Genomic DNA, 56,847 nt, shown 5'->3' with positions numbered 1-56,847 from the left:
GGGCCCAGGGCCCGTACGCCGGGCAGCGCGCCGCCGGTCGGGTCGGCGGGCGGTGCGGGCGAGGGGGCCGGGGCGGGAACCCGGGGATCCTGTCCCGCACCCGCGCCCCAGGAGACCCGGGCGTCCCGCTCGCCCCCGAAGCCGGACTGGCGGGAGGCGTCGGCCTGCCACGCGGAGGCGGGCTCCTGCCGGGGCCGCTCGGGCGGGTCCTCGTCGAGGAAGACCGGCCCCGTCTCGTCGACGGCGGGCGGCGCGGCGGCGGGCAGCGCGGCGGGCGCGCCCTCGCCCTCCCGGGGCGCGGGCCGCGAGGTGCCGGGCACCCAGGCGGCACCGTTCCAGTACCGGACATATCCAGGAATGGAAGGGTCCGGGTAGAAGCCTTCCCGGGGTACGTTCCCGCCGTCACCAGGAGGAGTAGCCACTGACCCCAACTCCGTTCGCTCACACCGTGATTTGACCTGACAGGGCCGCCCGGCGCCGGATCGGCGGCCGGGTTCGTACTCCCGCGCGTCCAGGAAGACATTAACGAAGAACCGGGGACCCGGAAGATGGTGCCCACCAGAAACGACCGCGTTCGGGCAGCCGCCCGGCAGTGCTGCTCCGCAGCGTAAAGCTGCGGGGTGGGATCTGTACGCCGACCTGCACGAATTCAGCACACAGGTTCGAACGGAAGTACGCGACCACCCGACAGAAGACGCGAACCGCGCCCCCGGGGCGCCCACCACCCGGACGGGTAAGAACGGACGGCCCGGAAGCTGACGCGCCGCTGTGTTCGTCCTGCCCGAGGCAGCTATGAGCTACTGGACTTCGCCGGCGTTCCTTTCCCTCCTGGCACCACCACATGACCATCGCCCCGGCGGCATACCCCCATCTGCGCCCCGCCCACGGCGGGTCGTACCGCCGTCGGATCCTGTGCCGACGGGGCCGTTACGCTGCCGAGGAGCCGCAGCGCCGCCTCCGACGGTGAGCCGGGCTCGGCGGTGTAGGCGATGAGGCGCTGGCCGGTGGTGCCGGGGATGACGAGGTTCTCGAAGCTGAGGTCCATCGCGCCGACCAGTGGATGACGCAGGTGTTTCACCCCGGAGGTGCAGGTGCGCACCGGGTGCCGGGCCCAACGAGCTGAGAACTCGGGGCAGTTCATGGTGAGCTGGCCAACGATCTCGGCGAGGGAGCGGTCGTGGGGGTGGCGGCCGGCGACCAGGCGCAGAGAGGCGACTGCCATCTGTGCCTCCTCGTTCCAGTTCGTGTACAACTCCCGGTACTGCTCGTCCAGGAAGAGCATCCGGGTCAGGTTGGGACGGTCGGCAGGTGTATCGGGACTCTCACGCGCCAGGTGCCCGGCGAGCAGGGCGTGGCCCAACCGGTTCCACGCGAGGACATCGTTTCGCCGGTCCAGGACAAGAGCCGGTACGTCGGTCATGGCCGCCAGCAGTTGCCGGGCCGAGGCGCTGGCGTGTGCCACCCGGGGCGGAGCCGGGCCGGACGACGCGGCGGCGGGGCGGGCCAGGTCTTTCAGATGGGCGGTCTCGTCGTCCGTGAGGCGCAGCGTGCGCGCGAGCGACTTGAGCACACCGTCGGAGGCGCTGATGGCCCGGCCCTGTTCCAGGCGGGTGTAGTGGGTAATGCTTACCCCGGCGAGCATCGCCAGCTCCTCGCGGCGGAGCCCGGTGACGCGGCGACGGGTCGGGTGCGGCGTAATGCCGATGTCCTCGGGTCGTAGCGCGGCGCGGCGGGACTTGAGGAAGTCTCCCAGCTCGGACGGGGCGTCCATGAATGCCTCCAGGTCGGCGGAGTGCGACGGGCTGTGGCCACTGACTCCCTATGGTGCCTGCCGGTCCTGGTGGCCGCGGGCCACCAGGGTGGTGCTCTGATGACTACCCTCCCGCTGACTGGACAAGGCAGGGTTCTGGCTGGGAGCCCGTGCTCCGACGAGCCTTTCTCCGTGAACCGCGCGTGACGCGGCCGAGCGTGCTCCGCACGTGAGGGAGAAAGGAACTCGACTTCATGTCCGTCACTGATTCGGAGGCGGCCGGGACCGCGGCCGACGCCACGGCCGGCACCGCCGTCGGCGCGTCCCCGACCGCGCTCACCCCCCGGCTCCGGCTGGTGCTGGTGCTGCTGCTCGCGGCCCAGTTCATGCTGGCTGTGGATTTCTCCATCCTGAACGTGGCGCTGCCGGTGATCGGCGAGGGTCTGGGTTTCTCGCTGGGACACCTGCAGTGGATCGCCACGTCGTTCGCGCTCTGCGCGGCGGGCTTCACCCTGCTCTTCGGCCGGGTCGCGGACCTGTTCGGCCGGCGTCGGCTGTTTCTGGGGGGCCTCGTCGTACTGGCTGCTGCCTCGCTCGTGGGCGGCCTGGCGCAGAACTCGGAGGTGCTGATCGCGGCCCGGGTCTTCCAGGGTCTGGCCACCGCCGCCGTGACGCCGGCCGGGCTGTCGTTGCTGACCACCTCGTTCCCGGAGGGGCCGCTGCGCGAGAAGGCGCTCGGCCTCAACGGAGCGCTGATGTCGGCCGGGTTCACCACGGGTGCCATCCTCGGCGGCCTGCTGACCGATCTGCTGTCGTGGCGCTGGGCGTTCTTCATCAACGTGCCCGTCGCCCTCGCCGTACTGTTCGTCGCCCCGACGGTCATCAAGGAGTCCCGGCCCGACGCGCGCCCCAAGCTGGACGTGCCCGGCGCCGTCAGCGTCACGCTCGGTCTTCTCTCCATCGTCTTCGGGCTCACCCAAGCGGGTGAGAAGGGCTGGGGTTCGGCGGACGCCCTGCTGCCGTTGGCGGCGGGCGTGGTGCTGCTGCTGGTGTTCTACGCCGTCGAGCGCAAGGTGTCCGCACCGCTGGTGCCGCTCAGCGTGCTCGGCAAGCGATCGGTGGCGTGGGGCAACATCGCCGGCCTGATCGCGTTCCTCACCGAGACCTCCCTGGTCTTCCTGCTCACCCTCTACCTCCAGGAAGTGCTCGGCTTCTCCCCGCTCGCCGCAGGCCTGTCCTTCGGCGTGCTCGGTATCGGAACGGTCGTAGGCGGCTCCACGGCCCCGAAGGTCATCGGAAAGATCGGCAGTAAGCGGACACTGATCGTCGGCGGCATCCTGCAGGCCGTGTTCACCGCGGCGCTGCTCGGCCTGGGTGACGACCGCTCGTGGATGTGGCTGCCGCTGGTCGCCACCTTCGCCGGCGGGGTCGGCAACATGCTGGTCATCGTCGGCTTCATGGTCACGGCCACTTCGGGGCTCGCCGACCACGAACAAGGTCTGGCCGTGGGCCTCGCCACCATGACTCAGCAGGTCGGTATCACGATGGGCACTCCGATCATGAGCGCCGTCGCCACCGCCACCATGACCGGCGCCGGCGCCGCGGCCATCCTCGGCGGTCTGAAGGTCGCGATCGCCGTGAACGCCGCCATCGTGCTCCTCGGAACCTTCACCAGCGCTCTGTTCCTGCGCGGCGCGCGGTCGAGTGCGCAGTAACGGCGAGTGGTACGAGCCGCCGGAGACCACGCTCCGCTGCGAAGACCGGCCGTGGACATGGCCGCCCGGGCGAGAGGGGAAGGGAAGGAGGCGGATCCCCCGGACAAAGTTGTGGTGGAAAGTCGCGTCATAAACCAAGAGGTGGTGCCTCTCTCCCGGTAAGGCCCCGCGACTGGGCCCGTTGCCAGGAAAGGAAGTGCCCGCCATGCACTCTGTGGTCGAACGCGAACTGGAACTGAATCTGGTGCTGTCGCCCGAGCGCAGCATCCCCGTACCGGCCCGGCTGACGTACCGGACGGAGGATCCGTACGCCGTGCACATCGCCTTCCACATCGGCTCGGACGCCCCCGTGCACTGGACCTTCGCGCGGGAGCTGCTGGTGGAGGGGGTCTTCCGGCCGTGCGGGCACGGGGATGTCAGGATCTGGCCGACGAAGGTAGAGGGGCGTCAGGTGCTGTGTCTCGCGCTCTCGTCGCCCGACGGGGACGCCCTGCTGGAGGGGCCGTCGGCGGCGCTGGCGGCGTGGGTGGAGCGGACGCTGCGGGTGGTGCCGCCCGGTACGGAGGCCGGGCGGCTCGGGCTCGACGGCGCGCTGACCGCACTGCTCGCCCCGGCCGCGGCCGACGAGTTGTGGCTGCGGGACCCGTGGCCGTCGGACGGGTCCGCGGACGACGCGTGAACGCCCGGGTCAGACGTTCAGTTCGCGGGTCTCCTCGATGAACTCGCGGACGACCGCCGCGTTCCGTACGGGCACGTCGCACCGCCCGGTGCTGGTCAGCACGCGGAGCACGGACGGTCCTGACGTCCGCGTCTCCGGCAGCTCCGACCAGTCGATCCCGGCCGGCCCGGCCGACGCGGCGGTCCCGCCCGGCAGGCCGCTCCGCAGGGTGATGCCCTCGTCGGTGACGTCCAGGTCGCCGAGGCGGACCGTGCCGTCGGTGTCCAGGGCCGCGCGCAGCCGGTCGAGCAGCCGGGGGCGTATGCCCGCTTCCAGTGCCTCGGCCAGCTTGTGCTGCCGTACGACGTGGGTGAGGACGACCGGCTGCCCGCCACGGGGCCAGATCGTGGTGGCCGGAGCGCGTTCCGTGGTGCGGAAGCCGCCGGGGGTGAAGTCGATCTCGCTGCCGCCCAGGTCGTGGCCGGTGGCGTCGATGTCCTGCCAGGCGTACGTGACGGGGGCGGCGCGCGGGCTCGCGAGCAGCACGCCGCCCTCGTAGACGACGGCCAGGCGCACGCCCTCGGCGGGCGGGATGCGGCGCAGGCCGGCGAAGCCCGCGTAGAGGAGGCCGGCCACCACGGGGACGTACAGGAAGGGGGACTTGAGGGTGAGGTAGGCGACCACGGAGACCATGACCGCGGGGACGAGCAGGATCTGGATCCAGGGCAGCCTGCGGTACACCCGGTGCGCGGAGCGCCGGTCGCCCAGGCCCTTTCCGCCCGCCGTCGTGTCGTACTCGGTCAGCTTGCTCACACGTACCTCACCCGTACGGCCGCACCGTCGGCCTCAGAACAGCTTGCCCGGGTTGAGCAAGCCCAGCGGGTCGAAAGTCTGCTTGATCCCGCGCTGCAACTCCAGCCCCACCGGACCCAGCTCGCGCGACAGCCACTCCTTCTTCAGTACGCCGACGCCGTGCTCACCCGTGATCGTGCCGCCCAGCTCCAGGCCGAGCCCCATGATCTCGTCGAAGGACTCCCGGGCCCGCCGGGACTCGTCCGGGTCCGCCTGATCGAAGCAGACGACGGGGTGCGTGTTGCCGTCGCCCGCGTGGGCGCAGACGCCGATGGTCAGGTCGTACTTCTCCGCGATGGCGGCCGTGCCGTCGATCAGCGCGGCGAGCCGCGAGCGCGGTACGCACACGTCGTCGATCATCGTGGCCGTCCTGACGGCCTCCAGCGCGGGGAGCGCGAGGCGGCGGGCCTGGAGCAGCAGCTCCGACTCGGCGGCATTCTCGGCGGGGACCACCTCCGTGGCGCCCGCCGCCGCGCACAGCGCGCCGACCGCGGCGAGGTCGGCGGCCGGGTCCGGGGTGTCGAAGGCGGCGAGCAGCAGCGCCTCGGTGGATTCGGGGAGGCCCATGTTGGCCATCGCGTTGACGGCGCGGACGGTCGTACGGTCCATGATCTCCAGCAGCGACGGGGTGTGCCCGCCCTCCATGATCCGGCAGACAGCGTCGCACGCGGCGGCGGCCGAGCCGAACTCGGCGGCCAGGGCGAGCTGCTGGGGCGGTTCGGGCTTCAGCGCGAGGACGGCCTTGACGACGATGCCGAGGCTGCCCTCGGAGCCGACGAAGAGACGGGTCAGGTCGTACCCGGCGACGCCCTTGGCGGTGCGGCGTCCGGTGGTGAGGAGCCGGCCGTCGGCGAGGACGACGTCGAGGCCGAGGACGTACTCCGCCGTCACCCCGTACTTGACGCAGCACAGCCCGCCGGAGGCGGTGCCGATGTTGCCGCCGATGGTGCACATCTCCCAGCTCGACGGGTCGGGCGGGTAGGCGAGGCCCACCTCGGCGACGGCGCGGGAGAGCGTGGCGTTGATGACGCCGGGCTCGACGACGGCGATCCGGTCGACCGGGTTGATCTCCAGGATCCGGTCCATTTTGATCAGGGAGAGGACGATGCACCCGTCCGAGGCGTTGGCGGCGCCCGACAGCCCCGTACGGGCCCCCTGCGGGACGACGGGGACACGGAGCGCGGTGGCCGTGCGCATGACGTGCTGGACCTGTTCGACGGTGCGCGGCAGCACGACGACGGCGGGCGTTCCGGCCGGGCAGAAGCTGGCCATGTCGTTGGCGTAGGAGACCGTGATGTCGGGATCGGTGATCAGGGCATCGGCGGGAAGGCCGGTCCGGAGCCGTACGAGGAGATCGTCCATGCCCTCAGGCTCGCACCCGGGGCCATCGGTGTGAACCCGTGTGCAATCCACAACTCAAGACCGTGTGTGCTCTTCATATTGACGCACAGTAATCGGCATGAACGCCATGAAGAAGGAGCAGGTTAAGCAGGTCAGAAGGGCGGCGCTGGCGGCCGGGGTGGGTGCGGCGCTGGTCGGGGGCGTGCTGCTGTTCGTACCCGACAGGGGGGAGGGGTCGCGGCCGGCGACCCCGGTCGAGCGGGCCCTGGCGGCGGTGAGCGCGGGCGCGCCCGCCTCGCTGCCCGACCTCGACGCGCTCATCCTGGACCGGGAGAAGTGGCTGCGTACACATCCGGAGGACAGCACGGCGTGGGCGGTGCTGGGCGCGGCGTACGTGGAGCGCGGGGAGCAGCGGGGCGACTCGACGTACTTCTCCAAGGCCGACCAGGCGCTCCAGCGCTCGCTGAAGGGGCAGCCGGTGGGGGCGGCGGGACCGGAGGACCACGGAGCCCGCGCCGCCGACCAGGGCGACGGGGACGGCGACGGTACGGACGACGGGGACGGGGCGGACGACAACAAACAGGGCGGGATCGGCGCGCCCGCCCGCACCCGGGCCCTGGCCGGTCTCGGCTCACTCGCCAACGCCCGCCACGACTTCACCACCGCCAAGAAGTGGGGCGAGACGCTCCGCGCCCGGAAGCCCGGGGCGTGGACGGCGTACCCGGTGCTGATCGACGCGTACACCGGTCTGGGTGACTACGCGGCGGCGGGCAAGGCGCTCGACAAGCTGAAAGAGCTGCGCCCCGGCACCCCCGCCGTGCTGGAGCGCTCGGTGTCGGTCTACCGCGACCGCGGCTGGCGCGAGGACGCGGAGGCGAAGGCGGTCGAGGCCTCGACCCGCGCGGACTCCCCCGAGCAGAAGGCGGAGGCGCTGTACACGCTGGGCGAGCTGGCCTGGGAGCGCGGCGAGCCGACCGAGGCGATGGGCCTCTACGACGCGGCGCTCGCCGCGGCGCACGACCACCCCGCCGCGCTGGCCGGCCGGGCACGCGTACTGGCCGCGCTGAGCAGGACGGACGAGGCGTACCGCGCCTACCAGGCGGCGCTGGCGAAGCTGCCGCGCCCGGAGTACGCGCTGGAGCTGGGCGAGCTGTACGACGCGAACGGCCTGGACGGCGATGCCCGCACGCAGTACGCGACGCTGCGCGCGCGGGCCGCGCGGGCACAGGGCCACGGGGTCAACGAGGAGCTGGTCCTCGCCCGTTTCGAGGCCGATCACGGCGACCCGGCGGCCGCGGTGGCCCGGCTGCGCTCGGAGTGGGCGCGCCACCACCGGAGCATGGAGGTCGCGGACGCGCTGGGGTGGGCGCTGTACCGGGCGGGCCGGGGCGAGGAGGCGCTGAAGTACGCGAAGAAGGCGACGGAGCAGGGGCGGCGGAGCGCGCTGTTCTCGTACCACCGGGGCGAGATCGAGCGCTCGCTGGAGATGGACGGCCCGGCCCGCCGCCACCTCGACGAGGCGCTGCGGATCAACCCGTACTTCTCGCCGCTGCTGGCGCCGCGGGCGCTGGACGCGCTGGAGTCGCTCGGGGAGCCGGCGGAGGGCGGCCCGCAGGACATCGAGGGCGCGGGCTCGACGCCGCAGCCGCCCGAGACGGTACGCCCGACGTCACCGGCCCCGCAGCCGACCGGAACGCCGTCGGCGACACCGCCGATGACGCGGCCGGTGACTCCTCCGGTGACACCGTCGCCTTCCTGAGGGGCGGACGTCAGCGGCGTACGCGGCACACGCGTCAGCGACACACGCGGCAGCGGCATACGTACGGGAGCGGAACGGGGCCCGGTCGAGGAGACCGGGCCCCGCTTTCTTGTGTGCGGTGCCTGGTCCGGGAGCGGCTGCCCCGCCCAGGTGCACACCAGCCGGTGTCTGTTGTCAGCAGGAGCGGTCCCGGCTGTCGGATCCGGATTCCAGGCGCTTCAGCCAGGCGTCGAGGTGAGGACAGGCGGTGCGCAAGGCGCCCAGGCCGAGAAGCTCGATCGCGTCCGGGCCGTCCACGACCTTGCGGTAGGCGGGATGGGCCCGCAGGATCCGCTTCGACGGCGCCGTGTCGGGACCGTCGTTGACCAGTTCGGGGCCGCCCGCGACGGTGACATGGGACCGCAGTACGTCGGCCAGCCTGGGCGACTCGACCAGCTCGGCAAGCTCGTCCGCGGCGGCGAGTACCCAGGCCTCGTCTCGTGGAGGACGAGGAACGGCAGGAATCGCGGGTCGTCGATGACCCGCGCCATCGCCTCCTCGACATGGCCGACGCGAGCGTACGCGTCACCGGCCGGGGCGCCGGAGAGCCCGGGCGTGTCGGAGGGCAGCCCGTACAGATCGAGCATCGTGGTCACCGTGTCGACGGCCGAGTTCCGCAGGAGTGCCCGGATGTCGTGCTCGATCTTGGGCCACCTGCTCACCCCGCCCTTGTCGTGCGGCCGGCCTGCGGCCCGCCGGGTCTTGAGTGCGACCGGGCTGACCCAGATGTCCCGCGCGAACAGTTCCGGCTGGAGGACCTGCTGCACCAGGCGCTCCTCCGTCGCACCCTCCACCAGTACGTGAACCTGACGCACCTGCCCCGACCTCACCGTTCCCGCTCGGGCCGGGGCCGACCGCCCAGCAGGTTCTTCAGCCACAGGTCACCGAGCGAGTAGCTGTCGAGCCAGGCTGCCAGTGCCTCGGGATCGGGCCGGTGCAGCGTCGTCGAGCCGTCCACGCGCTCCGCGACGACGAGTTCGTCGAGCCCGAACTGGTCGAGCAGGGTGACGGACTGGGTGGCGGCGAGAATCTGGCTGTGGGTGGAGGCCGACCGGAACAGCTCCGCCAGCACGGTGATGGCGAAGGGGTGCAGGCCCAACTCGGGTTCGTCGAGCACGAGCAGCGCGGGCGGTCGCGGCTGGAGCAGGAGGACGACAAGGCAGATGAAGCGCAGCGTGCCGTCGGACAGTGCGTCGGCCGGGAACACGGTGTCGGACCCGGACTGCTTCCACCGGAGCAGCACGCGCCCCGCCGCGTCCTCGGTGAGGACGAACTCACGGAAGAAGGGTGCGACGGAACGGACCGTACGCACGATCTGCTTGTACGCCGCGGGATGCTCCTCGCCCATGCGCCGCAGGAACGCGGCGAGGTTGCGTGCGTCCGGGTGCAGGACCTCCGTGTCGGAGGCGTAGCCCGGCTGCTTCACCGGGGCACCGGGGGTCGTGTCATGGAAGTGGTAGACGCGGCAGCCCCGCAGTATCTCCAACGTGTGACGGGCCACGCCGCCGGCTCCGAACGGCCCCTCTTCCGCGGCCTCGGCGAGTTTCGACTCGCCATGGCCCCGGCCGATCTCCTGCGTCAGCGGCTGCTCATCACGTGACGCGTCATGGAACTCCACCACCTCACGGCCGAAGACCAGGTCTCCTCGATGCGAGGGAACCAGCCTTGCCTCGTAGGCGTTCACCAGGTCGGTGTCGTCGGCCTCCACACGCAGTCCGATCCCCGCGGATCCTTTGGCCACGTCGTGCAGCATGGCCACGGCTCCACCACGCAGCCCGACCTCCATACCCAACTCACCATCGGCGATGCGCCCGAGCAGCTCGACGGCCTCGATGAAGTTGGTCTTGCCCGCGCCGTTGGGGCCGACGAGCACGGTGACCGGACTCAGGGCCAGCTCGACCTGTTCGATGGACTTGTAGCCGCTGACGGTGATGCGCCGAACCCTGCGTGACATGGTCATCAATGTATCGAGCTATCGGGGTCAGGCACCGCCGCGCGGTCCCGCAGAGTTCCGTCCCGGTCATTGTCGTGGACGAGATCTCCGCGGCCGGCACAGGGTTGAAATGCCGGCGAGGAAGATGTCCACCCCGGCGAGGAACTGCTCGCGATCGTCGTGTTCGCCCAAGTGCGTCGCCGCCGCGTGCACAAACGGGTAGCGGCCCGGGTCGACCTGCGCCCATTGCGTGGCGGCGTTCTCCAGGAAGGTCTCCCGGTCCGTGTCGCTGCCCGCGCGGAGCCGTGCGTTCGCGGCGTTCTGCGCGGCGACGCCGAGGACGTAGTTCACGAGCGTGCCGGCCGCGTCGAAGCGGGCTTTTTCCGGCACACCGAGGGCGTCCAGCAGGCGGCCGACGCCCTCGTAGAAGTCCAGCAGCGCGGGCCGCCACGGCTGGCGGGAGAATTCCGCACCGACCCAGGGGTGCGCGTCGATCGCGTCGAACAGGCCGAGGGCGAGGACGCGCAGAGCGGTGCGTGGATCCGCGTCGGCGACCACGCCGGACATCACGCCGGTGATGACCTCGTCAGCGGCCGTCGCGAGCAGATCGCCCTTGTCCGCGACGTGGTGGTAGATCGCCCCGTAGCCGGTGCTCAGGCGCACGGTGAGCGCGCGCAGCGTCAGCGCCTTCTCGCCACCGCCGTCCAGCATCTCGATCGCGGTCCGGATGATCACCTCCCTCGACAGGCTCTCCGTCCGCCGCGGAGCCCGCGCGGATCCCTTCGCCGTTCTCTTCACCATGCCCCCAGCATCGCACGAATGGATCGTCGATCCAACCTCATGCTAGCGTGATTGGAGTGACGATCCAAAGTGACGATCCGATGAGGGCGTCACGGCACCCCGCAAGGGGCTACGGAGGACACCATGACGACACCTGTCACGATCATCGGAGCAGGTCTGGGCGGCCTGACGCTGGCCCGTGTACTGCACGTGCACGGCATCCCGGCCACGGTCCACGAGGCGGAACCCGCGCCGGACACCCGCCGCCAGGGCGGCCTGCTCGACCTGCACCCCCAGAGCGGGCAGGCCGCTCTGGAAGCGGCCGGCCTGACCGAGGAGTTCCACCGGCTGATCCTCCCGGGCCGCGAGGCGTACCGGATCATGGACCAGGCGGGGAACGTGCTGCTCGACCTGCCCGACGACGGAACCGGCTTACGCCCGGAGGCACCGCGCGGCGGACTGCGGCAGATGCTCCTCGACTCCCTGCCCGCCGGCACCGTCCGCTGGGGCCGCAAGGTCACCGCCGTGCGGGCCCTCGGCGACGGCCACCACCAGGTCGACTTCGCCGACGGCACCACCGCCGTCGCGGGCCTGCTCATCGGCGCCGACGGAGCCTGGTCGCGCGTACGACCGCTGCTCTCGAAGGCCGCCCCGGAGTACTTCGGCGTCTGCAGCGTGGAGACGTTTCTCTTCGACGCGGACACCCGCCACGGCGCTTCCGCGGAGGCGGTCGGAGGCGGCTCACTGTTCGCGCTCGCGCCGGGCAGGGGACTGCTGGCCCACCGCGAAGGCGGCGGCACCCTGCACACCTACGCGCAGTTGAAGAAGCCCCAGGACTGGTTCACCGACCTCGACGCCACCGATGCCGCAGCCCTCACCGCACGGGTTGCGAGGGAGTTCGACGGATGGGCTCCCGCACTCACCGCCCTGATCACCGCCAGCGACACCCCACCGGCCCTGCGCCCCGTCTTCACCCTGCCGGCCGGGCACCGCTGGGACCGCGTGCCCGGGGTGACCCTGCTCGGCGATGCCGCCCACCTCCGGGCCCCGAACGGCGAAGGCGCCAACCTGGCCATGCAGGACGGCGCCGAACTCGGCCGAGCCCTCGCCGCGCACCCCGGCGATACGGAGACCGCGCTCGCCTCGTACGAACAGGCCATGTTCGCCCGCGCCGCCGCCGTGGAAGCGGACGACGACGGCTTCTACACGATCATGATCGACGACCGGGCGCCCCACAGCTTGCTCGCCCTGATGACCGGCGCCGAACCGAACGCATGACCCGGACAGTGTCAGACAGTGCGCCCCGTCACCCCGTCATCCCGGCGAGGGTGTGAGGCTGTCCAGGACATCGGCGGCCAACTGGTCCGCGTCGTCGATCGCCGTGGTGAGTTCTTCCGGGGTGGCGCCGAGCGCGCCGAACAGGGCGTGGGCGCGTGCGGAGAAGTTGGCCGGAGCCGTCGGGAGCCGCCCTGCCGCCTCGACGGCTCCTTTCTCGTTGAGCACCCAGCACCCGGCCTGGGCGTGCAGGGCGTGCACCAGGAGTCCCACCACGCGGAACAAGCAGCCGGCGATGTAGAAGGCGTCGGCCCGGTTCACGCCTTTGCGGGCGATGGACAAGGTGAACGGCACTTCCCATCGCGCGTTGGCGACCAGCGAGTCACGTAGGGGCTGTGGGTAGGAGGCCCTGATCCGCTCCCGCAGGGCGGTCAGTTCACCGGTGGGGTCCGCGAGGACGCGTCCGACGGCCACCTCACCGGCGTAAGCGTGCGAGTAGACCCCGAGCGGGTGTCCTGCCTGGGTGCCCACTTCGAAGCGCCCGGCCCGGCACTGCCGCCAGATCCGGTGCACGCGGTCCAGGTCGCGGTAGATCCAGTCGATGTGTGCCCCGTCGACGGTCAGCCAGCCGCCGCCGTCGACCCAGGGCCCCCACCCGCCCGGCTCGGTCACCTCGACCGCGCCGCCGGTCAGCTCGGTGGCGAGCAGACGCAGGGCGGCGGTGTCCAGCGGAGGGCGGTAGTAGAGGCCAAGATCGAAGTCGGAGTCGGGCCTGTGCGTGCCGCGTGCCCGGCTGCCGCCGAGGCAGACTGCGACGACGCCGCCGACGCCGGCCAGCCGGTTCGCGATCTTCGTTACGTGGTCCACCGGGTGGAGTCTGCCGAACGGGACCGCTCCTGGCGACCGGATTGCCGGTGACGGCTCGCCCCGCGGCCATGATCGAACAGCTCCGAAAGGGCACCCCGTGACGACCGAATCCCCTCGCCGGATCAAGTCCTCCTACACCGGCAACGGCGGCAACTGCGTGGAGATCGCCGCCAACCTTGCCGCCTCGCGCGGCATCGTCCCCGTCCGTGACTCCAAGGACCCGATCGGCCCCGTCCTGGACTTCCCCTCACCCCGTCAGAGGTTGCCGCGCTTCTCCTGCTCGCGCTCGATCGCCTCGAAGAGCGCCTTGAAGTTGCCCTTCCCGAACCCCATCGAGCCGTGCCGCTCGATCATCTCGAAGAAGACCGTCGGCCGGTCCTGGACCGGCTTGGTGAAGATCTGGAGCAGATAGCCGTCCTCGTCGCGGTCGACCAGGATCTTCAGCTCGCGCAGGGTGTCGACGGGCACCCGGGTCTCCCCCGCCCACTCGCCGAGGGTGTCGTAGTACGAGTCGGGGGTGTCCAGGAACTGCACCCCGGCGGCCCGCATCGCCCGTACGGAGGCGACGATGTCGTTCGTGGCGAGCGCGATGTGCTGGACGCCGGCCCCGCCGTAGAACTCCAGGTACTCGTCGATCTGCGACTTCTTCTTGGCGACCGCGGGCTCGTTGATCGGGAACTTCACCTTGAGGGTGCCGTCCGCGACGACCTTCGACATGAGCGCGGAGTACTCGGTGGCGATGTCGTCGCCGACGAACTCCTTCATGTTCGTGAAGCCCATGACCTTGTTGTAGAAGCCGACCCACTCGTTCATCCGGCCGAGTTCGACATTGCCCACGCAGTGGTCGACGGCCTGGAAGGTCCGCTTGGCGGGCGGCGCGACGATCGGGTCGGCCGCGCCGAAGCCGGGCAGGTAGGGCCCGTCGTAACCGGAGCGTTCGACGAGGGTGTGCCGGGTCTTGCCGTACGTGGCGATCGCGGCCAGGACGACGGTGCCGTGCGCGTCCTTCAGCTCGTACGGCTCCTGGAGGCCGTGGGCGCCGTGCGCGGTGGCGTAGGCGTACGCGGCCCGCGCGTCCGGGACCTCGATCGCGAGGTCCACGACTCCGTCGCCGTGCTCGGCGACATGGGCGGCGAGGAAGCGGCCCCGGTCGGTGGACGGCTTGATGACGGACGTGAAGACGAAGCGGGCGGCGCCGTTGGTCAGGACGTAACTCGCGGTCTCCCGGCTGCCGTTCTCCGGGCCCGCGTAGGCGACGAGCTTCATGCCGAAGGCCGTGGAGTAGTAGTGCGCGGCCTGCTTGGCGTTGCCGACGGCGAAGACGACCGCGTCCATTCCCCTGACCGGGAAGGGATCGGCCTCGCGCGCGGTGTCGGGGGCTGCGCCGGGGGCGGTGCCCGGGGCGCCGAGGGTGCGGTGCGTCGAGGTGTCAGCCATGGCTCCAGCGTCAGGCCGCTCCGCAAGATGCGCAACAGTTCAGGTTCTGACTGAGCATTCTGTACAGCGGATGGCGAGAATGGCGGGACGATTCGCACAGGATGACCATGCTGGAGGTATGTCCGTGCAGGAGGAGGGAGACGGACCGTGGGTATCGACCGGCTCGACGGCAGGCTGATCGTGCTGCTGGCCCAGGAGCCCAGGATCGGGGTGCTGGAGGCGTCACGCCGGCTCGGCGTGGCGCGCGGGACCGTACAGGCGCGGCTCGACCGGTTGCAGTCGAACGGCGTCATCCGGGGGTTCGGCCCGGCGGTGGACCCGGCGGCGCTCGGCTACCCCGTCACCGCCTTCGCCACGCTGGAGATCAAGCAGGGGCAGGGCGCGGACGTACGGGCCCACCTGGCGAGCGTCCCCGAGGTGCTCGAACTGCACACCACCACCGGCGAGGGGGACATGCTCTGCCGCCTGGTCGCCCGCTCGAACGCCGATCTCCAGCGGGTGATCGACCTGGTGGTCGGCTTCGACGGGATCGTGCGGGCCGCCACGGCGATCGTCATGGAGAACCCGGTGCCGCTGCGGATCATCCCGCTGGTGGAACAGGCGTCGCGGGACGACTGACCGGGCGGGAAGCAGGACCCAAAGACTCCGTTGCAAAGAAAGCGTTGCAACGAAGTCTTTGCATGGCTACGGTGACACCATGCCCGAGCACGAGAAGAAGCCACAGGAGCATCGCGAGCGCGCCCTGGACGCGCGCTCGCTCCGCGGTCTCGCCCACCCGCTCCGTATCCGCCTGCTGGGCGCCCTCCGCCACGACGGCCCCGCCACCGCCTCCCAACTGGCCGCCCGGCTGGGCGAGTCCAGCGGCGCCACCAGCTACCACCTGCGCCAGCTCGCCACGCACGGATTCGTCGAGGACGACCCGACGCGGGGTGAGGGGCGTGAGCGATGGTGGAAGGCCGCCCAGGAAGGGACGCGGTTCAGCGATGACCTCCACATGAACGCCGATCCGGAGGTGCGCGGCGCGGCCGACCTGTTCCTGCACGAGGTGGCCACCATCCACACCCAGGAACTCACCACCTGGCTGGGCACGGCGGGCGACTGGCCGCGGGAGTGGTCGCAGGCCGCGGACATGAGCGACTTCACCCTGCGGCTGACGCCTCAGCAGCTCATCGAGATGAACGAGGAAATACACGCGGTCGCCGAGCGCTACCGCCGGATCGGGCCCGCCACCGAGGACGCCCCGCAGGTCCGCGTCCACCTGCACTCCTTCCCGCGCCGCGGCTCGACGGGCTGAGACGACCGAAGCAGATCTCAGGGGGGATCCACCATGCACGCCGACATCCATCTCACACTGCACCGCCTGCGCGCCGCCGAACTGCACCGGGAGGCCGCCGAGTTCCGGGAGACCACCGGGCCACGACGGCCCCGTACGGACCTACGCGCCGGCCTCCGCACCCGACTGGGCTGGTCGCTGGTCGAGTTGGGGCTGCGTCTCGTCAACCGCCCGGTGGCACGCACGAGAACGCACCTCGCGTGAGCGGGGGCAAGCAGTCCGGCGAACGCCCCCGCGACCGGTGGCCCTTCGCCGCCACGCTCGCCGCCAACACCATCTCCATAGCGGGGAGTTCACTGACCCTCATCGGGGTGCCCTGGTTCGTCCTCCAGACCACCGGCAGCGCGTCCGACGCCGGGATCGTGGCCTTCTGCGCGACGCTGCCCGTCGTCATCTCCGCCGTCGTCGGCGGCCCGGTCATCGACCGGCTCGGGCGGCGGCGGGTCTCCGTCGTCTCCGATCTGGTCTGCGGTCTCGCCATGGCCGCGATCCCGCTGCTGCACCGGGCGGGGGCGCTGGAGTTCTGGATGCTCTGCGCGCTGATGGCGCTCAGCGGCCTCGTCCACACCCCGGGGCTCACCGCCCGTTACGTCCTGCTCCCCGACCTCGCCGAGCGCGCCGGCACCACCCTGCCGCGCGCCGCGAGCCTGTACGACGCGGCCTCGCGCGGCGCGCGGATGATCGGGGCCGCGCTGGCCGGCGTACTGATCGCGGTGGTGGGCGCGGAGACGGTGCTGCTGCTGGACGCCGTGACCTTCGCCACCTCCGCCGCGCTGATCGCCGCCGGGCTGCGCGGAGTCCGCTCGGCGGAGCCGCAGCGCCTCGCCCCGGTCTCGCTCACCACGTACCGCACCGAACTCCGCGAGGGATACGTCTTCCTGGCCCGCACCCGGCTGCTCATGGGCATCACGCTGATGGTGATGATCACCAATGGCCTGGACCAGGGCTGGAGTTCGGTCCTGCTGCCGGTCCACTCCCGCGACGAGCTGGGCGGCTCGGCCGATCTCGGGCTGCTCACCGCCGTGTTCGGCGGCTCCGCGCTGCTGGGTGCCCTGCTGTACGGGGCGTACGGTGAGCGCTTCCCGCGCCGTGCCGTCTTCGCGGGGGCCTTCCTGCTCTGCGGGGCACCGCGGTTCGTGGTGGCGGCGCTGACGGACGGGACGCTGCCGCTGGCCGTGACGATGGCCGCGGGCGGCTTCGCGGCGGGCGTGCTCAACCCGATCCTCACCACCGTGATCTACGAGCGGGTGCCGGACGCGCTGCGCAGCCGGGTGTCCAGTGTGACCACCGCGGGGGTCGAGCTGACGATGCCGCTCGGCGGGCTGGCCGCGGGCCTGCTGGTCGAACGCGCGGGGCTGGGCAGCGCGCTGCTGGTGGTCGGCGGGGTCTATCTGCTGGCGACGCTGAGCCCGCTGGTCTTCCCTGCCTGGCGGTCCATGGAACGCCCCGCGGAGACGCCCGCTCCGGAGACATCCCGGAAGGCGAGTGCGGACGCGGACGCGGGGGACGTCAGCAGCTCGGGACCCGGTCCGTCCGCCCCTGCTCCAGCGCCGTGAGCGACGACACCGCGCCCTTCAGCGTGGTGACCGGCACCAGCAGCATCCCCTTCGGCAACTCGGCCTGCGCGTCCGTGCATTCCGCCTTCGGTACGAGGAAGACGGTCGCCCCGTCGCGCCCCGCCGCCTGGGTCTTCAGGGCCACCCCGCCGACCGGGCCGACCTTGCCGTCGCCGGTGATCGTCCCCGTACCGGCGACGGTGCGGCCCCCGGTCAGGTCGCCGCCCGCGCCGTCGCCGTCGAGCTTGTCGACGATGCCGAGCGCGAAGAGCAGCCCGGCGCTGGGGCCGCCCACATCGGCGAGATGGAGGCCGACGTCGACCTTCGCCGGGTCCTCGCCGAGCAGGGCGAGGGCGGCGGTCGTCGCGGAGTTCTGCGAGTCGATCATGTCCTGGGTGTTGTGCTTCCTGACCTGCCGGTCGGACTGGCCCGACGGGTAGACCGCCTCGCGGGGCAGCACGGCCCGGTCCGTACGGAACCAGCCCTCGACCACGTCGCCGAAGTCTACGTCGGTGGACGGCCCGGTCGCCTCGATCGTCGTCATCCGCAACTGCCCCTCGGTCTTCCGTACGGGCGCGCCGCTGATGGTGATGACCGGCCGGTCCTTGTTCGTGCCGAGGACGTCCGCGGTCATCCCGGGCTGCGCCACGGCGTACGGCAGCGGTGCGACGCCGACGACGACGAAGAGCGCGACGATCGGGAGGGCGCACACGATGAGGACGCTGGGGCGTGAAAGGCGAGAGAACCGCGGGAGGCGAGAGAACACGGTGTTCAATCTATCTGCCGCGTACCGCCTCCCTCGCCCAGGCGTCCGCGCCGCCCCGGCCGACCGTCCGCACCGCCCTCGGCAGGCGCTCCACACCGCCCTCCGCAGCCCGTCCGCACCGGTCGGCGCAGGCCCTCCGCAGCCCGTCCGCGCCGGTCAGCGCAGGGCGTCGGCCACCTCGCGGGCCGCGTCGACCACGCGCGGACCGACCCGTTCCGGTACGGCGTCCGCGAGCATCACCACGCCCACGCTCCCCTCTATCCCGGTCACCCCGATCAGCGCCGCCGCGGCCCCGCTCGCGCCCGCCTCCAGCTCCCCGCTGGTGAGCGTGCAGCTCGGCTCGGTGAGAGCGCCCTGCCGGGCGGCGAGAATCGCCTTGCCGGCCGCGCCCCGGTCCAGCGGATGACGGAATCCGGCCCGGTAGGCCACGTGGTAGTCGGTCCACGTCGGCTCCACGACGGCGACCGCCAGCGCCTCCGCGCCGTCGACGAGCGTCAGGTGCGCCGTCGCGCCGATGTCCTCGGCGAGCGCGCGCAGCGCGGGCAGCGCGGCCTCCCGTACCAGCGGATGCACCTGCCGGCCCAGGCGCAGCACCCCGAGGCCCACCCGGGCCCGGCCGCCCAGGTCACGGCGGACGAGCGTGTGCTGTTCGAGGGTGGCCAGCAACCGGTAGACGACGGTCCGGTTGACGCCGAGCCGGGTGGACAGTTCGGTGACGGTCAGCCCGTGGTCGGTGTCGGCGAGCAGCTTGAGGACGCGCAGTCCCCGGTCGAGCGTCTGGGAGGTCTCCGCGGTCACGACGCCCTCTCCTTCGGTGTGAGTCGGACGAGTCCGGATGCGGTCTCCCCTGGTCGGGCGAAGCCGAGGCCTCGGGGAAGAGTGACGACGGCGCTCTCCCCGCCATGGAGCTTCCGCGGCGCCGGATCCCGTCCCGGCGCCGCGCGGAGAGGCCACCGGCAGGGCATGGCACCACCGGCTGCGCTACGCGGCGGAGTTGCCACGGAGCGTTCACATTGCCGGGACATTAACCATCGGTACCGCTCAGCGGAAGCCCTCGTCCAGAATCCGGGCATGAGTGGTGAGTCAACGCGCATTGACGTCAAATGTCCGATCACGTGGTGACGTCGCGTGCCCATATATGACCCGTTGAGTGATCACCGAAGGCCGGAAAAGGCGCCGGAAAGGGCCCGGAACGGCGACGTGGCCGCTGCCGGGACTCCCGGACAGCGGCCACGCTGTACATCAACCGTTACAACGATCACGGCACCTGGCTCATACCTCTACGACGTCCACACCTCGGACGGCGTCCACACCTGCGCCCGCGGGTGCCCCGCGCGCCGACAGCGCGTCCGGGCGTCAGCGCATCCGGGTGGCCCACTCCCCCACCTTGGAGATGCGCTCCCTGAGCTGTCCCGCCGTGGCCTCCGCGCTCGGCGGACCGCCGCACACCCGGCGCAGCTCCGTGTGGACGACCCCGTGCGGCTTGCCGCTCTGGTGGACGTACGCGCCGACCATGGTGTTGAGCTTCTTGCGCAGCTCCAGCAACTCCTTGTGGGAGACGACGGGGCGCCGCTCCGCGGGCAGTTCCAGCAGATCGGCCTCGGCGTCCGGCTTCTTGCGGCTGTGCGCGATCTGCCGGGCCTGCCGCTTCTGGAGCAGCAACTGCACCTGGTCGGGTTCGAGGAGCCCCGGGATGCCGAGGTAGTCCTGCTCCTCCTCGCTGCCGGGGTGCGCCTGCATGCCGAACTCGGCGCCGTCGTACAGCACCCGGTCGAAGACGGCGTCGGACTCCAGCGCCTCCCACGGCAGCATGTCCTGCTCGCCGGTGTCCTCGTCCTGCTCCCTTTCCGCCTCCGCCATCTCCTTCTCGGACTCGGCGTAGGGGTCGTCCTCCTCCCCCTCCTTCTTCGGCTTGTCGAGGACGTGGTCGCGCTCGACCTCCATCTCGTTGGCGATGCCGAGGAGGGTGGGGATGGTCGGCAGGAAGACGGACGCGGTCTCGCCGCGCCGCCGGGACCGTACGAAACGGCCCACGGCCTGCGCGAAGAAGAGCGGGGTCGAGATGGTCGTCGCGTACACGCCGACGGCGAGGCGCGGCACGTCGACGCCCTCCGACACCATGCGGACGGCGACCATCCACCGCTCGTCGCTCCCCGAGAAGTCGTCGATCCGCTTCGAGGCGCCGACGTCGTCGGAGAGGACGAGCGTCGCCTTCGTGCCGGTGATCTCGCGGATGAGCTTGGCGTACGCGCGCGCCGCCTCCTGGTCGCTCGCGATGACCAGCCCGCCGGCGTCGGGAATGCCCTTGCGGACCTCGGTGAGGCGCCGGTCGGCGGCGCGCAGGACGCTCGGCATCCACTCGCCGCGCGGGTCGAGCGCGGTGCGCCACGCCTGCGAGATCGCGTCCTTGGTCATCGGCTCGCCAAGGCGCGCGGCGACCTCGTCGCCGGCCTTGGTGCGCCAGCGCATGTTGCCGCTGTAGCTGAGGAATATCACCGGCCGGACGACGCCGTCGCCGAGCGCGTTCCCGTATCCGTACGTGTAGTCGGCGGAGGAGCGGCGGATGCCGTCGTTGCCCTCCTCGTACGCGACGAAGGGGATCGGGTTGGTGTCGGACCGGAACGGGGTGCCGGTCAGCGCGAGCCGCCGGGTCGCCGGCTCGAACGCCTCCAGGCACGCCTCGCCCCAGGACTTGGAGTCGCCCGCGTGGTGGATCTCGTCGAGGATGACGAGGGTCTTACGCTGCTCGCACCGGTTGCGGTGGAGCATGGGCCGGACTCCGACGCCCGCGTACGTGATGGCGACGCCGTCGTACTCCTTGCTCACCGGTCCCGCGCTGTACTCGGGGTCGAGCTTGATCCCCACCCGCGCGGCGGCCTCGGCCCACTGCTTCTTGAGGTGCTCGGTGGGCGCCACGACGGTGATCTGCTGCACGACGTGGTGGTGCAGCAGCCAGGAGGCGAGCGTCAGCGCGAAGGTCGTCTTGCCGGCGCCGGGCGTGGCGACGGCGAGGAAGTCACGGGGCTGCTCCTCTATGTATCGGCTGAGCGCGCCCTCCTGCCAGGCACGCAGCTTGTTGGCGGTGCCCCAGGGCGCGCGGCCGGGGAAGGCGGGCGAGAGGTGATGGGAGGCGGCGGTAGTAGTCACGGTCTCCGGTTCGGACGCTCGGACGTGGGGTTACGTGAGCGCCCGGCCGGACGCGTGGACGTCGGCGGGCGCACGGGCTTACGTACGACAACCGGGCCACCCTACCGGCGGGGTGACCCGGTCCTCGTACGAACGAGGCCGTGACCGAACCGAGTGCGACGCCTGTCACACCGGCGGGACGACCAGCTCCCGCAGGCCGTCCGCGATGGTCTTGATCTCGTCCATCCGCCCCGTGGCCACGGCGATGACCAGCCGCTCGGCCGCGTCGATGTCGGGGCGCAGATGCACCTCGTTCAGGGCCAGGAACGTGACGCAGGACAGCCACGCCGTCCGCTTGTTGCCGTCGAACAGCGGACGGTGGACGGCCAGGGACTGCAGCAGCGCGGCAGCCTTCTCGATCACATCCGGATACGCCTCCTGGCCGAACATCGCGGCCGACGGGCGATGTACGGCCGACTCCAGGAGCCCGGCGTCGCGGACCACGACCCGCATGTCGTCGCAGGCGTGGTCCACGATGGCCAGAACGTCCTCGGCGGAGAGATAGACGCAGATCACTTGAGCCGCTCCATGAGCCCGCTCCACTTGGCGGCCTGCTCCTTGGCGGTCTTCCTGACCATCGCCTCATGCGCGGTGCGGGCCAGGTAGTCATCCACGGCTTGGAGGAGTATGGCGTGCATGCTGGTCCCCTCCTGCTCGGCACGCTGCTTCAGGGCCTCGGTCTGGTCGTCACGGAGACGCAGGTTCATAGCCATACCAAAACGGTACCGCCACCATAGGGCCAGAGTGGTACCAATCAGCGCCCTGCGCCCCGGCCCCCCGCGCCGGCCCGCGTAGCCACCCACACGCCCGCCAGCGCCACCACCGCCATCGGCAGGAACACCGCCGCGAACGCCGCCGGGTGTGATGCCGTGGCCGTCACGTCCGACGCGGCGTGGCCCACCGCGCCCACCGCGCCGCCGCCGAGCGCCGCGAACGCCGCGCCGCCCGCCGCCAGCAGCAGGACGTTGGAGAGGCCGTCGGAGATCTGGAGCGCCGCCGAGTTCGAGCCCGCCTCCTCCGGCGCCGAGAGCTGGAGCAGCAGCACGCTCGTGGAGGCGATCACCGCGCCCATGCCCAGGCAGCCGAAGGCCCAGGCGACCGCCACGACCCACACCGGCACCGCGTCGATCAGCACGCTCGGCGCGGCCGCGATGGCCAGCGCCACCAGCACCATGCCGCCCGCCATCAGCCGCCCGCGGTACGGCTCCATGCGCGGCCGGGACTGTACGTACGAGCCGAGCGCCCAGGTCGCGCCGCCGACCGCGAGCGAGAGCCCGGCCATCGTCGGCGACAGGCCGCGCTGGGTGACCAGCATGAGCGGTACGAAGCTCTCCGCCGCGACGAAGGCCCCGGAGGCGACCCCGCGCAGCAGCACCACCGACGGCAGCCCGCGCGCCGCCCGCCAGGTCCCGCCCGGCAGCAGCCCGAGGACGGCGGGCACGAGGAACGCCAGCCCCGCCGCGGCCGGCAGCAGCGAGAGGAGGCGCAGGTCCTGGCCCGCGTACTGGAGGAGCGCCGCGCCCAGCGAGATCCCGAGCGCGAGCCGGATCCGGCGCCGGTCGAAGACGGCCGCACTCCCGGACGCCCCGGCCTTCTCGGACGCCCCAGCCTTCCCGGACGACGCGGCCGGCGGCGCGGCGGCCCCCGACGCCATCCGCCGGACCGCGGGCACCGCGAGGACCAGCGGCGGTACGACGAGGACGGGGATGCCGAGGAAGACCCAGCGCCAGCCCAGGTGTTCGGTGACCGTCCCGGCGGCGAGCGGACCGACGACCGACGGGACCACCCAGCTCGCGGCGATCGCGGCCATCATCGCGGGCCTCAGCCGCTCCGAGTAGGCGCGGCTGATGACCACGTACAGCGCGACGATGACCAGCCCGCCGCCGAGCCCCTGCACGGCCCGGCCCAGGATGAACACCCACATGGAACCGGCCGCGCCGGAGAGCAGCAGCCCGACGGCGAAGGCGCCGACGCCCGTGACGAGCGGCGCGAGCGGCCCGTCGCGGTCGGACCACTGGCCGGAGAGGACCATCGCGAACAGGCTGGTCGTGAAGTACGCGGAGAAGGCGAAGGCGTACAGCGACACCCCGTCCAGCTCACGCGCGGCGACCGGCATCGCCGTACCGACCGCGGTCGCCTCGAAGGCGATCAGCAGCACGACGGCGACGATGGAGATGCTGAGCGCCCGGTGCTCCGGCCCGAGCACGCCGCCGCGCCACCCCCGGACGGGGGCGGGGGCGGCGACCGGGGCCGGTGCGGCGCTGGGACCGGATATGCCGGAGGGTGCGGCGGAGGCGACGTCGGCGTCGCCTGGTTCCAGTGCGGTCATTGCTTCAGAGTAAGGGGCGTAGCAGGGGTTGAGCCCTGTCGCGGGATGGATCTTCGCTGGTCCCTTGGTCGTACGACTGTGAACGCGGTGTGGCAGTCACATTGCACGCCGCCGGAAAGTCTTGAGCGGCGCCGTCCGCGCTCGTACGGTCGTCAGCAGATGGAGCACGGCCGTGTGCCCGAGTGGTTCAGGGGCTCGACTGCAAATCGAGTTACGTGGGTTCGATTCCCGCCACGGCCTCGGTTCTCGTACGCGTACGGGCCGTCCCCGGGAAGCCGGGGGCGGCCCGTACCGCCGCCTGCCCACGCCTACGGGGCGTCCCCGTACCGGTCGAAGGTCTCGGTGCCGGTGCCGCCGGAGGTCCAGTCGACGCTGAGGGTGCCGTCGCTGAAGGTGAGGTCGCCGCTGCGGTCCTCGGACTCCACCCGGACGTCGTCGCGGGAGCAGATGAGCGCGAAGCGGTACTTCTTGCCCGCCTCCTGCACCGTGCGCACGCCCTTGCACTCCATGCCGCCCTTGACGTACACCATCGAGATCTTGCTGTCCGGCTGGAGGGTCTTGATGTCCTCGCCCTTCAGGACGCCGAGGACACCGCTGCCCGAGCTGGAGCGCCACATCCCCTCGATACCGGTACCGGTGGGCCCGGCGTCGGAGGGCTCCGCGTCGCCCGTCGACGGCGTCTCCTCGGTGGGCTCCTCGGCCGGTTCGCCGGACGGCTCCTCCGAGGCTCCGCCGGACGCCCCGTCGGACGGCCCGGCGCTCGCGGCCACGTCCTTGCCGTCGTCGCCCCCGCTCGTCGCCAGAAAGATGCCGCCCCCGGCGAGCAGCACGACGGCCGCCACCGCGCCGGCGAGCAGGGCGGTCCTGCGACGGCCCCCGGGGCGCTGCGACGGCTGGGGCGACTGAGGCATCTGCGGCGAGTAGGGCGGCTGAGGCGACTGGGGTATGTACGGCGGCGGGGCGGCCTGGTGGCCCGGGTACCCCTGGTGTCCGCCATAGACGGGCGGGGCCGGCTGGACGGGCTGGACGGGCTGCGCGTACGGATTGCCCTCGACGGGGGCGCCCTGCGGGGGCGCCTGCGGCTGGGCAGGAGCCGAGTAGGGACCGGACTGGGCCGGCGGCTGCCCGGGCTGCCCCGGCTGCGCAGGCGGTCCCGACGGGCCCTGCGGAGCCCCCGAGCCGTCGGGAGCGGGTGGGTACGGCGGCTGACTCATCGGTCTCCCTCGCTGACATACGGCAGGTTGCAGGAGCAACGCCCGGCGGGTCAGCATATGTTGACGGTCCGCCCGGGGCGGCTCCGGTCCGGCATCCGCACCCCGCACCCCTAGCCCGGGCGAGGCTATTGACTACCCGTCAGTAGCTGCTCCAGTGTTGTGTCCATGACGACTCCCGGGGCGGAAGCGCGCACGGCACGTCGCACCACACCTCGCAGCACACGTCGCAGCGCCGTTCGTACGGCACGCGGGGGCGCCCTGCTGGCGGCGGTCCTGGCGCTGCTGACGGGCGTCGCACTCGGCGGCCCGCCGACCGCAGCGGCGGAGAGCACGCGGGCGGAGAGCACGCGGGCCGCGCTGTGGTTCGACGACCGGGCCGCCACCGAGGTGGCCGTGGACGGCGGCCGGTTCACCGACGGGCACGGCCGCGAGGTCGTCCTGCGCGGATTCAACGTCTCCGGCGAGACCAAACTGGACGAGAACGGCGGCCTGCCCTTCGCCGACGTGGCGGACGCCCGTACCTCCGCCACGGCCCTGCGCTCGCTGACCGGAGGGAACGCCGTACGGTTCCTGCTCTCCTGGGCGTACGTCGAACCCGAGCCGGGCCGGATCGACACCGCGTATCTGCGCCGTGCCACGGAGCAGATCAGGGCGCTCCTCGACGCGGGGCTGCGGGTGTTCCCCGACTTCCACCAGGATCTCCACTCCCGGTACCTCTTCGACAAGGACAGCTGGTACACCGGTGACGGCGCGCCCCGGTGGGCCGTCGAGGCGGGCGGGTACCCGCGTGAATCCTGCGGCATCTGCGTCCTGTGGGGCCAGAACATCACCCAGAACCAGGCGGTCAAGAGCGCGACCCGGGACTTCTGGACCAACCGGGTCCTCTCCGTCCCCACGGGCACCGGCACGGGCGCGGAGACCACCGCTGTCCCGGTCCAGACCGCGTTCCTCGACATGGCGCAGCAGACGATGACGTACCTCGCGCGGAACCTGGACGCGGACGAGTTCGCGGGCATCGTCGGCTTCGACCCGTACAACGAGCCGTTCGCGGGCGAGTACGCGGCGGGACAGAGCAGCCGCGCCTGGGAACGGGACGTGCTCTGGCCGTTCTACGAGAAGTTCCGCGCCCGCATGGACGCGGCGGGCTGGCGCGACAAACCGGTCTTCGTGGAGCCCAACATGTTCTGGAACGCCAATCTGGACTTCGCGCGCCACGAGGGCGGCCTGCTCGACGCGGGCAAAGCCGGCGCGCGCTACGTCTTCAACACGCACTTCTACGACCAGAAGGCGATCTCCGGCATCTTCATGTGGGGGAAGGCCGACGACGGCCAGTACTCCACCGACTTCACGACCGTCCGGGACCGCTCGGCGGCACTGGGCACCACCGGCATCGTCAGCGAGTTCGGCCACCCGCTGAACGGCACCACCGCCGACAAGGCGCCCAGCGTGAACAAGGCGCTGTACCAGGCGCTCGACTCCCGGCTGCCGGGCGCGAACTGGTGGGCGGGGGCCGCCCGCTCGGGGCCGGTGCTCTCGGGGACGCAGTGGCAGTGGGACATCTACAGCGGGCGCCACCGCGAGGCGATGAACGGCAACCCCGACAAGATCCTCACCCAGGGCGACGCGTGGAACGACGAGGACATGTCCGCCGTCGGTCTCGACGCCTCCGGCAACGCCGTGCTGCGCCAGGACACCCGGCTGCTCGACCGGCTCTACCCGGGTGCGGTGGCGGGCCGCACGGTCGCCTTCACGTACGAGGACCGCTCCCGCGACGGCGGTACGGCCCTGTCCTGGAACCGGATCCCCGACACCATGCCCAACACCGCGCGCCTGGTGGGCACGGGCCGGTACGGGGTGCTGGTGTGGCGCTCCGAGGGCGCCACGCGGGCCCCGACCCAGCTCCACCTGCCGAGCGGCTTCACCGCCGCGTCCAGCACGGTCGTCTCCGACGTGGGCACGGCCACCGGGCTGCCCGCCTACACCGCGCAGGGTCAGCGCGCCGACCACGCCCTGGCAGCGGCCACGGAACCGGGCACCGCCAACGCCCAACGCCTCCTGCTCACCGCGCCGCCCGCCGCGGACGCCGCGGGCACCCTCCACTACGCCCTGGTCGCGGAAGCCCCCGCGACACCGGAACTGCGCGCCGCGGCCCAGCGCGAACTGTCGGCCTGGGCGGCGTCCACCGCCTTCCCCGGCCTCCCCACGGCTCCGTAGACGACGGGACCGCGCGTCGTCCCGGGCGTGTGCCTTCGCATACGCCGCCCACCCGGTCCGATAGCTTTGTCCGGACACGGGGCGCGGAGACGCGGGGGCAGGGGAGACGCAGCATGACAACCAGTCCGTACTCGGACCAGTGGCAGCAACTGCTGGACATGGCAGGCCGTAGCAGTGACAGTTCGACGAACGCGCGGATGTCACTGGCCTCGGTCTCGGCGGGAGACTCCGGCGGGGATTCGGACCTGCGGCACAGTGACGGACCATGGACCAAAGCCGCCGGCGTCGCGGAGGAGTTACGCATCAGGGTCACATCAGCAAAGAGCCGGCTCACCTCCGCGCACGAAGGTGCCGCCGCAGGCACCGAGGGTCTGGCAAGCACAGGCACGCTGAATTCCGTACTGACCTCCTGGGAGGAACGGCTGAAGGCAGTTCAGGATGAATGTGCTTCCCTCGCGCCGAAGCTGCGGCTGGTGGCTCAAGGCCAGGGGGAACGCAACACGGAGGTGAAGTCCTCCTTCGCCGGACTGGACCGGCCGACCGCGGAAAAGGCGACGTGACCGCTGTGCTGACATGGCAGCAGTTACGCGACCTGAAGTACGCGGAACTCCAGGACGCGGCCGACGGCTGGGCCGAGGTGAGCAACCGGGCCGACGCCGCGCGCGACATGGTGAGCAACGAGATGACGAACACGCTCACGGAATCCCAGAAGGGCGAGGCGGCGAGCGCGGCACTGAGCCGACTGAAGCGGCTCGACCGGAACTTCGAGTATCTCTCCACCGAGTGCGGCCTGATCCGTACGACGCTGAACAGCCTGGCATTCGAACTGAGCGGCTCCCAGGCACGCTTGAAGGGCGCCCTGGAGGAAGCCGTCAACCTCAAGTTCACGGTGCACCCGGACGGTTCGGTGAGCTACCCGACCGGTGGCGAGAACCTCACCGACGGCACGCCGCTCCCCGGCGGCAGCACCACAGGCTCGCCCGTCGGCACCCCGTACGGCCCCACACTGGGCGCCACATCCGGGGCACCTCCACTGACCCCGCCCAACCCGAACCACGCCAAGGCCCAGGACATCGCCGACCGCATCCTGCATGCGGTCAACGAGGCCCGCGAGACCGACAGACGCTTCAACGAAACCCTGGCCAAGCTCAAAGCGGCTCCCGGCCTCACGGTCGACACGAAGACATGGACGGACGCCGCCGCGGATGCCGCCGCCGTCCGTGGCGTGGCGGACGACTACCTGAGGGGCGGCATTCCGCAGGCCAAGTCTCCTGCGGAGCGCGGTGCATGGTGGGCCGGGCTCACGGAGGAACAGCGGCAGGAGTATCTGGCCGTCTACCCGGACGTGATCGGCAACCTGGACGGAATCCCGGCGAAGACCCGGGACGCGGCCAACCGCGACAACCTCCAGTTGCTGATCGGGAAGCTGGAGGGCCAGAACAGCGAGAAGGCGCAGACGCAGTTGGCCGGCCTGAAGTCGATCGACCATCAGTTACGGGCGGACCCGGCTGACGGCGTTCCGCCGATGTACCTGCTCGGCATCGGCGACCAGGGAAACGGCCGAGCGATCGTGTCCTTCGGCAACCCGGACACGTCGAGGAATGTCTCCGCGTACGTTCCCGGTCTGGGCACGGCGCTGGACGAGAGTTTCGCGACGAACGACGTACAGCGAGCGCGTGACACGGCCAAGGACGCGAGAGCGTACGACAAATCCAGTGCATCGATCGTCTGGCTCGGTTACGACGCTCCCCAACTCCCTGCCGAGAGGCTGGCCGACAACGCAGGCGTGATGTTCGACCACGACGCCAAGGCCGGGGCCAGCGCCTACAACGCATTCATGGCAGGGCTCTCGTCGACGAACCAGAACGCTGACCCGCATATCACCGCCATCGGCCACTCGTACGGTTCCTTCACCGTGGGACAGGCAGCACAGCAGAGCGGGGGCATCCCGGGCGCCGATGACATCGTGCTCCTCGGCAGTCCCGGCACCGGCGCGGAGTCCGCCAAGGAGCTCGGCGTCGGCCAAGGCCATGTATATGTGGGCGCCGCGGAGAACGACCCGGTGACCATGATGCCGAGCAAGGACGAGTCGAGCGCCCTCGGAGCCGGCCTGGCCGGTGGGGGCTCCGCCGGACTGGTGCTGGGGCTCGGCATGGGAGGCCCCGTCGGAGGCCTGGTCGGAGGCGCGGCAGGCGGCATGGTGGGCGGCATCGCGGGCTTCAGATCCTCGGAGGACGAGAGCGAGATCTGGTTCGGCACCGACCCGGCGCACAAGGACTTCGGCGCGACGCGTTTCAAGGTGGATGACGGGGCACGCCCGTTCGTCGACGGGCAGGGCGCGACGCCGGCCCACTCGAACTACTTCAACCCCGAGGAGGACCCAGATTCGGCCGACAACATCGCGAGAATCGTCGCGGAAAAGGGCGGTCTCACGATTCAGGAGCACCGATGACGAAAATGCTGCGATGCTCGCTGGCCACAGCCCTGGTCATGATGACGGCCGGATGCAGCGCCTCGGGAACTCCCTGGGCCGAGAAGGAGAACAAGCAAGTGGTGAGCAAGATCAGCCTGCAGGCGGCGGCAGAGAAATCCGACGCGATCATGCTGAATACCATTTCATCTGTACAGCCACCCCTGAACTGGGTACACGACTCGGCCACTGAGCGCAGATGCCGCGACTACACCATCGACGGCAAGGCGACCAGTTCGGCAACCCGGCGGGCCGCAGTGATGACCATTTTGTCTGAGGAGCGACGAGGCAATTTGCTCGGCGTACTGGAGCGGCTGTGGAAGAAGCGGGGATACGAGATCACCGGCACGAACCCTTCCAAAGAGAATCCTGCCATTTTCGCCCGGACGCCGGAAGACTTCCGCATGAGTGTCATCGTGGGCGACAAGGGCCAGTTCTTCTTCAAGATCACGACGCCGTGCTTCATCGAGTCGGAGGTCAGCCCACCCAAGACCGAGGCGAATGGAACCCCCTTCGAGGGAACGGATGTTCCTTACCCATCCGTGCACTCCGACTTCTGGTCCGCGACGACACCGATCCCGTCCACGTCTCCAGCACTCTGACAGAGAGCGACGGCCCCCAGCTCCGGCGGACTGCGTCCTCAAATACCCGGCCCCGGAGGAGCGTGGCGAGGATCACCGTAGCCCTGCCCCGGCTGCGGCGGGCCATAGGCGGGCGGATACGCAGGTGGCTGCTGATGCGGGTACGGCGCATAGGCCGGAGCGGGCGCCACCGCGACCGCTGCGGCACGGCGCCGGGACCGGACCACGGGAACGGCGATCGCGCCCCCGAGCAGAGCGGCGGCCCCGACCCCGAGTCCAATCCAGAGTCCGGTGTTACCGCCACCATCGGAGGGGGCAGCCGACGCGGGCTGCTCGGTGTCCTCCTTGTCCTCCTTGGCGCTGCCGGACGTCGCGGACGCCTCAGGAGACGGCGACTCGGAAGGCTCCGCCGCCGCGAGATCGGGCAGCGGATACTCGTCGGCCGGACCGGGGTCACCGGGGGTCTTGAGGGCTATTCGAGGGCGAACGACTCCGTAACCCCCGAAGTCGGTTCGCACGTCACCACTCTTCGCCTTTCCGGCTGTATTCAGCATGACGCGAAGGACCTGGTTATTCGTCCATTCCGGGTACTTGGACCAGATCAGCGCGGCGGAAGCGGAGGCGAGGGCGGTCGCGTCACTGGTTCCGTGGCTGTTGCAGAGCTCTGATCCACCAGCGCAAGCTGAGAACATGTCCTCGCCCGGAGCCGCAAGGTCCACCTGTGGTCCATGCTGAGACTCCTCGGTCCTCCTGATATCCCTGCCAACGGCTGCCACACCCACCACACCCGGGGTTGCCGCTGGGTAGATGACAAGATTTCCGTCTTCAGCACTATTCCCGACGGCCGCGAAAACGAGCGATCCCTTACCAAGGGCATACTTCACGGCGCTAGTTACGTTCTCCCCGGTCACCGTTGAACCTTGTGACAGGTTGATTACCTTTGCACCTTCGTCCGCCGCGTACCGAATTGCCGTACTCAGAGCACCTGTCCACAGCCCGACATTGACCGACAGCTTCGTCCCCTCGTCCTTTCTGGGGAGCCTGACGGGGAGAATCTTCGCGCCAGGAGCAAGGCCAAAGGCACCCTTGCCGCCTGCGCGTTTCCCGGTTCCTGCGATCAACGAGGCCATTGATGTGCCGTGCCCCACCGGGTCCGAAGTCTCGTCCCCCGACTGATCCGTGGCAAGATCGATTCCGGGCAGGACCTGCCCTTCGAGATCCGGCAGGCTCTTGTCGACGCCACTGTCGAGCACGGCCACGGTGACGCCCTTACCCGTGCTCGTACGCCACATCTCGTCGGCCTTCATCGCATCGAGATGCCACTGCCGCTCACGAATGGTCTCCGCATGAGACGGAGTTGCGGCTATGCCCACCAACAGCATCCCCAGAGTGGCGGACAACACCCGAGCATTCCTCACCGCTGAGCGGCTGCTGATGAACATCTGAATCCTCTTGCCGAGATGTGGGGGTTAGTCGATGACCGGCGGCACAATGCGCCGACGGCCCTGCTGCCAGGTATCTTCGTCCTCGACCAGATAGTCCGGACGCTCGGCATCCTCACGGTCCCGCCGAGGCGCGGCACTCCGGGCACCGGGCCCCATGGCGCCCGTACGCCCCGACTGCCCGTTACGGACCAGCCCGGAGCCACCCGGGGTGAAGGGTCTCCCCTGCTGGCCCTGCCTTCCCCCGACGACACCACCGGTCTCCGACGCAAGCCGTCGGCCCGGGGCCATGCCGCCCTGGCCGCTGCCTGCCCCCGCTCCCCCGCCATGGGGCATTCCCCCGGGCACGCGCCCCGCTTCTCCCCCGATGACCGTGCCACGAGGGATTCCGCCGGTCGGACGGCCGGGGTTCTGGGGTACGGGTCTGCCCCCCGAGATGCCGTTCTGCTGCGGCAGCCGCCCTCCGGCCGTACCGCCGGAAGGAGACTGGCCGGGCAGCAACGGACCACGCGGTCCGGCAACACTCCGTCCACCGGGCACACCGGGACCGGACACTGCGGGCTTCCCGCCGAACGCGGGCGGCACCAGACCGACCGGAAGCGACGTCAGCCCCTCGGACCTGCCTACCGGCGGAGTCCCACCGGGGGGCACGGAAGGCAAGTTGGGCGTCTGCGGCAACGTGGCCACACTGTCGATCCCCATGTCGACCGGCCGGTCCGGCACGCCGACAGGGGGCAGGGTCGCTCTTCCGGCCGGTGCCGGTGAAACGGAACCGGCATGGGACGAGACGGAGTTGGAGGCCGACGACGAAGGCACGTACGAAGCCGACGACGAGGAACCGCCTCCGCCGACGGCGTACGAAGAGTCATCGCCGAGCCTGTTGGAACCGCTCAAGTTCTGGGCACTTGGATCCGGCATGAACTGCGCAGGCGGTGCCGGGAACGACGGCGGCGCCTGGGACGAGATCTGCTCGGCCGAGTAGACGTACGTCTGCGCCAGCTTCCTCAGTTGCTGCGCCGCTTCCTGACGACGGGACTCCATCCCGTCCTGGGCGCCCCGCAGATCTGCGAGAACATCCGAAATGTCCCCCGCGCCGGCGTCGTGCCGGGCCGCCTGCACGACGACCTGCGAGTCCTCGGCCTTCTTCTCCAGCGCCGGCGACCTCGGCGGGACGGCCGACTTCGCCTGGCTGATGGCGGTGGCGACCTCCTCCAGCCAGGACGACGCGTGCTGGCTGTACGCGCCGAGATCCAGCGTGGCTATGGCCGCCTGGTGCCCCCAGTCGCGGAACGCGTTACCGCCCTCGCCGTCCCATTCCAGCCGTGCCACGACGGACTTGAGCCCCATGCCGATCCGGTTGACGGTGCTCGCGGCGTCGGCCAGCTTCCGTGCCAGCTCCGACGCGGATTCGCTGGTCGCGCCGTCGAGCATGTCGAGCAGCTCTTGGTGTGTCTTCGACTCGAAATCGGTCTGCTCAAGCGCCGGCGCCTTGCGCCCCGCCTTCTCCCCGTCAGCAGCCACGTCCCGCCCCCACTCCCCCTGCTCTCCAGGTCATCAGATGTCGAACTCCTCGGCTCCAGGCTTCGCCTGGCCGCCCGCGCCGCCTGTCCCCTGCGGTGCCCCGCTCTGCTGCGCCCGGTCGCCGTCGCCGTACTCCGTGCCGGCTTCCTTGGCGAGGAGCTGCATCCTGGACCGGATGTCCTCGTTCATCCCGTCGTATCCATTGCGGGACGCCTGGAGTCCGACCGACAGGCCCTCGATCTGCAGGGCCAGCATCCGGGACAGCTCCTCCAGCTGGTCGTGGACGACCATGTACGTGCCGTACAGGAACGCGCTCTCCCGGAGGGCGGGTGTGCCCAGGTGGCTCTGGACCATCCGTTCGCCCGCGACCCTCCGCTCCGCGGCTTCCGACTCGTCGAGCCTGGTGAGCAGTTCGTCGACCTCGTTCTTGAACTTGGTCAACTCGCCCGATTCGACACCAACGTCCGGTTTCGCGGCAGGGGTGGGCAGCGTCGGATACACCGGCCGTCCCGTCCCGTCGTCCTGCGCCATCGACGCGCCTCCCCGTTGTCCCCCGTTGCACACTCAGCTACGGAAACCACTCTAACCAGCGCGTCTGACACCGCACACGTCAGCCCTTTCGTCTGCAACGCAGATCACGCCACGACGAGTTGGAGGTGGGGGACCAGTTGGGGGGACCAAAAGGGGACCGGTGGGGGGGCAGCCGGTAGGGGCCTGCCCACCCCGCCCCCCTACGCCCCCGGCGCCGCCGCCACCGCCGCCTGGGGGCGGATCGGGAGGCGGCTGATCGGGCGGCCCGTCGCGGCGCGTACCGCTGCCGCCACCGCTGCCGGGGAGGTGACCACCGGGGCCGCGCTGGCCGGTTTGGCGCCGAAGGGGGCCACCACGTCGCGTTCCTCGACCAGGCGGACGATGCGGATGTCCGGGGCGTCGAGGGAGGTCGGGAGGGCGTATCCGGTGAGGTCGGGGCGGCGGATCAGGCCTCGGGTCGTGCGGAGGTTCTCCGTCAGGGCGGTGCCGATGCCCTGGGTGATGCCCGCCTCGATACGCGTGGCGAGTTGCGCCGGGTTGAGGATGCGGCCGACGTCCTGTGCCAGGGCCATCTCCACGACCCGGATCGAGCCGAGTTCGATGTCGACGTCCACCACCGCGCGGATCGCGCAGAAGGCCATGCCCACGAAGGCGTCGCCCTGGCCCGCGTCGTCGAGGGGTTCGGTGGGGTGGGGGCGGCACTGGGCCGTGGCCCAGAGTTCCTTGCCGTCCATCGCCTCGGTGACGGTCGTGGAGAGCACGCCGTCGTACGAGGTGATCTTGCCGTCGGTGATCTGGAGCAGTTCGGTGGACATGCCGAACTTGTGGGCCAGCGGCTGGAGGAGCTGCGTACGGACCATCTTGGCGGCCCGTTCGACCGCCCCGCCCGAGACCCAGGTGTGCCGGCCGTGGGCGGCCGGGCCCGCCGGGGGCTGGTCCGTGTCGACGGGGGCGACGTGGACCTCCTCGATGCCCAGGGTCTCCTGGACGATCTGCCGGGCGAGCGTGGTGAAGCCCTGGCCGGTCTCGACGGCGGCGCAGATGACCGTGGCGATGCCGTCGTGGACCTTCACGGTCGCCGTGGAGACCTCGTCCGCGCCCTCCGCGCCGAGCATGTGGACCATGCCCAGCGCGTAGCCGACGCCGCGCCGTACCGCGCCCGGCTCGCCCGCGCCCTCGGGGCCGCCGGGGAGCAGCCAGGCGGCTTCCGGGGTGTCCTTGGGGAGCGGGGGCAGCGGGTAGTCCCGTACGGCGGTGAGCAGTTCGGCCACCGGGGCCGGGCAGGTGACCGTCTGGCCGGTGGGGAGGATGTCGCCGGTGGCGAGGACGTTGCGCAGGCGCAGCTCGGCCGGTTCGAGGCCGAGTTTGGCCGCGAGCTTGTCCATCTGCCCCTCGTACGCGGCGCAGACCTGCATGGCGCCCTCGCCGCGGACATGGCCGGAGGGCGGGTTGTTGGTGCGTACGGCCCAGCCTTCGATGAAGGCGTGCGGGACGACGTACGGGCCGCAGGCGAAGGCGACGGCCGCCGCGAGGGATTCGGACGAGGCGTCGGCGTACGCGCCCGCGTCCAGCAGGATCTGGGCCTCGACCTTGACGAGGCGGCCCTCGGCGTCCGCGTGGTGGCGGTAGCGGAGCAGCGTGGGGTGGCGGTGGGCGTGGCCGAGGAAGGACTCCTCGCGGGTGGCGGCGAGTTTGACGGGGCAGCCGGTGCGCAGCGCGAGGAGTCCCAGCGGGATCTGGAAGCCGGGGTCCTCGCGGTCGCCGGTGGCGCCGGGCACGCCGGTGACGACGACCTTGACCTGTTCGGGGTCGAGGCCGAAGCAGGCGGCGGCCAGATCGCGGTCGGTGTGCGGGTCGGTGGAGGCGGTGTAGATCTCGACGCCGCCGTCCGGTCTCGGTACGGCGAGCCCGGCCTCGGCGCCGATGGGGGCCGGGTCCTGGCGGCCGATGCGGTACAGGCCCTCGACGATGATCTCGCCGGCGATGTCGGGGTCGCCGTAGCGCAGCGGGATGTGGCGGATGAGGTTGCCGTCGGGGTGCAGCGGCTCAGCGGCGAACGCCTTCTCGGGGTCGGTGACCGGGTCGAGGACTTCGTACTCGACGGCGATGGCCGCGGCGGCGAGCCGGGCCGTGTCGGGGTGGTCGGCGGCGACGGCGGCGATGGCCTCGCCGTGGTGGCGTACGACGTCGGCGGCGAAGACGGGGCGGTCGACGACGCTCCTGCCGTACGCGGAGTCGCCGGGGACGTCGGTGTGGGTGATGACGGCCCGTACGCCGGGCATGTCGGCGGCGGCGGCCGTGTCGACGGAGACGATGCGGGCGTGCGGGTGCGGTGAGCGCAGGATGGCCGCCCACAGCAGGCCCTCGGCCCACAGGTCGGCGGCGTACGGGAAGGTGCCCTCGGTCTTCGCTCGCGCGTCGGCGGGCGCGAGCGAGGCTCCGAGGCCGTGCGCGGGCGGCTCCTGGTGGGGACCGTCGAGCGTGGTCCCGGTGGCCGCGTCGTTGCTCACGCCATGCCTCCGTCGGGCGAGTGCGGGTGCGGGTGCGGGTTCAGGTGCGGGTCACCGGCGGCGCCGGTGCCCGGGGGTGTCTGGTGCGGTACGCGCGCTTCCTCGGAGGCCGCGGCGGCGGCCTCGGCGCTCGCCTGGCGTTCGGCGACGACCTCGCCGACCGCGTCGAGCACGCCGCGGTAGCCGGAGCAGCGGCAGAGGTTGCCGCAGAGGGCCTGGCGGGTCTCCAGCTCCGTGGGGGCGTGGTTGCCCTCCAGGAGGTCGTGGACGGTCATGGCCATGCCGGGGATGCAGAAGCCGCACTGCACGGCCCCGCAAGCGGCCAAGGCCCGCTGGACGTCGGAGGGTTCGCCGTCGACGGCCAGGCCCTCGACCGTACGGACCTCGGATCCGGCGGCGGTCGCGGCGGGGACGAGGCAGGAGGCGACGAGCCGGCCGTCGACCTGGACGTTGCAGGCGCCGCACTCGCCCTGGGAGCAGCCGTCCTTGGCGCCCGCGAGGCCGAGGCGTTCGCGCAGCACGTACAGCAGCGACTCGCCGATCCACGCGTCGGTGACGGGGCGGTCGGCGCCGTTGACGCGCAGGACGTAGGAGCCCGCGGGGTGTTCGGCGCTGTCGTTGCTGTGGGTGAGCGGCGCGAAGTCGGGGTCCGGCTCGGGGACCGCCGCGGCCAGGGGTTCCGGCTCGGGCAGGGCTTCCGGGACGGGCTCGGGGGCCGGCGGGGGCGCCTGGGCGGTCTCCGGGGCCGGTTCGGGTACGGAGACGTCCTCAGCGGGCTCCGGCGCCCAGGGCGCGGCGGCGCCGCCGGGCAGGGTCGCGGGCGGGGCCTCGCCGGACCACTGGGAGGCCAGGACCGACGTGCTGAACTCGCCGGACTCGTCCGGAAGATCGCCCCCGGCGACCGGGATGGTCCACTGGCCGGTGGGTGCGGAGGGGGCGGCTCCGTCCGCGGGCGCGTCGGCGGGGGGCGCGCCCGCCTCCTGGACGACCTCGCTGAAGTTCCAGTGGCTCGTGCCCTGCGGTTCGTAGCCGCCGGGGCCGTAGCCGCCGTGGCCGCCGTGGCCGTACCCGCCCTGTCCGTAGTCGCCGCCCTGGCCGTACGCGGTGTCCTGCGCCCCTGCCACGGGCTGGGCGGCCCAGCCGCCGGGCGCGGAGGGATCGGGCCGCGACGGGTCGCCGGGGGCCTGTGGCTCGATGCTGGGCGGTACGTAGCCGTGTCCCGGCGCGGCGAGGGGCGCGTCCAGGGTGTCCTCGGGCGGCAGTTGCACGAAGGCGGTCGCCTCGGCGTCGTAATCGCCGCCCTGCGGGACCGGCTGCCAGCCGCCCTGGCCGGCGGCGTCCTGGCCGTGGCCGGAGCCGGAATGGTCGTTGGTGGTCACGACAGCGCCCTCCCCAGTGCTCGTCGGGCCAGCGCGGCGACGGTGCGCCGCAGGTGCAGTACGGCGGCGGACGGCGCGGGCGCCTCTCCGCCGTCGGCGGGCGGCGGCGGGTCCGGGATGCACGCGGCGGCGACGTACTCGCCGAAGGCCGCGAGCGCCTCCTGCGCGAGCCCGCGCGCCCCGTCCCAGTCGATCAGCGAGGCGATCCAGCGCTCCGCGTCGAGCGGGCGCAGCGGCATCGGGGCGATCGCGCCGACGGCGCAGCGCACGCCGCGCCGGGCCGGGTCGAGGACGACGGCGACGGAGGCGGTGGCGCGTCCCGGGCCGGTCCGTCCCGTGGCCTTGAGGAAGACCTGGGGGGCGTGCAGCAGCGGTACGCGGACGAAGCCGATGAGTTCGGCCGGGGCGAGCATCTCGCGGCCCGCGAGGAGGTGGGAGACGGGGATCTCGCGGCGGACGCCGCCGGGTCCCGCGACCACCAGGTCGGCTTCGAGGGCGGCGAGGACGGGCAGCGCGTCGCCGGTCGGCGCGGCGGTGGCGATGTTCCCGCCGAGCGTGCCTGCGTTACGGATCTGGGGCGGCCCGGCGGCGCGCGCGGACGCGGCGAGCGCGGGGATCAGGGCCGCGAAGTCGGGCCTGCCCATGCGCGCGTGTGTGAGACCGGCGCCGAGCAGGGCGTGGCCGTCCTGGTAGTGCCAGCCGCGCAGTTCGCTGATCCGCCCGAGGCCGACCAGGCCGGCGGGCCGCAACTGGCCCTTGTTGACGGCCGCCATCAGGTCGGTGCCACCTGCGACGGGCACGGCGGCAGGCATCTCGGTGAGCGCCGCCACGGCCTCGTCGAGCGAGGCCGGCAGCGTCACGAACTGCGCCGTCTGCGGTGCGTGCGTGGTCAACCCCACTGCCCCTTTCCGGTGTCCCGGTGTCCCGCCTGTGTTGCCGTACCGTACGTGCTCACAGCCCGGACGTGGCAACTCTGGCACATCTTCCGGGCCGGGCGACGCGAGGGTCCACGAAGGACGCATCCGTCCCCGACCAGGGGGAAGGTCCGCTTTCACCCCGCATCACCGGCATGTACCGAATGCCACTCTTCGGCGGTCGTTGTATGACTTATCCGTCCGGTGGGGCGCGCCTTCTGTGGCTCAGATCCGGGGCGGCGGCCCCTCGATCGGGCGTCCCGGCACGCCGGGGCGGCGCTGCCAGGGCAGGGGGCCGCCGGGCGGCCGGTAGGCGACCCCGAGGGCGTCGAGGCGCCGGTAGTGCTCCGCCATGCGCTGCTCGAAGTCGGCGAAATCACGTTCGCCGGGGGCGGGCAGCGCCGACCAGGCAACCTCGGCGAAGGCGGCCAGGCGCGGGAAGGCCTGGTAGTCGACGCGGGAACGGTCCTGCATCACCTCGGTCCAGACATTGGCCTGGGCGCCGAGGACATGGGCGGCCTCCTCCTCGGTGAGCTCCGGGGGCACGGGCTCGAAGCGGTAGACGTCCTCCAGGGTGCGGACGTATCCGATGGGCATCGGCTCGTCGTCGCCGGGCGCCTGACGGTAGTCCAGGTACACGTGCTGCGCCGGGCACATGACGACGTCGTGCCCGGCGCGCGCGGCGGCGATCCCGCCCGCGTAGCCGCGCCAGGACGAGACGGCGGCGCCCGGCGTGAGGCCGCCCGCCCCGGCCGCACCCGACCCGGCCCCGTCCGCGCCGTCTCCGTCCGCTCCGTCCCCGCCCGCTCCGTCCCCGCCCTCGTCGTCGGCGGGGCCCGACAGGCTGCCGCCCTCCAGGATCTCGTCCCAGCCGATCAGGCGCCGCCCGCGCGCGGCGAGCCAGCGGTCGAAGTGGCGGATGAACCAGGACTGCAGCTCGTCCTCGCCCGCCAGGCCGAGTTCGCCGATCCTCGCCTGCGCCGCCGGGGACGCCTTCCACTGGTCCTTGGGGCACTCGTCGCCGCCGATGTGAATGAACGGCGAGGTGACGGCGGGGAAAAGAGCGAGTATCTCGGTGAAGACGTCTTCGTAGAACCGGAGGGTGGTGTCGGTGGGGGCGAGTACGTTGTCATTGACGCCCCAGGTGTCCCAGACGGTGAGGGAGGTCGTGTCGATGACATCGGTGTTGCCGAGTTCCGGGTACGCGGCGATGGCGGCCTGCGAATGGCCGGGGATCTCGATCTCGGGGACGACGGTGATATGCCGCGCGGCGGCGTACGCGACGATCTCGCGAATGTCGTCCTGCGTGTAATAGCCGCCGTGCGGTTTCTCCTCCCACATTTCCGAGGCACGGTGCCCCCATTTCGTGCGCGCCCGCCACGCCCCGACCTCGGTCAGCCGCGGGTGGCTCCTGATCTCGACGCGCCAGCCCTGGTCGTCGGTGAGGTGGAAGTGGAAGACGTTCAGCTTGTGGGCGGCGAGCAGATCCAGCCACCGCAGGATGTCGTCCTTGGGGGTGAAGTGCCGTGCCACGTCGAGCATCAGCCCCCGCCACGCGAAGCGGGGCGCGTCCTCGATGACCGTCACCGGTACGGACCAGTGGGACCCCAGGGGCGCCGCGCGGAAGGCGTCGGGGCCGAGGAGCTGACGGAGCGTCTGGGCGGCCCAGAAGACCCCGGCGGCGCTGCCGCCGTCGAGCCGGACGCCGTCGGCGCCGACGGTGAGCCGGTATCCCTCGGGGCCCAGGTCGCGCGCGAGGTCCGCGCTGATCCCGAGCACGATCAGGTTGTCGCCGGAGCCGGAGCCGGAGCCGCCGCCCGTCCCGGCGTCGGGGAGCGGCAGCCCGGTGGCGGCGCCCACGGTGGTACGGAGCCAGCGCGCGACGCCCGCCGTGCCGGGTCCCGCCTCGACGGCGGTCTCCTCGTCCAGCGGGAAGGCGCCGGCGGCCCTCGGTCCGGGCCAGGACCGCAGCGGGTCGGGGATCAGATCCATGAAGTCGCTCCTCCGCGCCGGATGGCGATCGCGAGTTCCGGGGACACACGCCCCGGGACGGCTTGCCTACCCGGGAACGGCGGCTCCCAGACCGCAGGGGCCCCGTACACCCGCTCCCGTCACCGGCGCACACGGGTTCACGCCACCCGCCCCCGCCGGGTCCGGGAGCGGTGCGTACCGCCCGCGACCGAACGGAACCGGCCACCGTCCGGGAGCGCCCCGCCCCCGGAAACCCCGGCGCGGCGGCCCGTGAACGCGTACGGCCCCCGGGGCACGCCGTGCGCGTGCTCCGGGGGCCGTCAGGACGGAAGGCGCCGCTACTTCTTGCCGCTGTCCTTGCCGCTCTTCCCCTTGTCCTTGTCCCCGCCGGGGCCCATGGACTCGTAGATCTCCTTGCACATGGGACAGACCGGGTACTTCTTGGGGTCGCGCCCCGGTACCCAGACCTTCCCGCACAACGCGACCACGGGAGTGCCGTCGAGCGCACTCGCCATGATCTTGTCCTTCTGGACATAGTGGGCGAAGCGCTCGTGGTCGCCGTCGCCGTGCGACACCTGGGGTGTCGGCTCCACGAGGGTGCTTGTACCTGCCCCGCGATCGGGCTCAAGAGTGCTCATGAGAACCAAGGGTACCCACGCCGGGGGCATCACGGAGTAGCCGGGTCCATGCACTCCGCAGCCGAACGGCACGGAACACGCCGACACGCCAGGCACGACGCACCGAACGGCGAGTTCCGGCCATCACCCCCGACGGGGCGACGGGGCGCCCCTCAGTTGAGCGACGGGTCGTCCGGGTACGTCGCGACCATCGCCAGTTCGCTGCGCTGTCTGCGCAGCACCGCGCGCCACAGGCTCTCCGGGCGCGGCGAGGACACGTCGCCCGGCTCGGACTCGACCACGTACCACGCGCCTTCGCGCAGCTCGCCCTCCAGCTGGCCGGGGCCCCAGCCCGCGTACCCGGCGAAGATCCGCAGCGAGCCGAGCGCCCGCGCCAGCAGCTCCGGCGGGGTCTCCAGGTCGACGAGGCCGATCGCCCCGTACACCCTGCGCCACCCCAACGGCCCCTCGTCGCCCGGGATCACGGCGAGCCCGAGCGCCGAGTCCAGCGAGACGGGGCCGCCCTGGAAGACCACGCCCGGCTCGCCCGCCAGCTCGCCCCAGGGCTCCAGGATGTCCCCGACGCCCACGGGCGTGGGCCTGTTGAGGACGACGCCGAGCGAGCCCTCGTCGTCGTGATCGAGCAGCAGGACGACCGCGCGGTCGAAGTTCGGGTCCGCCAGGGAGGGTGTCGCGACAAGCAGCCGCCCTGTGAGCGAGGACACCTCGGTCATGCGAGACATGATCCCGCATATTCGCCGTCCGCGGGGCGTGCCCGGCAGAGTGGCCCCGCGCGCAGCTCAGGGCGCACGGCGGCAACGGGAGCGCACGGCCGGACGGGAGCCGGGGCGGTGACCCTGCGCGAGGGACGTTCCACCGTACGTATCAAGGGTGTTCCCGTACGTGTCCATTACGTATCCGACGCCGCCCGGGCCTTACGGCACAGGGGGTGGGGACCCGTACCCTTTTCCTTGGCCACCCGCCCGCCCACTCCGGAACGCGAGATTCATGACCGGCACTGACGATGTAATGCTTGTCCACGGCGGCACCCCGCTGGAGGGTGAGATCCGGGTCCGCGGCGCGAAGAACCTGGTGCCGAAGGCCATGGTCGCCGCGCTTCTCGGCAGCGGCCCGAGCCGGCTGCGCAATGTGCCCGACATCCGCGACGTGCGGGTGGTGCGGGGGCTGCTGCAGCTCCACGGCGTGACCGTCCGCCCCGGCGACGAACCGGGCGAGCTGGTCCTCGACCCGACGCATGTCGAGAGCGCCAATGTCGCGGACATCGACGCGCACGCCGGTTCCTCCCGTATCCCGATCCTCTTCTGCGGACCGCTGCTGCACCGGCTCGGCCACGCGTTCATCCCGGGTCTCGGCGGCTGCGACATCGGCGGCCGGCCGATCGACTTCCACTTCGACGTGCTGCGCCAGTTCGGCGCGACCATCGAGAAGCGGGCCGACGGGCAGTACCTGGAGGCGCCGCAGCGGCTGCGCGGCACGAAGATCCGGCTGCCGTACCCGTCGGTCGGCTCGACGGAGCAGGTGCTGCTGACGGCCGTGCTGGCCGAGGGCGTCACGGAGCTGTCGAACGCCGCGGTGGAGCCGGAGATCGAGGACCTGATCTGCGTGCTCCAGAAGATGGGCGCGATCATCTCGATGGACACCGACCGGACGATCCGGATCACCGGTGTCGACCGGCTCGACGGCTACACGCACCGGGCGCTGCCGGACCGTCTGGAGGCCGCGTCCTGGGCTTCGGCGGCGCTGGCCACCGAGGGCAACATCTACGTACGCGGCGCGCAGCAGCGGTCGATGATGACGTTCCTCAACACCTACCGCAAGGTGGGCGGCGCGTTCGAGATCGACGACGAGGGCATCCGCTTCTGGCACCCGGGCGGCTCGCTCAACGCGATCGCGCTGGAGACGGACGTGCACCCCGGTTTCCAGACCGACTGGCAGCAGCCGCTGGTGGTTGCGCTGACGCAGGCGTCGGGGCTCTCCATCGTCCACGAGACGGTGTACGAGTCGCGGCTCGGGTTCACCTCGGCGCTCAACCAGATGGGCGCGCACATCCAGCTCTACCGGGAGTGCCTGGGCGGCTCGGACTGCCGCTTCGGGCAGCGCAACTTCCTGCACTCCGCGGTCGTCTCGGGGCCCACGCGGCTCCAGGGCTCCGATCTGGTCATCCCCGACCTGCGGGGCGGCTTCTCGTATCTCATCGCGGCGCTGGCGGCGCAGGGCACGTCGCGGGTGCACGGGATCGATCTGATCAACCGCGGCTACGAGAACTTCATGGAGAAGCTGGTCGAGCTGGGCGCGAAGGTGGAACTGCCGGGCGGCGCGCTCGTCTGACCGCTCCGTCGCGCACCGCTGTGGCCCCGGTCCCCCGGACCGGGGCCACCGGCGTGTGAGGCACCGCCTGCGGCCGTCTGACGGGGCGGCAGAGGGCGGCCGACCGCGGGCCCGGCGACGGCCGTCCGGGCGGCGGACGGAGGCGGCAAACAGCGGAGGCGGCTCCCTGGTCGGGGAGCCGCCTCCGTGCGTAGCCTCCGAGGGGTGCCGTCAGGCTGTCCCCACGAAAGGCCCTGGCGCTTACTTGCCCTTGGCGGCTTCCTTGAGCTTGGAGCCCGCGGAGACCTTCACGCTGTAGCCGGCCGGGATCTGGATCGGGTCGCCGGTCTGCGGGTTACGAGCGGTGCGAGCGGCACGGTGGGTGCGCTCGAAGGTCAGGAAGCCGGGGATGGTGACCTTCTCGTCGCCCTTGGCGACGACCTCGCCGACGGTCTCGGCGAGAGCGGCCAGCACAGCGTCGGCGTCCTTGCGGGTCACCTCGGCGCGGTCGGCCAGGGCGGCCACCAGCTCACTGCGGTTCATGTTTGTACTCCCGTGTTCTTCTTGCCTGTGAGGCGTGAGATCGAAGCCGATGCTGCCAGGGCCCTCGGACAGTCCCCGGACCCGGGTCTGCTGACAGACCCTCGCGCCCGAATACGCATCCTGCCCCCACCAGCGGCGGGAAAGCCAATCCGGCACCCTCTGGAGCCGGACGAAGAGCGCCACTGCCTCGTCGTCGTGACGTTCCGTCGACTCTGTGGAGACTCCTTGGAGCCTCGGGGCCCCACGAGGGAATCCTGGGGCCCCGTGAGCCCCGCCTGGAGCCCGTCGGAGGCCCTGAAACCTCCCCGGAGCTGCGGGGCTCATGGTCCGTCACCCTAAAGGGGCCCGCGTGGCCCGGCGAATCGCGACGCGCCGGGCACCGGGCGGACGTGAGATGTACCGCAGTGGCCGCTACCGTGACCGGCCCGGGGTGGGCATGGTCACACCGACGGGGCCGCGCCGGCCTCGGCGGTCTTGGCCGCCGCGTCCCGCACCGCGCCCGCGACCGCGCCCGCCACCTTGTCGTTGAAGACGGACGGCACGATGTAGTTCGGGTTGAGCTCGTCCTCGGTGACGACGTTCGCGAGGGCGGTCGCCGCGGCGAGCATCATCTCCGTGTTGACCGTACGGGACTGGGCGTCCAGGAGGCCGCGGAAGACACCCGGGAAGACCAGCACGTTGTTGATCTGGTTGGGGAAGTCGGAGCGGCCCGTGGCCACCACGGCGGCGGTCTCGCGGGCGATCGCCGGGTCGACCTCGGGGTCCGGGTTGGCCAGCGCGAAGACGACCGCGCCGTCCGCCATCGCGGCGACGTCCGCGCCGTCGAGGACGTTGGGGGCGGAGACGCCGATGAAGACGTCCGCGCCGGCCACGGCCTCCTTGAGGGTGCCCGTGATGGCTTCCGGGTTGGTGTTGTCCGCGATCCAGCGCAGCGCCGACTCGGGGGCGGCCTCCACCAGGTCGGCGCGGCCCGCGTGCACCACACCGTGGATGTCGGCGACGACGGCGTGCTTGACGCCCGCCGCGATGAGCAGCTTGAGGATGGCCGTGCCGGCCGCGCCCGCGCCGGACATGACGACCCGTACGTCGCCGATGGACTTGCCGACCACGCGCAGCGCGTTGGTCAGCGCCGCGAGGACCACGATCGCGGTGCCGTGCTGGTCGTCGTGGAAGACCGGGATGTCCAGCGCCTCGCGCAGCCGGGCCTCGATCTCGAAGCAGCGGGGCGCGGAGATGTCCTCCAGGTTGATGCCCGCGAAGCCGGGGGCGATCGCCTTGACGATCGAGACGATCTCGTCGGTGTCCTGGGTGTCGAGGCAGATCGGCCAGGCGTCGATGTCGGCGAAGCGCTTGAAGAGGGCCGCCTTGCCCTCCATCACCGGCATGGCGGCCATCGGGCCGATGTTGCCGAGGCCGAGCACCGCGGAGCCGTCCGTCACGACCGCGACGGTGTTGCGCTTGATGGTGAGCCTGCGGGCGTCCTCGGGGTTCTCCGCGATCGCCATGCAGACCCGGGCCACGCCGGGCGTGTAGACCATCGAGAGGTCGTCACGGTTGCGGATGGGGTGTTTCGACGCCATCTCGATCTTGCCGCCGAGGTGCATCAGGAACGTACGGTCCGAGACCTTGCCGAGGGTCACGCCCTCGATGCCGCGCAGCTGCTCCACGATCTGCTCGGCGTGGCCGGTGGACGTCGCGGCGATGGTGACATCGATCCGCAGCTTCTCGTGGCCGGAAGCGGTCACGTCGAGGCCGGTCACCGAGCCACCGGAGGACTCCACGGCCGTGGTGAGCTGGGAGACCGCGGTACCGCTCGCGGGCACCTCCAGCCGGACCGTCATCGAGTACGAGACGCTGGGCGCCGTTGCCATGACCGAGTTCCTCTTCTTTCCCTAGCCGCATTGCCGCGCTGCGGGAACACATGTCCCGGCGGCGCTTTCGAATGGTCGCACCTACCTGCCAGTAACAGGTAATAGCGGCGTATTCAACAAAAGCAGGTCCCCACCGTTCACCGGTGAAGACCTGCTGAAATGCGTGTGAAAGATGGCATATAAGTGTGAAAGATGACACCGACCCGCCATGCTCGCCTCGCGGCAAGTGGTCGCTCGTAGCGACGAAGGTTGGGCCCGGGGGCTTGGATCGGGCCGGTGCCAACACCAGGCTAACAAACCACCCCGGTAAGTGATTCCCTCCTCGCGAGTTGACCGGAAGTCAACGCGTGAGGAGGACCACCGTCACTCCCTGAGCAGGTCCGGGATCCCCTCCGCGTCCGGCTCGTCGCGGGCCGCCGAGACCACCGTGAGCTGCTGTGTCGCCCTGGTCAGCGCCACGTACAGGACCCGCAGGCCGGCCGGCGATTCGTCGGCGATCTCGGCCGGGGAGACCACGACCGTCGCGTCGTACTCCAGCCCCTTGGCCTCCAGGCTGCCCAGCGCGACCACCCGGTCGCCGAGCCCGGCCAGCCAGCGCGCCGCCTGCTCGCGCCGGTGCATCGCGACGACGACGCCCACCGTGCCGTCGACCCGGTCCAGCAGCGCCCGCGCCTCGGCCCGTACGGCGCGGGACAGGTCCCCGTCCGAGACGACCGCGAAGCGCGGCCGTACGCCCGTGGAGCGCACCGCGCGGGGCGCTTCCATCCCGGGCATGGCCAGCGCCAGCACCTTCGCGGCCAGCTCGGCGATCTCGGCCGGGTTGCGGTAGTTGACCGTGAGGGTGAAGCGGCGGCGCGGGCGGGTGCCGAGCGCCTCGTCCCTGGCCTCCGCCGCCTCGTCCGGGTCCGACCAGGACGACTGCGCGGCGTCCCCGACGACCGTCCAGGTGGCGTGCCGGCCGCGGCGGCCGACCATCCGCCACTGCATGGGCGTGAGGTCCTGCGCCTCGTCGACGATGACGTGCGCGTACTCCGTACGTTCCGCCGCCAGCCGTTCGGCGCGCTCCCGCTGCGACTCCTCACGCTGCGGCATCAGCTCCTCCAGACCGGTGAGCTGGTCCAGCGGGTCGAGATCGCGGCGCCTGCGCTTGCGGGGCGGCGCGCCGAGCAGGGTCTCCAGCTCGTCCAGGAGGGCCACGTCGTGCACGGAGAGCGGGCCCGTGCCGTCCGGGCCGAGCCGCTTGAGGGAGCGGGCCAGGCGCCGGGTCTCGCCCGGGTTGAGGATCCGGCGGGACCAGCGGCCGAGGCGGCGCTCGTCGGCCATCGCGGTCAGCACCCCGCGCGGGGTCAGCTCGGGCCACCAGGCGTCGAGAAACGCGGTGAAGGAGTCCTCGGAGGTGATGTCCTCGTCGAAGGACGACCGCAGCTCGGCCGCCAGCTCGGGGTCGGTGTGGCGCCCCGCGGAGCCGGACCTCGACCAGAGGGCGTCCAGCAGGAGTCTTCGGGCCCGGGGTCTGAGCAGGTTGACGGGGGCGGTGCCGCCGAGCACGGAGTGCCGGATGCGCCCCAGCTCGGCCGCCTCCAGCTCCAGTCGGCGGCCGAAGGCGACGACCCGCAGCAGGTCGGTCCGTACGGCGGCGGCCGGTCCGGCATCGTCCTCGCCGTCATCGGCGTCGGGTTCGCCGAACGCGAGCTGACCCACCGCGGGCGTGGAGGTCCTCCCGGGCGCCGGGGCGGGTCCCGTACCGCTTTCCAGCGCTCCCCGGGCGGCCTTGCGCAGCACCTTCAGCATCCGCGCCGAGCCCTTGACCCGGGCCACCGCCGGTTCGTCGTACGCCGTGGCCTCCGCGCCGTCCACCAGCGAGCCGACCGCGCGGATCGCGACCTGTCCCTCCTCGCCGAGCGAGGGCAGCACGCCCTCGGTGTACGCGACGAGCAAGGGCGTCGGCGAGACGACCAGGATGCCGCCCGCGTACCGCCGCCGGTCCTGGTAGAGCAGGTAGGCGGCGCGGTGCAGCGCCACCGCCGTCTTGCCGGTGCCGGGGCCGCCGGAGACCTCCGTGACCGAGGCGGCGGGCGCCCGGATCACCAGGTCCTGCTCGGCCTGGATGGACGAGACGATGTCCCGCATGGTGTGGCTGCGGGCCTGCCCGAGGGCGGCCATCAGCGCGCCGTCCCCGATCACGGCCAGCGCGTCGCCGCCGAGGGAGGCGGTCAGCTCGGGGCGCATCAGGTCGTCCTCGACCCCGAGGACCCGGCGGCCCTTGGAGCGGATGACCCGGCGCCGTACCACCCGGCCGGGGTCGACCGGTGTGGAGCGGTAGAACGGCGCGGCGGCGGGCGCGCGCCAGTCGATGACCAGCGGCGAGTAGTCGGAGTCGAGCACCCCGATCCGGCCGATGTGCAGGGTCTCGGCGATCGCGGCCGTACGGTCGGGCCCGATCGCGTCGTCGGCCGGCTCGACCGAGGTGTACGCGCCGTCCGGGCCCTTCTGGCCGTCCTTGCCCCGGAGGAGGTCGATCCGGCCGAAGAGGAAGTCCTCGAACTCGTTGTTGAGCCGGTTGAGGTGGATCCCGGCCCGGAAGACCTGGGCGTCGCGCTCGGCAAGGGCTCCCGGCGTCCCGACCTGCCCCCGTTTGGCGGCGTCGTTCATCAGGAACTCCGCCTCGTGGATCTTCTCCTCCAGGCGGCGGTACACCTGGTCGAGATGGTGCTGTTCGACGCCGATCTCACGGGCGCGCACGGAGTCGTTCCCCGTGTCGCGTCCGGGATCGACGGCGGGTCCAGCGGATTCAACAGCGGCATCCTGCGCGGCCACCGAGGCCCCCTTCATGACGTGCGTCGGGCAGCCGTCAACCGTACGCGAAGGGGGCACGTATGTCAGGCATCGGCGTCAGGCGCCGACTTCCCACAGTTTCTTGCCGTCGTCGGTGCGGATCTCGAAGTGGTCGATCTCGCCGTCGCCCATGGAGGTGCCGCCCTGGACGTAGAGCGGCTTCCTGCCCAGTTCGTTCGGGCTGTCCGGAATGCCGTACCCCCAGTCGGGGACGGACCAGGACATCATGACCTCCTGCTCACCGGTCTTGGAGACGGCGATCAGGCTGCACTTCAGCGGACCCTTGACGTTCTTGAGCTCCAGGGTGGCCTCCGTGCCGTACGGCTTCGACTCCGTGGCGACGGTTCCGCTGACCTTGGTGGTGGGGTCCGTGGCGCCGACCTTGTTGGCCATATGGCCGAAATTCTGCGCCGTGGTCGAGCGGATGGCGAGGTCGCTGTTCTGGTCGCCACCGCCCTGGGTGGCGACCCCGACCCCGACGGGACCGCCGATGATCAGCACGGCCGCCGCCGCGACGAGATAGAACCCGCGGCGCTTGCGCTTGGCGCGTTTCGCCGCGACCTCGTCGACCAGCTTGTCGAGCAGCTGGGGACTGGGCCGTACGGAGACGGACGGTGTCGGGAGCTGGGCGAGCGGTATCTGGGGTGGCGGGGCCTGCGGATTGATCGAGGAGACGGAGGCGAGCGACCCCATCGGCCCCTGTGCGGCGAACGGGCTGGGGTTGTCCGCCAGCATCGCCAGCATCGGTTCCATCCCGGAGAACTCCTCCAGGTGGACCGCGCAGATCCGGCACTCGGCCAGGTGCGCTTCGAAGACGGAGGCGTCGACATCGTCCAGAATGCCGAGAACATACGCGCCGACGGTTTCATGCACAGTACTTTCGTCGCCCAGTCCGTACTGCTCGTGCGTGGTCATGCCGAGACCCCCCTCTCCTCCAACGCGAGCTTCATCGAACGCAGTGCGTAGAACACACGGGAACGCACGGTCCCGCTGGGTATGCCGAGCGTCTCGGCCGCCTCGTTGACCGTACGACCCTTGAAGTACGTCTCCACCAGTACTTCCCGGTGGGCCGGGGTCAAATCCTCGAGGGCATCTGAGAGCGTCATAAGCCACAACGCCTTGTCGATCTCGTCCTCCGCGGGCATGACCTCCAGCGGTGACGGATCGACTTCCTGCGGCCGGGCCTGCCGGCTGCGGTGTCCGTCGATGACGATGCGTCGGGCGACCGTCACCAGCCAAGGTCGGACAGAGCCGGTCGCACGATTGAGCTGACCGGCGTTCTTCCAGGCACGGATGAGCGTCTCTTGCACGACGTCCTCGGCTCGCTGGCGGTCACCCGCGACGAGACGCATGACGTAGGCGAGCAACGGTCCGGCATGTTCCCGGTAGAGGGCTCGCATCAACTCCTCGTCAGGTGCGGGAGTGTTGGTGCGCGGTGTCGCGCTCCGGTGTCGGGCCCGGTGAGGGCGGTCATCGGCCACGGCCGCATCCTTGCGCACCTAAACCTCCCGGTCGATACCTACGTGGCTGCTTCTCCCTCATCACTACGGACGCCCGACCTGGGGTGCTCAACCGTTCCGGAAAAACTTTCAAGATCTTTATGGGATCGCTCCCACGCCGTACGAGCGGGTTTCACGCCGGTCCGGGCCCCCTGCACGGATTCGTGCAGAAGTCGTGGAGGACATGTCTGTGACTCGCAAAGGAGGCGCGCAGAGTTGGCTTGAAATAGCGCAAGAACCTTATGGAATCGGCCGGAGAGACGCCCTTGTTCGGCCGCCCGGAGTGTGCCGTAGAGCCGTCTGTGTGGCCATTGGTGCACATGAGGCGCCGTCAGGGTCGCATATCGAGCGGGCTCATGCCCCGGTCAGGTCCGGACACCGGATGGGCTGACGCCCCGTTCGGGGCCGGAGACGGGGTGGGCTGACGCCTCGGGTCCTGTTCTAGGCGGTGGCGGCCCGGCGCCGGTGGCGGGCGACCCGTTCGCGGTTCCCGCAGACCTCGCTGGAACACCAGCGGCGCCGCCGCCCCCGCGAGGTGTCGAGGTAGACGCGGCGGCAGCGGTCGCCCTCGCACCGCCGCAGCCGGGCCCGCGCGTCCTGGTCGGTGAGGAGTTCCACCGCGTCCCTGGCCACGGCGGCGAGCAGCGCGGCGCACTCCGGCTCGGGGATCGGCGCCCGTACGAGGGCACCCGCCTCGTTCCGTACGGCCCTGATCCCCGGCGGCGCCCCGGCCGCCAGGGCGTTGACCCGTTCCAGGGCGGCGGGCGCCTGCCGGCCGTCGATCTCGGCGCGCACCAACCGCCCTATGCCGTCGCGGAGTTCGGCGAAGGCGCGGACCCAGCGGGCGTCGATGCCGACGACCGGGGTGCCGGGCGGCAGCAGTCCGGCGCCGAGCAGCCACCGGCCGAGCGCCACGGTGCCGTCGAGCCGTCCCCGGCCGCCGCCGGCGGGTTCCCCGGTGGCCACCAGGTCCAGGCAGATCCGTCCGGAGTCGAACCGCCAGCCGTACCCGCCCGTGCTCCCCACCGTGCCCGCAGTCCTGCCCGCCGCCATGGGTCCCTCACCGCCTCGGATTCACCGTGGGTGTGCCGTCCGTGGTGCCGTCCTGAGTGCCGTACTCCTCAGAGTGCCCGCAAGGCGGCGCGGCCGGAACCCCGCGGTCCGAGCCTGTGCCGGACGGCGGTGTCTCAGGGAGCGGTGTTCGGCGGGCCGTCGTGCAGGATCCGCTGGAAGAGGTGGTGGTCGCACCATGCCCCGTTTATATGGAGGTAGTGGGGCGCGGTACCGATCAGTTCGAAGCCGCACTTGCGCAGCACGCGCTGGGAGGCGGTGTTGTGGAGGAGGGTCCCCGCCTCCAGCCGGTGCAGCCCCAGATCCTCGCGGGCCCCCCGGCAGACCTCCTCGACGGTGCGCGTCGCCAGCCCGCGTCCGGTGTACTCGGCGTCCACCCAGTAGCCGAGGCTCGCGCTGCGGAAGGGGCCGAGCACGATGGTGGAGAGGGTGGCCTGGGCGACGACGCGGTCACCGTCCCTGGCGTGCCAGAGCCGGACGGACGGGTCGGCGATCCGCTTGGCCTGGGCCCGGGCGGTGTAGAAGTCGGCGGGACGTACGGGGCCCCAGGGCCGCATGTGGTCGCGGTTGCGGAGCAGCGCCTCCACGACACGCTCGGCGTCGTCCGGGGTGGCGGGGCTGACGGTGATCGGGGAGTCGTGGGCCATCTCCGTACCGTACCCAGCGGCGTCCCCGGGGCCCGCTCAGGCGTCCGCGTACTTGGAGTCGGCCGAGGGGTCCAGCGCGAGCCGGTACCCCCGCTTGACCACGGTGTGGATCAGCTTGGGGGCGCCCAGCGCGGTCCTGAGGCGGGCCATCGCGGTCTCGACGGCGTGTTCGTCGCGGCCCGCGCCGGGCAGGGCGCGCAGCAGCTCCGCGCGGGGGACCACCCAGCCGGGCCGCCGGGTCAGCGCCTTCAGCAGGGCCATGCCGGCGGGCGGCACCGGCCGCAGCTCACCGTCGACGAGGACCGCGTGGCCGCGGATCTCCACCCGGTGGCCCGCGACCGGCAGCGTACGGGCACGGCCCGGCAGCTCCGTGCAGAGCAACTGGACGAGCGGGCCGAGGCGGAAGCGCTCCGGCTGGACGGTGTCGATGCCGTGCGCCTGGAGCGGCAGCGCGGTGACCGGCCCGACGCACGCCGCCAGCACGTCGTGGTGGAGGGCGTCGAGGAGTTCGGGGAGCCGCCCCCGTTCCTCGGCGCGGGAGAGGAGCGAGGCGGCAGCCGGCGCGCTGGTGAAGGTGACGGCGTCCACGGAGCGGGCCACGGTCCCGTCGATCAGCCGGTCGACCGGGGCGAGGTCCTCCGGCGGCATCCAGCGGTAGACGGGGACGCCCACGACATCGGCGCCGCCCGCGCGGAGCGCCTCGACGAAGCCGGGCAGGGGTTCGCCGTGCAGCTGGAGCGCGATACGGCGCCCCTCGACACCCTCCTCCAGGAGCCGGTCCAGGACCTCGGCCATGGATTCGGAGGTGGGCGACCACGCCTCGGTGAGCCCGGCGGCCCGGATGGCGCCCTTCACCTTGGGGCCGCGGGCGAGCAGTTCGACGCCGCGCAGGCAGGAGAGGAGTTCCTCGCCGTGGCCCCACCCGTCGGCCGCGCCGATCCAGCCGCGGAAGCCGATCGCGGTCGTCGCCACGACCACGTCGGGGACGTGGGCGATCAGCTCCTTCGTCGCGGTGAGCAGCTCCGCGTCGTCGGCGAGCTGCACGATGCGCAGGGCGGGCGCGTGGACGACGGAGCCGCCGCGGCGCTGGATCAGCGCCCCGAGCTCGTCGGCGCGCCGGGCCGCGGTGACCCCGATGGTGAATCCCGCGAGCGGGCCGTGCTGCCGGTCGTCCATGCGTCTCCTCCCGTACTGCGCCGTGCTCCGCCGGGTGCCCGGCTGTCTCCGCCGGGTGCCGGCCGTCCCCGTCGTACTCCGGTGTTCTCCGCTCGCGCTCACGCCCGGCCGGACGACCGAGCCTGTCAACTGTGCGTGACAGGCCCGGTACGTCACCATTTCACCGATGTTACGTACGCCTCCGGTCTACACCTCTGCGTAGCTGAGCTGAGGCTTGGTCTCGGCCTGTACGGCGCTGACAGGCACCCTTCGAAGGTATACCGCCCAGGTGAGGGCGAAGCAGCAGGCGTAGAAGACCAGGAAGACGACGAACGCCGACGTCCCCGTCCCCGCCGTCTGGAAGGACTGCCGGAACGCGAGGTTGATGGCGAGCCCGCCGAGCGCGCCGACCGCCCCGATCAGCCCCATGGAGGCCCCGGAGAGCCGCCGCCCGTACGCGGCGGCGGCCTCGCCGGTCATGCCCCGGCCCAGCGCCTTCGCCTGGAAGATGCCGGGGATCATCTTGTACTTCGAGCCGTTGCCGAGCCCGGTGAGCAGGAACAGCGCGACGAAACCGACGAGGAACACGGTCAGCGACTCGATCACGGAGGCGAAGACCACGACACCGGTCGCGGCGGCCATCGCGGCGAAGTTCCACAGGGTGATGCGGGCGCCGCCGAACCGGTCGGCGAGCATGCCGCCGACGGGCCGGATCAGCGAGCCGAGCAGCGGTCCGATGAAGGTGATCGAAGCGGCCTGGAGCGGGGTGCGGCCGAACTGGGTCTGGAGGACGAGGCCGAACGCGAAGCTGTACCCGATGAACGAGCCGAACGTCCCGATGTAGAGGAAGGACATGATCCAGGTGTGCCGGTCGCGTACGGCTTCCCTGGCGGCGCCGGTGTCGTTCGTGACGGGCGCGAGGTTGTCCATGAACAGCGCGGCGCAGAGGGCGGCCCCGATGATCAGCGGGATATAGACGCCCAGCACGATGCGGGGGTGCGCGGCGCCCGCCGTCCCGATCACCAGCAGCCCGATGAGCTGCACGACCGGTACGCCTATGTTCCCGCCACCGGCGTTGAGGCCGAGGGCCCAGCCCTTCTTGCGCAGCGGGAAGAAGGAGTTGATGTTGGTCATGGAGGAGGCGAAGTTCCCGCCTCCGACGCCGGTGAGCGCCGAGACGACCATGAAGGTGGTGTACGAGGTCCCGGGCTCCATGACGACGAACGCGGCGACGGTCGGCAGCAGCAGCATCAGCGCGCTGAAGATCGTCCAGTTCCGTCCGCCGAAGCGCGCCACGGCGAAGGTGTAGGGGACGCGGACGATCGCGCCGACCAGGGTGGCGGTCCCGATGAGGAAGAACTTCCCGGCGGGGTCGATGCCGTACTCCGGCCCCATGAACAGCACCATCACGGACCACAGGGTCCAGATGGAGAAGCCGATGTGCTCGGAGAGCACGGAGTAGAGCAGGTTGCGCCGGGCGACCCGCTCTCCCGTCTCGCGCCAGAAGGTCTCGTCCTCCGGATCCCACTTCTCGATCCAGCGGCCCCCTTTGCGTGCTGCGACGGTGGTGATCGGGGCTGTCATCACGCCTCCACGGACGGTCTCGGTAGGTGTCCCCGACCGTAGATACGTCTCGTTTCGCCCCCGTGCCTCAAAATGACCGGCGCGCAACCTTGCTCTCACCCGGGGCGGAGGGGCGCTGTGAGCGCCGCCCCGCCCCGGGCCCCGGCGGTGTCAGGCGCCGGGGCCCTGCGTTGTCAGGCGCCGGATGTCAGGCGTCGGACTTCTGGTGGCGGACCGGGCAGCCGCCGGTCAGCTTGCCGAGGAACTCGTTCGGGTCGTAGTAGTGCTCGACCTGGACCAGCTTGAGGTCCTCCGTGACCGTCGCGACGCTCATGCCGTACATCTCGACCAGCTCACCCGTGGGCTTGAAGCCCTTGTACTCACCGTCGAAGGTGCCCCAGTGGCGCCACTTGAAGGCGATGGTGGGCGGCGGGCTCAGGACCTCCAGGACCTCCCAGAAGAAGCCCTGCGACAGCGCGTTGAGGAAGACGCTGTGCGAGGACTCGAAGCTCTCGTCACCGGCCGGGTAGAAGACACTGTCGCCGATGAGGACGTTGTAGCTGCCCTTCTCGACGAGGTCCTGCGCGTCGGACCAGGGGTTGCCGTTGAAGTTCGTGCGGAACTTCTCGGTGACCATGGAGACCCAGGTCTTGGGGTCCTTGTTGTGCGAGACCTCCATCTCGAAGACCTGGACGAGCTGCTCGACGATGTCCTCCAGGGAGCCGGGCTCGTGCCGGCTGATCCGCTGCTCCGGCATCACCGTCGCCGAGAGGTGGTAGTCCGGCACGCTCTTTCGCCAGGACTCGGGGGCGGTGGCGGCGACCACGGCGTCACGGCCCTGGAGCCAGAGGGGGGTCTCAGCGGTGGGAGTTTCGGACACGTTGGTACGTCCTCTGTAATCACGCGGCCACTGAATGTATGATGATTCAGTGAAGGTCTTGAGGATCTTCCGTGGGCAAAACGCATATTCACAAGGCGATAATCAGCCACTCGTTCGAGTGCGCGCTGCGCTGAACCGTTTCTGCTACGCCTCTCCTGCCCTCCGCCCCGCCCCCGCGCCGTTTATCGTTTCAACTCGGGGCGTCACACCACGCGTTGGAACCCGACGCGCGCCCGCACGCGGAGGAGAGCGATGGCGCGTACGACGACGAGGTCCACCGGCCACGCCGAGAGACCTCCCACCCTGGCGCAGGTCGCCCAGCGTGCGGGGGTGTCGCCGCAGACCGTCTCCAACGCGCTCAACTCACCGCACCTCCTCGCCCCGTTGACCCTGGAGCGGGTCCGCACGGCGATAGCCGAGCTGGACTACCGGCCGCACCAGGCCGCGCGCGCCCTGCGGACGCGGTCCAGCAAGCTGATCGGTTACGGGGTCCACCCCACGCCCGACGGGGTGTCGGGGCCGGTGATGGACCACTTCCTGCACGCGTTCTCCCGCTCGGCCAACGAGGCCGGATACCGCGTCCTGCTCTTCACCGCGCCCGCCGGCGCCGAGCGCGAACCCGACTGCTACGCCGAGGTGTTGCGCGAACAGCCGGTCGACGGCTTCGTCCTGACCCACACCTACCGGGGCGACCGCCGCCCCGACTGGCTGCGCCGGCGCGCCATCCCCTTCGTCGCCTTCGGCCGCCCCTGGTCGACCCGGCCCGCCGGGGACTGGGCGGACGTCGACGGCGCCCACGGCACCTCAGCCGCCGTCGACCACCTCGTCGCGCTCGGCCACCGCAGGATCGCCTTCCTCGGCTGGCCCCGGGGATCCGGCGTGGGCGACGACCGGGCCGGGGGCTGGCGGACGGCGATGCGCCGCCACGGGCTCTCCGCGCGCGGCCTGCGGGCGTACGCGGTGAACGACGTCGACGCCGCACGGGACGCCGTGGCCCCGCTCCTCGCCGGCGGTACGACCGCGGTGGTGGCGGTCAGCGACACCCTCGCCCTCGGCTGCTACCGCGCGCTGCTGGACAGCGGCCGTACACCGGGACGGGACGTCGCCGTGGTCGGCTTCGACGACTCCTCCGCCGCCGCGCTGCTCACCCCGGGCCTGAGCAGCGTGCGCCAGCCGCTGCCCGAGGTCGGCCGCGCCTGCACCCGGCTGCTGCTCGCCCGCATCAAGGATCCGCAGGGCACGCCGGAGCAGGTGCTGCTCCCGCCCGAACTGGTCGTACGGGAGAGCTCCGCGTACGGGCCCGGACACGGGCGCACGGACGCGTAGCGGCGGACGGGGGCGCGGCCGTATCAGCGTCTGTGGCCGCCCGCCGCCGCTCTACGCCCTCCCCCACCCCCGCCGGTGTCCTCGGCCCGGGTCTCGCCGTTCGGCCACAGCCTCGGCCGGCGCCGCGCCGCCAGGTCCTCGACCCACCCGATGGCCAGGATCATCAGCCCGATCATCGGCCACACCATC

Annotated in this window: 50 protein-coding genes, 1 tRNA gene and 2 pseudogenes (2 of these 53 running past the window's edge); 16 read left to right on the top strand and 37 right to left on the bottom strand. The window is 71.5% G+C overall.

Translation table 11 applies throughout. The features are described from left to right. Window positions 1–422, bottom strand: partial view of an RDD family protein gene (locus ACFTZC_RS06545; RefSeq protein WP_382887434.1) — the start only. The gene continues 1,012 nt to the left of window position 1, outside the view; the window shows 422 of its 1,434 coding nt (coding positions 1–422); the start codon lies at window positions 420–422; its stop codon lies beyond the left edge, outside the window. 368 nt (window positions 423–790) lie between these two features. Beyond that, the gene (locus ACFTZC_RS06540; RefSeq protein WP_382887433.1) at window positions 791–1,771 is read right to left on the bottom strand and encodes a helix-turn-helix transcriptional regulator; all 981 of its coding nucleotides are present in this window, start codon (window positions 1,769–1,771) and stop codon (window positions 791–793) included. 233 nt (window positions 1,772–2,004) lie between these two features. Between ACFTZC_RS06540 and ACFTZC_RS06535 the strand changes: the two genes are divergently transcribed. Together ACFTZC_RS06535 and ACFTZC_RS06530 are read left to right on the top strand one after the other, a co-directional pair. Next, window positions 2,005–3,465, top strand: a complete 1,461-nt coding sequence (locus tag ACFTZC_RS06535) for an MFS transporter (protein ID WP_382887431.1) — start codon at window positions 2,005–2,007, stop codon at window positions 3,463–3,465. A gap of 205 nt (window positions 3,466–3,670) precedes the next feature. Continuing rightward, window positions 3,671–4,144, top strand: coding sequence for an SsgA family sporulation/cell division regulator (locus tag ACFTZC_RS06530; RefSeq protein ID WP_382887429.1), 474 nt, complete (start codon window positions 3,671–3,673; stop codon window positions 4,142–4,144). A gap of 9 nt (window positions 4,145–4,153) precedes the next feature. On the opposite strand, the gene ACFTZC_RS06525 is transcribed toward ACFTZC_RS06530, so the two are convergent. Beyond that, window positions 4,154–4,936, bottom strand: coding sequence for a hypothetical protein (locus ACFTZC_RS06525; RefSeq protein ID WP_382887427.1), 783 nt, complete (start codon window positions 4,934–4,936; stop codon window positions 4,154–4,156). Window positions 4,937–4,969: 33 nt separating this feature from the next. Beyond that, on the bottom strand, window positions 4,970–6,337 hold the full coding sequence (locus tag ACFTZC_RS06520; RefSeq protein WP_382887426.1) for an FAD-binding oxidoreductase: 1,368 nt from the start codon (window positions 6,335–6,337) through the stop codon (window positions 4,970–4,972). A 97-nt stretch (window positions 6,338–6,434) separates the two neighbouring features. On the opposite strand from ACFTZC_RS06520, the gene ACFTZC_RS06515 reads away from it, so the two are divergent. After that, on the top strand, window positions 6,435–8,075 hold the full coding sequence (locus ACFTZC_RS06515) for a tetratricopeptide repeat protein (RefSeq protein WP_382887424.1): 1,641 nt from the start codon (window positions 6,435–6,437) through the stop codon (window positions 8,073–8,075). 174 nt (window positions 8,076–8,249) lie between these two features. On the opposite strand, the gene ACFTZC_RS06510 is transcribed toward ACFTZC_RS06515, so the two are convergent. From ACFTZC_RS06510 to ACFTZC_RS06495, 4 genes and pseudogenes are all read right to left on the bottom strand, one after another. Continuing rightward, the gene (locus tag ACFTZC_RS06510) at window positions 8,250–8,492 is read right to left on the bottom strand and encodes a DUF4276 family protein (protein WP_382887775.1); all 243 of its coding nucleotides are present in this window, start codon (window positions 8,490–8,492) and stop codon (window positions 8,250–8,252) included. Between the two features lie 119 nt (window positions 8,493–8,611). Next, a pseudogene (locus tag ACFTZC_RS06505) lies at window positions 8,612–8,881 on the bottom strand (hypothetical protein); the annotation flags it as partial. Window positions 8,882–8,940: 59 nt separating this feature from the next. Beyond that, complete coding sequence (locus tag ACFTZC_RS06500) at window positions 8,941–10,068, bottom strand: AAA family ATPase (RefSeq protein ID WP_382887422.1); 1,128 nt, start codon at window positions 10,066–10,068, stop codon at window positions 8,941–8,943. A gap of 66 nt (window positions 10,069–10,134) precedes the next feature. Continuing rightward, window positions 10,135–10,848, bottom strand: coding sequence for a TetR/AcrR family transcriptional regulator (locus ACFTZC_RS06495; RefSeq protein ID WP_382887420.1), 714 nt, complete (start codon window positions 10,846–10,848; stop codon window positions 10,135–10,137). Window positions 10,849–10,971: 123 nt separating this feature from the next. Between ACFTZC_RS06495 and ACFTZC_RS06490 the strand changes: the two genes are divergently transcribed. Continuing rightward, on the top strand, window positions 10,972–12,105 hold the full coding sequence (locus ACFTZC_RS06490; RefSeq protein WP_382887418.1) for an FAD-dependent oxidoreductase: 1,134 nt from the start codon (window positions 10,972–10,974) through the stop codon (window positions 12,103–12,105). Between the two features lie 36 nt (window positions 12,106–12,141). Here ACFTZC_RS06490 and ACFTZC_RS06485 read toward each other — a convergent pair whose 3' ends face one another. Beyond that, window positions 12,142–12,969 (bottom strand): nucleotidyltransferase domain-containing protein, encoded by an 828-nt coding sequence (locus tag ACFTZC_RS06485; protein ID WP_382887416.1) that lies wholly within the window; start codon window positions 12,967–12,969, stop codon window positions 12,142–12,144. A 97-nt stretch (window positions 12,970–13,066) separates the two neighbouring features. Between ACFTZC_RS06485 and ACFTZC_RS06480 the strand changes: the two are divergent. After that, window positions 13,067–13,216, top strand: a pseudogene (locus ACFTZC_RS06480) (DUF397 domain-containing protein); the annotation flags it as partial. A gap of 8 nt (window positions 13,217–13,224) precedes the next feature. On the opposite strand, the gene hppD reads toward ACFTZC_RS06480, so the two are convergent. Next, window positions 13,225–14,304: a 4-hydroxyphenylpyruvate dioxygenase gene (gene hppD / locus ACFTZC_RS06475; protein WP_382887773.1), complete on the bottom strand. Its 1,080-nt coding sequence runs from the start codon at window positions 14,302–14,304 to the stop codon at window positions 13,225–13,227. 249 nt (window positions 14,305–14,553) lie between these two features. Between hppD and ACFTZC_RS06470 the strand changes: the two genes are divergently transcribed. The 4 genes from ACFTZC_RS06470 to ACFTZC_RS06455 all read left to right on the top strand — a co-directional run bounded on the left by ACFTZC_RS06470 (window position 14,554) and on the right by ACFTZC_RS06455 (window position 17,295). Next, the gene (locus tag ACFTZC_RS06470) at window positions 14,554–15,024 is read left to right on the top strand and encodes an Lrp/AsnC family transcriptional regulator (RefSeq protein WP_382887414.1); all 471 of its coding nucleotides are present in this window, start codon (window positions 14,554–14,556) and stop codon (window positions 15,022–15,024) included. A gap of 79 nt (window positions 15,025–15,103) precedes the next feature. Further along, a complete protein-coding gene (locus ACFTZC_RS06465) occupies window positions 15,104–15,700 on the top strand; it encodes an ArsR/SmtB family transcription factor (protein ID WP_382887412.1) in 597 nt (198 codons plus the stop codon). A gap of 33 nt (window positions 15,701–15,733) precedes the next feature. Beyond that, window positions 15,734–15,943, top strand: coding sequence for a hypothetical protein (locus ACFTZC_RS06460; RefSeq protein WP_382887410.1), 210 nt, complete (start codon window positions 15,734–15,736; stop codon window positions 15,941–15,943). Next, the gene (locus ACFTZC_RS06455) at window positions 15,940–17,295 is read left to right on the top strand and encodes an MFS transporter (protein ID WP_382887408.1); all 1,356 of its coding nucleotides are present in this window, start codon (window positions 15,940–15,942) and stop codon (window positions 17,293–17,295) included. Before ACFTZC_RS06460 ends, ACFTZC_RS06455 begins: the two co-directional genes overlap by 4 nt. Here ACFTZC_RS06455 and ACFTZC_RS06450 read toward each other — a convergent pair. From ACFTZC_RS06450 to ACFTZC_RS06425, 6 genes are all read right to left on the bottom strand, one after another. Next, window positions 17,249–18,010 (bottom strand): S16 family serine protease, encoded by a 762-nt coding sequence (locus ACFTZC_RS06450; protein ID WP_382887772.1) that lies wholly within the window; start codon window positions 18,008–18,010, stop codon window positions 17,249–17,251. The genes ACFTZC_RS06455 and ACFTZC_RS06450 overlap by 47 nt on opposite strands. A gap of 207 nt (window positions 18,011–18,217) precedes the next feature. Further along, window positions 18,218–18,859, bottom strand: a complete 642-nt coding sequence (locus ACFTZC_RS06445) for a helix-turn-helix domain-containing protein (protein ID WP_365819357.1) — start codon at window positions 18,857–18,859, stop codon at window positions 18,218–18,220. A 558-nt stretch (window positions 18,860–19,417) separates the two neighbouring features. After that, window positions 19,418–21,208, bottom strand: a complete 1,791-nt coding sequence (locus tag ACFTZC_RS06440; RefSeq protein ID WP_382887406.1) for a DEAD/DEAH box helicase — start codon at window positions 21,206–21,208, stop codon at window positions 19,418–19,420. Between the two features lie 165 nt (window positions 21,209–21,373). Further along, the gene (locus ACFTZC_RS06435; RefSeq protein WP_382887404.1) at window positions 21,374–21,763 is read right to left on the bottom strand and encodes a type II toxin-antitoxin system death-on-curing family toxin; all 390 of its coding nucleotides are present in this window, start codon (window positions 21,761–21,763) and stop codon (window positions 21,374–21,376) included. Continuing rightward, a complete protein-coding gene (locus ACFTZC_RS06430; RefSeq protein ID WP_382887402.1) occupies window positions 21,760–21,960 on the bottom strand; it encodes a ribbon-helix-helix protein, CopG family in 201 nt (66 codons plus the stop codon). Before ACFTZC_RS06430 ends, ACFTZC_RS06435 begins: the two co-directional genes overlap by 4 nt. A gap of 41 nt (window positions 21,961–22,001) precedes the next feature. Further along, complete coding sequence (locus ACFTZC_RS06425; protein WP_382887400.1) at window positions 22,002–23,576, bottom strand: MFS transporter; 1,575 nt, start codon at window positions 23,574–23,576, stop codon at window positions 22,002–22,004. 168 nt (window positions 23,577–23,744) lie between these two features. Here ACFTZC_RS06425 and ACFTZC_RS06420 point away from each other — a divergent pair. Beyond that, window positions 23,745–23,816, top strand: a tRNA-Cys gene (locus ACFTZC_RS06420). 68 nt (window positions 23,817–23,884) lie between these two features. Here ACFTZC_RS06420 and ACFTZC_RS06415 read toward each other — a convergent pair. Beyond that, window positions 23,885–24,790, bottom strand: a complete 906-nt coding sequence (locus ACFTZC_RS06415; protein WP_382887399.1) for a hypothetical protein — start codon at window positions 24,788–24,790, stop codon at window positions 23,885–23,887. A gap of 165 nt (window positions 24,791–24,955) precedes the next feature. Between ACFTZC_RS06415 and ACFTZC_RS06410 the strand changes: the two genes are divergently transcribed. The 4 genes from ACFTZC_RS06410 (at window position 24,956) to ACFTZC_RS06395 (ending at window position 30,076) form a co-directional block, all read left to right on the top strand. Further along, complete coding sequence (locus tag ACFTZC_RS06410) at window positions 24,956–27,004, top strand: cellulase family glycosylhydrolase (RefSeq protein WP_382887397.1); 2,049 nt, start codon at window positions 24,956–24,958, stop codon at window positions 27,002–27,004. A gap of 113 nt (window positions 27,005–27,117) precedes the next feature. Then, window positions 27,118–27,564, top strand: a complete 447-nt coding sequence (locus ACFTZC_RS06405; RefSeq protein WP_382887395.1) for a hypothetical protein — start codon at window positions 27,118–27,120, stop codon at window positions 27,562–27,564. Next, entirely contained in the window at window positions 27,561–29,456 is a 1,896-nt protein-coding gene (locus ACFTZC_RS06400) for an alpha/beta hydrolase (RefSeq protein ID WP_382887393.1), read from the top strand. The genes ACFTZC_RS06405 and ACFTZC_RS06400 overlap by 4 nt, the downstream gene beginning before the upstream one ends. Next, a complete protein-coding gene (locus ACFTZC_RS06395; RefSeq protein ID WP_382887391.1) occupies window positions 29,453–30,076 on the top strand; it encodes a hypothetical protein in 624 nt (207 codons plus the stop codon). The genes ACFTZC_RS06400 and ACFTZC_RS06395 overlap by 4 nt, the downstream gene beginning before the upstream one ends. 38 nt (window positions 30,077–30,114) lie before the next feature. On the opposite strand, the gene mycP is transcribed toward ACFTZC_RS06395, so the two are convergent. The 9 genes from mycP to ACFTZC_RS06350 all read right to left on the bottom strand — a co-directional run bounded on the left by mycP (window position 30,115) and on the right by ACFTZC_RS06350 (window position 41,674). Beyond that, window positions 30,115–31,497 carry a type VII secretion-associated serine protease mycosin gene (mycP, locus tag ACFTZC_RS06390; RefSeq protein ID WP_382887390.1) on the bottom strand — a complete coding sequence of 461 codons (1,383 nt, stop codon included), beginning with the start codon at window positions 31,495–31,497 and terminating at the stop codon, window positions 30,115–30,117. Window positions 31,498–31,524: 27 nt separating this feature from the next. Beyond that, window positions 31,525–33,018, bottom strand: coding sequence for a hypothetical protein (locus tag ACFTZC_RS06385; RefSeq protein ID WP_382887388.1), 1,494 nt, complete (start codon window positions 33,016–33,018; stop codon window positions 31,525–31,527). A gap of 33 nt (window positions 33,019–33,051) precedes the next feature. Beyond that, window positions 33,052–33,549 (bottom strand): hypothetical protein, encoded by a 498-nt coding sequence (locus tag ACFTZC_RS06380; protein WP_382887386.1) that lies wholly within the window; start codon window positions 33,547–33,549, stop codon window positions 33,052–33,054. A gap of 200 nt (window positions 33,550–33,749) precedes the next feature. Beyond that, window positions 33,750–36,059, bottom strand: coding sequence for a xanthine dehydrogenase family protein molybdopterin-binding subunit (locus ACFTZC_RS06375; protein ID WP_382887385.1), 2,310 nt, complete (start codon window positions 36,057–36,059; stop codon window positions 33,750–33,752). After that, the gene (locus ACFTZC_RS06370; protein ID WP_382887383.1) at window positions 36,056–37,438 is read right to left on the bottom strand and encodes a (2Fe-2S)-binding protein; all 1,383 of its coding nucleotides are present in this window, start codon (window positions 37,436–37,438) and stop codon (window positions 36,056–36,058) included. The genes ACFTZC_RS06375 and ACFTZC_RS06370 overlap by 4 nt, the downstream gene beginning before the upstream one ends. Further along, a complete protein-coding gene (locus ACFTZC_RS06365; RefSeq protein ID WP_382887381.1) occupies window positions 37,435–38,331 on the bottom strand; it encodes an FAD binding domain-containing protein in 897 nt (298 codons plus the stop codon). Before ACFTZC_RS06365 ends, ACFTZC_RS06370 begins: the two co-directional genes overlap by 4 nt. Before the next feature lie 246 nt (window positions 38,332–38,577). After that, complete coding sequence (locus ACFTZC_RS06360; protein WP_382887379.1) at window positions 38,578–40,344, bottom strand: beta-N-acetylhexosaminidase; 1,767 nt, start codon at window positions 40,342–40,344, stop codon at window positions 38,578–38,580. Window positions 40,345–40,661: 317 nt separating this feature from the next. Then, a complete protein-coding gene (locus ACFTZC_RS06355; protein WP_329826823.1) occupies window positions 40,662–40,961 on the bottom strand; it encodes a DUF3039 domain-containing protein in 300 nt (99 codons plus the stop codon). Between the two features lie 152 nt (window positions 40,962–41,113). Next, the gene (locus tag ACFTZC_RS06350) at window positions 41,114–41,674 is read right to left on the bottom strand and encodes a YqgE/AlgH family protein (RefSeq protein WP_365816166.1); all 561 of its coding nucleotides are present in this window, start codon (window positions 41,672–41,674) and stop codon (window positions 41,114–41,116) included. Between the two features lie 274 nt (window positions 41,675–41,948). Here ACFTZC_RS06350 and murA point away from each other — a divergent pair, with 274 nt between their 5' ends. Then, the gene (gene murA / locus ACFTZC_RS06345; protein ID WP_382887376.1) at window positions 41,949–43,289 is read left to right on the top strand and encodes a UDP-N-acetylglucosamine 1-carboxyvinyltransferase; all 1,341 of its coding nucleotides are present in this window, start codon (window positions 41,949–41,951) and stop codon (window positions 43,287–43,289) included. A 240-nt stretch (window positions 43,290–43,529) separates the two neighbouring features. On the opposite strand, the gene ACFTZC_RS06340 is transcribed toward murA, so the two are convergent. The 10 genes from ACFTZC_RS06340 to ACFTZC_RS06295 all read right to left on the bottom strand — a co-directional run bounded on the left by ACFTZC_RS06340 (window position 43,530) and on the right by ACFTZC_RS06295 (window position 55,332). Next, window positions 43,530–43,811 carry an HU family DNA-binding protein gene (locus tag ACFTZC_RS06340; protein ID WP_004571953.1) on the bottom strand — a complete coding sequence of 94 codons (282 nt, stop codon included), beginning with the start codon at window positions 43,809–43,811 and terminating at the stop codon, window positions 43,530–43,532. A gap of 440 nt (window positions 43,812–44,251) precedes the next feature. Beyond that, window positions 44,252–45,682: an NAD-dependent malic enzyme gene (locus ACFTZC_RS06335; RefSeq protein ID WP_365816162.1), complete on the bottom strand. Its 1,431-nt coding sequence runs from the start codon at window positions 45,680–45,682 to the stop codon at window positions 44,252–44,254. A gap of 363 nt (window positions 45,683–46,045) precedes the next feature. Beyond that, window positions 46,046–48,499: a HelD family protein gene (locus tag ACFTZC_RS06330; protein WP_382887374.1), complete on the bottom strand. Its 2,454-nt coding sequence runs from the start codon at window positions 48,497–48,499 to the stop codon at window positions 46,046–46,048. A gap of 75 nt (window positions 48,500–48,574) precedes the next feature. Continuing rightward, complete coding sequence (locus ACFTZC_RS06325; protein WP_382887372.1) at window positions 48,575–49,432, bottom strand: anti-sigma factor family protein; 858 nt, start codon at window positions 49,430–49,432, stop codon at window positions 48,575–48,577. Continuing rightward, entirely contained in the window at window positions 49,429–50,016 is a 588-nt protein-coding gene (locus tag ACFTZC_RS06320) for a sigma-70 family RNA polymerase sigma factor (RefSeq protein ID WP_114624088.1), read from the bottom strand. Before ACFTZC_RS06320 ends, ACFTZC_RS06325 begins: the two co-directional genes overlap by 4 nt. Before the next feature lie 441 nt (window positions 50,017–50,457). Further along, entirely contained in the window at window positions 50,458–51,069 is a 612-nt protein-coding gene (locus tag ACFTZC_RS06315) for a CGNR zinc finger domain-containing protein (RefSeq protein WP_382887370.1), read from the bottom strand. 134 nt (window positions 51,070–51,203) lie between these two features. Continuing rightward, a complete protein-coding gene (locus ACFTZC_RS06310) occupies window positions 51,204–51,734 on the bottom strand; it encodes a GNAT family N-acetyltransferase (protein WP_382887368.1) in 531 nt (176 codons plus the stop codon). Window positions 51,735–51,770: 36 nt separating this feature from the next. Continuing rightward, a complete protein-coding gene (locus ACFTZC_RS06305) occupies window positions 51,771–52,910 on the bottom strand; it encodes a uroporphyrinogen-III synthase (RefSeq protein ID WP_382887366.1) in 1,140 nt (379 codons plus the stop codon). Between the two features lie 186 nt (window positions 52,911–53,096). Next, window positions 53,097–54,473: a nitrate/nitrite transporter gene (locus ACFTZC_RS06300; RefSeq protein WP_382887364.1), complete on the bottom strand. Its 1,377-nt coding sequence runs from the start codon at window positions 54,471–54,473 to the stop codon at window positions 53,097–53,099. A gap of 187 nt (window positions 54,474–54,660) precedes the next feature. Beyond that, on the bottom strand, window positions 54,661–55,332 hold the full coding sequence (locus ACFTZC_RS06295) for a SnoaL-like polyketide cyclase (protein WP_382887362.1): 672 nt from the start codon (window positions 55,330–55,332) through the stop codon (window positions 54,661–54,663). A 252-nt stretch (window positions 55,333–55,584) separates the two neighbouring features. Here ACFTZC_RS06295 and ACFTZC_RS06290 point away from each other — a divergent pair, with 252 nt between their 5' ends. Continuing rightward, window positions 55,585–56,658 carry a LacI family DNA-binding transcriptional regulator gene (locus ACFTZC_RS06290; RefSeq protein ID WP_382887361.1) on the top strand — a complete coding sequence of 358 codons (1,074 nt, stop codon included), beginning with the start codon at window positions 55,585–55,587 and terminating at the stop codon, window positions 56,656–56,658. Window positions 56,659–56,681: 23 nt separating this feature from the next. Here the strand turns inward: ACFTZC_RS06290 and ACFTZC_RS06285 are convergent, their stop codons facing one another. After that, window positions 56,682–56,847 carry the 3' portion of an acyltransferase gene (locus tag ACFTZC_RS06285; protein ID WP_382887359.1) on the bottom strand. Its footprint extends 1,118 nt past the window's final position, so the window shows 166 of its 1,284 coding nt (coding positions 1,119–1,284); the start codon falls outside the window, past its right edge; the stop codon is at window positions 56,682–56,684.

The organism is Streptomyces sp. NPDC056987, assembly GCF_042673865.1.
Lineage (GTDB): Bacteria > Actinomycetota > Actinomycetes > Streptomycetales > Streptomycetaceae > Streptomyces.
This window is presented reverse-complemented; position numbering and strand designations above follow the sequence as displayed.

What these genes read in the sequence shown, in the direction of transcription:
- ACFTZC_RS06540 (WP_382887433.1), bottom strand. Translation starts at nt 1,771, where the DNA reads ATGGACGCCCCGTCCGAGCTGGGAGACTTCCTCAAGTCCCGCCGCGCC.
- ACFTZC_RS06535 (WP_382887431.1), top strand. Translation starts at nt 2,005, where the DNA reads ATGTCCGTCACTGATTCGGAGGCGGCCGGGACCGCGGCCGACGCCACG.
- ACFTZC_RS06530 (WP_382887429.1), top strand. Translation starts at nt 3,671, where the DNA reads ATGCACTCTGTGGTCGAACGCGAACTGGAACTGAATCTGGTGCTGTCG.
- ACFTZC_RS06520 (WP_382887426.1), bottom strand. Translation starts at nt 6,337, where the DNA reads ATGGACGATCTCCTCGTACGGCTCCGGACCGGCCTTCCCGCCGATGCC.
- ACFTZC_RS06515 (WP_382887424.1), top strand. Translation starts at nt 6,435, where the DNA reads ATGAACGCCATGAAGAAGGAGCAGGTTAAGCAGGTCAGAAGGGCGGCG.
- ACFTZC_RS06500 (WP_382887422.1), bottom strand. Translation starts at nt 10,068, where the DNA reads ATGTCACGCAGGGTTCGGCGCATCACCGTCAGCGGCTACAAGTCCATC.
- ACFTZC_RS06495 (WP_382887420.1), bottom strand. Translation starts at nt 10,848, where the DNA reads ATGGTGAAGAGAACGGCGAAGGGATCCGCGCGGGCTCCGCGGCGGACG.
- ACFTZC_RS06490 (WP_382887418.1), top strand. Translation starts at nt 10,972, where the DNA reads ATGACGACACCTGTCACGATCATCGGAGCAGGTCTGGGCGGCCTGACG.
- hppD (WP_382887773.1), bottom strand. Translation starts at nt 14,304, where the DNA reads ATGGACGCGGTCGTCTTCGCCGTCGGCAACGCCAAGCAGGCCGCGCAC.
- ACFTZC_RS06465 (WP_382887412.1), top strand. Translation starts at nt 15,104, where the DNA reads ATGCCCGAGCACGAGAAGAAGCCACAGGAGCATCGCGAGCGCGCCCTG.
- ACFTZC_RS06460 (WP_382887410.1), top strand. Translation starts at nt 15,734, where the DNA reads ATGCACGCCGACATCCATCTCACACTGCACCGCCTGCGCGCCGCCGAA.
- ACFTZC_RS06430 (WP_382887402.1), bottom strand. Translation starts at nt 21,960, where the DNA reads ATGGCTATGAACCTGCGTCTCCGTGACGACCAGACCGAGGCCCTGAAG.
- ACFTZC_RS06425 (WP_382887400.1), bottom strand. Translation starts at nt 23,576, where the DNA reads ATGACCGCACTGGAACCAGGCGACGCCGACGTCGCCTCCGCCGCACCC.
- ACFTZC_RS06415 (WP_382887399.1), bottom strand. Translation starts at nt 24,790, where the DNA reads ATGAGTCAGCCGCCGTACCCACCCGCTCCCGACGGCTCGGGGGCTCCG.
- ACFTZC_RS06410 (WP_382887397.1), top strand. Translation starts at nt 24,956, where the DNA reads ATGACGACTCCCGGGGCGGAAGCGCGCACGGCACGTCGCACCACACCT.
- ACFTZC_RS06405 (WP_382887395.1), top strand. Translation starts at nt 27,118, where the DNA reads ATGACAACCAGTCCGTACTCGGACCAGTGGCAGCAACTGCTGGACATG.
- ACFTZC_RS06395 (WP_382887391.1), top strand. Translation starts at nt 29,453, where the DNA reads ATGACGAAAATGCTGCGATGCTCGCTGGCCACAGCCCTGGTCATGATG.
- mycP (WP_382887390.1), bottom strand. Translation starts at nt 31,497, where the DNA reads ATGTTCATCAGCAGCCGCTCAGCGGTGAGGAATGCTCGGGTGTTGTCC.
- ACFTZC_RS06380 (WP_382887386.1), bottom strand. Translation starts at nt 33,549, where the DNA reads ATGGCGCAGGACGACGGGACGGGACGGCCGGTGTATCCGACGCTGCCC.
- ACFTZC_RS06360 (WP_382887379.1), bottom strand. Translation starts at nt 40,344, where the DNA reads ATGGATCTGATCCCCGACCCGCTGCGGTCCTGGCCCGGACCGAGGGCC.
- ACFTZC_RS06355 (WP_329826823.1), bottom strand. Translation starts at nt 40,961, where the DNA reads ATGAGCACTCTTGAGCCCGATCGCGGGGCAGGTACAAGCACCCTCGTG.
- ACFTZC_RS06350 (WP_365816166.1), bottom strand. Translation starts at nt 41,674, where the DNA reads ATGACCGAGGTGTCCTCGCTCACAGGGCGGCTGCTTGTCGCGACACCC.
- murA (WP_382887376.1), top strand. Translation starts at nt 41,949, where the DNA reads ATGACCGGCACTGACGATGTAATGCTTGTCCACGGCGGCACCCCGCTG.
- ACFTZC_RS06340 (WP_004571953.1), bottom strand. Translation starts at nt 43,811, where the DNA reads ATGAACCGCAGTGAGCTGGTGGCCGCCCTGGCCGACCGCGCCGAGGTG.
- ACFTZC_RS06335 (WP_365816162.1), bottom strand. Translation starts at nt 45,682, where the DNA reads ATGGCAACGGCGCCCAGCGTCTCGTACTCGATGACGGTCCGGCTGGAG.
- ACFTZC_RS06325 (WP_382887372.1), bottom strand. Translation starts at nt 49,432, where the DNA reads ATGACCACGCACGAGCAGTACGGACTGGGCGACGAAAGTACTGTGCAT.
- ACFTZC_RS06315 (WP_382887370.1), bottom strand. Translation starts at nt 51,069, where the DNA reads ATGGCGGCGGGCAGGACTGCGGGCACGGTGGGGAGCACGGGCGGGTAC.
- ACFTZC_RS06310 (WP_382887368.1), bottom strand. Translation starts at nt 51,734, where the DNA reads ATGGCCCACGACTCCCCGATCACCGTCAGCCCCGCCACCCCGGACGAC.
- ACFTZC_RS06305 (WP_382887366.1), bottom strand. Translation starts at nt 52,910, where the DNA reads ATGGACGACCGGCAGCACGGCCCGCTCGCGGGATTCACCATCGGGGTC.
- ACFTZC_RS06300 (WP_382887364.1), bottom strand. Translation starts at nt 54,473, where the DNA reads ATGACAGCCCCGATCACCACCGTCGCAGCACGCAAAGGGGGCCGCTGG.
- ACFTZC_RS06290 (WP_382887361.1), top strand. Translation starts at nt 55,585, where the DNA reads ATGGCGCGTACGACGACGAGGTCCACCGGCCACGCCGAGAGACCTCCC.